Here is a 56126-nt window from a genome sequence, read left to right on the forward strand (position 1 = left end):
GTCGTCGTTCATCACCTCCATTGTCCCGGCGGTCACGCTGCGAACACAACCGGTCCCGTTCGGTCTACGCCAAGTCTCTTACCGGACAGTAATTAGTCGTTCGAAAATTTTCTTTAGCGTAGGGAATGTTTGTAACAAGCATCGCGTTGAATCCGTATGGAACAGGGGGCACCGTCGTCCCATGGGCCACTCACCAGTAGTTCTCCTCAGGAGGATGACCAGACGAAGGGAGAAGCCATGCGCTTCGAAATCATGCGACTCGACGACGTCGACGGCACACCCGTGGACAGCACCGTCGTGGACGCCGCCTCCGTCAACCGGATCGTTCAGCAGGCCGCCGCGATCGGGCAGCGACTGTGGATCCGTCCGGCCGACACCTCGGCCTCGTAACCCACGGGTCCCACTTCACACACTTCGGAGCCCCGTACGACATCACTCGGATGGCGTACGGGGCTCCGCTCGTCCTCCCGCGGGGACCGGCAGGCGTCAGCTCCCCTGGATCACCTGCGTGACCCCGTTGATGATCTGCTGAACGGCGATCGCGGAGAGCATCATGCCCGCCAGCCGCGTCACCAGCACCACGCCGCCGTCCTTGATGACCCGGATGATCAGCAGCGAGTGGCGCATCACCAGCCACAGCACCACGTGGATCGCGACGATCGCCGTCCACACCGACACCTGCGCGGCGGCGCCGTCGGCCTTCTGGACGGCCAGGATCACCGACACGATCGCACCCGGACCGGCCAGCAGCGGCATGCCCAGCGGTACGAGGGCGACATTGACGTCCTTGGTCTGCTGCGGCTCGTCGGTCTTGCCGGTGAGCAGGTCCAGCGCGATCAGCAGGAGCAGCAGGCCGCCCGCGATCATCAGCGCGGGCACGGACACGTGCAGGTAGTTCAGGATCTGGTGGCCGAGGAGCCCGAAGACGGCGATCACTCCGCCGGCCACACAGACGGCCTGGAAGGCCATCCTCTTCTGCATCTTGCCGGGGCGCCCGGCGGTGAGCGCGAGGAAGATCGGGGTGATCCCAGGGGGATCCATGATGACAAAAAGGGTGAGGAACAGAGAGCCGAAGACGGCAATATCGAACATGAGTACGAAGACCTTGCGGGAACGAGTGGAACGAGCGGCAGAGAACGGGAGCCGAAGGAGCGGGAGGCGTGGGGTGAGTGAGCCTCAGAATCCGCCGGTGCCCGGGACGGGGAACGCCCCCGTCGCCCGCCGCGTGATCTCCCCGTAGATCTCGGGGTCGGTCGTGTACTCGCCGAGCACGCAGGTCTTCCGGCTGCCGTGGTAGTCGCTGGACCCCGTCACCAGCAGCCCGAGCTCCCCGGCGAGCCCCCGCAGCCGCGCACGGGTGTCCGGGTCGTGGTCCATGTGGTCGACCTCGATGCCGTCGAGGCCGGCGGCGGCCAGCTCGGCGATCGCGGACTCCGGCACCGTACGTCCCCGCTTGCTCGCGGCCGGGTGCGCGAAGACGGTGACCCCGCCCGCGGCCTTCACCAGCCGGATCGCCTCGAACGGGTCGGTCTCGTGCTTCTCGACGTAGGCCCGGCCGCCGTCGGCCAGCCAGTCCTGCGTGAAGGCGTCACTCACGGTCGGGACGACACCCAGCTCCACCAGCGCGGTCGCCACGTGCGGCCGTCCGACGGACCCGTCGCCGGCGATCCGCGCCACCTGCTCCCAGGTGACCGGCACGCCCAGCTCGTTCAGCTTGGCGATCACGCCCCGGGCCCGCGGCACCCGGTCGTCGCGCACGAGCTCCCGCTCGGCGAGCAGCGCCGGCTCCTCGGGGTCGAAGAGGTAGGCCAGCATGTGCATGCTGATGCCGTCGATACGGCAGGACAGTTCGGCGCCGGTGACGAGGGTGAGACCCGACGGCAGCGCGGCGATCGCCTCGGCGTGGCCGCGCGTGGTGTCGTGGTCGGTCAGCGCGACGACGTCCAGACCGGCCGCGGCCGCGTTGCGGACCAGCTCGGCCGGGGTGTCCGTGCCGTCGGAGGCCGTGGAGTGGCAGTGCAGATCGATACGCACGACGCGGACTCCAGGCGGTGACGGGCGGAAGGGGACGCTCCAGCATAACGGGAATGCGAACGTCCTCTGTCACACCCGAACCCCAGGTTCGCCCCCTACAGTCGCCGCACAGCCCCCGCTAGGGTTTCAGCAGCCGCGGCGACAACGCCCCGCACGGCACCAGCTCCACCTCGGCGCCCGCGTCGCGCAGGTCCGTCAGCACCAGCTCGTCGTACATCAGCAGGCTGGACTGCTCGGGCCACATCACCGCCCACAGCCACAGCCCGCGCGCCTCGCCGGCGAAGACCGCGCGGTCGTCGGGGGAACCGGAGACATGCCAGAGCGGGGTCGGGCGGCCGGCGGCCAGGACCTTGGTCTCGGGCGGCTTCTCCACGTTCAGGTACGGGCCGGGGTCCGGACCGTCGATCCCGGCGTAGCGCGCGCCCAGGCCGACGCCGAGCTCCTCGGCGACGAGGATCAGCTCGCCCACGCCACCGAGCGGACCGGGACCGGAGCAGGCCACGACGGAGGCGCGGCCACCGCTGCGGTCGTCACCGGCGTACGCCACACCCGTGAACAGCCAGCCGACCGGCAGCGGCCACGGCATCCACACCGGCACCTGCGTGCGGTGCACGACGACACTGAGGGCCTCGACGCTGGGCGGGATCACGGGCTGCAGCGGATGCACCGTCCCGTGCACATCGCACTGCCAGGAGTCGGAGAAGAGTCCGGGAGCCCTGACCCGGCCACCACACTTCGGGCAACTGGGTTCGCCCCTCATAGGGCCCCACGGTCCTACCCCATCTCGTCCACGTCAAGGACGATCACCCGTCCGGACGTCAGCGGCCGCCGGATCCCGGACCGCCCATATAGATGTAAGTTACATTAATTAGAACAGCTAACTTACTATGTGTATTCGCCAACCATCTACCTCGGGATCGGAGCAGGCATGGACCCCTTCGACGCGGGAGCCGACGGCATACTGCGGCAACCCAGGGCGGTCTGGGCGACCGCCGGCGCGTCCGTCGTCGCCTTCATGGGCATCGGGCTCGTCGACCCGATCCTGCCGTCCATCGCCCAAGGCCTGGACGCCACGGCCGGGCAGGTCTCCCTCCTCTTCACCTCCTACTTCCTGATCACCGCCTTCGCGATGCTGGTGACCGGCTTCGTCTCCAGCCGCATCGGCGGCCGCAGGACCCTGCTGCTCGGCCTCGCCCTCGTCGTGATCTTCGCCGGCCTCTCAGGCATCTCGGACACGGTGGGCCAGCTCGTCGGCTACCGGGCCGGCTGGGGCCTGGGCAACGCCCTGTTCGTCTCGACGGCCCTCGCGGTCATCGTCGGCGCGGCGGCGGGAGGGAGTGCGGCGGCGATCCTGCTGTACGAGTCCGCCCTCGGCCTCGGCATGGCCTGCGGCCCCCTGCTGGGCGCGCTGCTCGGCGACGCGAGCTGGCGCTACCCGTTCTTCGGCACCGCGGTCCTCATGGCGGTCGGCTTCCTGTGCATCACGGCGTTCCTGAAGGAGCAGCCCAGGCCCGCCCGCAGGACCTCGCCGCTCGACCCGCTCCGGGCCCTCGGCCACGGCGGCCTGGCATCGGCGGCGGCCTCGGCGTTCTTCTACAACTACACGTTCTTCACCGTGCTGGCCTTCACGCCGTTCGTGCTGAACATGACGCCCTACCGGTCGGGCGCGGTCTTCTTCGCCTGGGGCGTGCTGCTCGCCGTCTTCTCGGTCGTGGTGGCCCCGCGCCTGCAGGAACGGTTCGGCTCGCTGAAGGTGCTCGGCGGCTCGCTGGTGCTGCTCGCCGTGGACGTGCTGGTCCTGGGGTACGGCGACCACACCACGGCCGTGGTCTGCACGATCCTCTCGGGCGCCTTCATCGGCGTGAACAACACCGTGTACACGGAACTCGCCCTGGGCGTCTCGGACGCCCCGCGGCCCGTGGCGAGCGCGGGCTACAACTTCGTGCGGTGGTTCGCCGCGGCGGCCGCGCCCTACTTCGCGCCGAAGATCGAGGAGTGGACCGACGTCCACGTCCCGTTCGTCGTGGCGGCGGTCACGGCCGCCGCGGGCGCGCTCGTGGTCGTCGTACGGCGCGAGGCGCTCACCCGGGAGGCGGAGGAGCGGGAGCCGAGGCACGCGGCGCAGGACGGGGTCGCCGTCTTCGCCGACTGAGCCGACGGTCCGTCAACCAACCGTCCGCCGAGCCGGTCGGTGACCTTCCTCACGTGGCGTCAGTCCAGCGGGACGGACCTCCGGGACGGATCCCTGAGGTCCGTCCCGTTGGTCAGCCAGCGCTCCTGGAGGGCCTGGGCGCCGTGCACGCGCTTCCAGGCGGCCTCGTTCGCGGTCATCGGGAGCAGCGGCAGGAAGCGGACCGGGTCGAGCGGCTCGTCGAGCTCCAGGTCCTCGACCAGACCGCCCGGCTCGGCGACCAGCACCGAGGTGAACGGCGCGCCGGGCCACAGGGGTTCACCGACGTCCAGCGAGGCGCCGGGGGCCACGATCACACCCTCGACCTGCGGGGACGCGGCGAGCACGGCGAGCGGACGGAGCACCTTGTCGGTGTCGGCGAGGCCGCCGCGCACGGAGAGGACCAGCTCGGCACGGGGGCCCCTGACCGGGTCGGCGAGCATGGCGGTGGGGTCGCTCATGGGCTGCGCGGACATGCCGAGCGTGGCGTAGCGGACGATGTCGCCCTCGTGGAAACGCAGCACCTCGACGCGGTCCGTACCGAGGAAGGTGACCGCGGCGCGGGCGTCCGGCTCGCCCAGCGCGGTACGCAACCGGGCCTCGACCAAAGGGAGAACATCAGTCATGCCGCGAGAATAGAACTCGTCAGTACCGGGCAAAGCAGCGCCTTGACACTTCAGTCGGCTGATACTCTTGGCCGGTGGTTCGGGGCAGCACGCAGAAGCGTCGCGATCAAGCCTCGACGCCGAAGGGATTCCCTCACGGGGGACCGGCTGGAGGAGGTGGGGCTGTCATGGATCGAAGTCGACCGTGCAGTACCACTCGCTCTTCCCGCCGCTGATGTAGCTCTGTGGCTCCGGCCGACCGCCGCCTCTCGCGCTCGCGTCTTCACACGGAAGAGCATTTCGTTTCGTTTTACCGGATCCGCCCGATCCGTCTGATCATCCATTGATCGTCAGATCGTCCGGGTTCATCCGATCTGCAGCAGTAGCTGAATCAGTGACGAAACCCGCCACCGCGACGGAGCGGTGCTCCCCGCTTTGTGGACGTGCCAAACATCCGCAGTCAGGACGTCCCCATTCCGGGTAGTTCCATCCGTCGTCGGCGCCTTTCGTCGCCCGTCGCGAAGGAGCCTGCCATGTCGATGATCCGCGACCTGCGTGCCGTGGTCCGCCCGTCCCGCCCCACCCTGCACAAGAGCGGGGTGCGCCTGGACAACGGGGCGTACGACACCACCCGCGACCCCGACACGCCCTCGGCCGTCGTCGACTGCGCCGTCTACCGCGACGGCGCCCGGGTCCACACCCCGGCGCCGCTCACCCCGCACGAGGCGATGCGCCAGGTGCGGCGCGACGGGGGCTTCGTGTGGATCGGGCTGCACGAGCCGACCGAGTCCGAATTCTCCGGTATCGCAAGCGAGTTCGGGCTGCACCCGCTGGCCGTGGAGGACGCCGTCCAGGCCCACCAGCGCCCCAAGCTGGAGCGCTACGACGACTCCCTGTTCACCGTCTTCAAGACCATCCACTACGTCGAGCACGAGCAGCTGGACGCCAACAGCGAGGTCGTCGAGACCGGCGAGGTCATGTGCTTCACCGGCAAGGACTTCTTCATCACCGTCCGGCACGGCGGTCAGGGATCGCTGCGCGGGCTGCGCCACCGCCTCCAGGACGACCCCGAGCTGCTCGCCAAGGGCCCCTCGGCCGTGCTGCACGCCATCGCCGACCACGTCGTCGACGGCTACATCGCGGTCGCGGACGCCGTGCAGGACGACATCGACGAGGTCGAGACCGAGGTCTTCTCGCCGGGCCGCAAGGGCACCCCGCGCGGCACCGACGCCACCCGCATCTACCAACTCAAGCGCGAGGTCCTGGAGTTCAAGCGGGCGGTGTCGCCGCTGCTGCGGCCGATGCAGCTGCTCAGCGAGCGGCCCATGCGGCTGATCGACCCCGACATCCAGAAGTACTTCCGGGACGTCGCCGACCACCTGGCCCGCGTCCAGGAGCAGGTCGTCGGCTTCGACGAGCTGCTCAACTCCATCCTCCAGGCCAACCTCGCGCAGGCGTCCGTCGCGCAGAACGAGGACATGCGCAAGATCACGTCCTGGGCGGCCATCATCGCCGTACCGACGATGGTGTGCGGGGTGTACGGCATGAACTTCGACCACATGCCGGAGCTGCACTGGAAGTACGGCTACCCGGTGATCATGGGGGTCACGGTGATGCTCTGTCTGGGCATCCACCGCACACTGAAGCGCAACGGCTGGCTGTGAGCGCTCCTGGATAGGGTGAGGCCATGACACGCGAGCTGCTCGACCAGGCCCTCGTCGAGGAGGCCACCAAGAAGTCCGGCCTCATCTGGGTCAAGGGGGCCGGACAGCCGGCCGCGCGGGCACTGTGGCACGTGTGGCACGAGGGCGCGGCCTGCCTGGTCGGTGACGGGTCCGGCGAGCAGCCGCTGCCGGGACTGACCGACGGCGCGACGGCCGAGGTGACCGTCCGCAGCAAGGACAAGGGAGGCCGGCTCGTCTCCTGGACCGCGCGGGTCGTCCAGCTCGCGCCCGGCACCGAGGCGTGGGACGCGGCCGTCGCCGAGCTCAAGGGCAAGCGGCTGAACGCGCCCGACGGCGAGGCGATGACCGCGCGGTGGGCGGCCGAGTGCAGGGTGCTCCGCCTGGAACCCACCGGGACCACGTCACCGCTGCCCGACGGCTCCCTGGCCGAGGCCCCGCTGCCCTCGCCGGCCACCACGCGCGAGGCGATCCCCGCCGGGCTCCCCCGGCTGCTGCTGAAGAAGCGCAGACGGAAGTAGCCCCCGGCCGGTCACGACGCCGGCAGCTCCTTGCCGTAGTCCACCGTCTCGCCCTTCGTCGGCTGCTCCAGGGCGAAGTCCTTGCCCCAGGCCGAGAAGCTCAGTGTGCCGGCGCCGCCCGCGCGTTCCAGACGCAGCGGATACGGCCGGCCCTCCAGGGAGACGTCCAGCGTGCCGCCGGAGCCGCCGTCGCCGGTGATGCGGATGGTGCGCACCCCGGCCTGCTCGTGGTGCCCGTCCTTGGCCAGCGCGCCGTGCAGCGTCAGCAGGTCACCGAGAAGGAGGTCCTTGTCCGTGAAGCCGCTGAACTTCTTGTACGAAGGGTCCCCGGTCGGCACCTTCACGTACTTGCCGTCGAGCTTGTCCGCGGCTGCCGTGTCCGACTCACTGGTGCCGGCCTTGCCGTCCCCGTTCTTCCAGAACGCCGCGTCCGCCTTCAGGTACAGCTGGTCACCGACGCGCAGCAGGTGGAAGGAGGCCCCCTCCGCGGTGACCGACCCGGCGCCGCCGTCCGACTTCAGGCGCATGTCGAGCTTGTACGACTTCCCGCCGGCGACCACCGTCCCGGACAGCCGCACCGCGTCGACCGCGCCCGCGGCCGCCTTCGTCTTCGCCTGGATCCGCTCGGCCGGCAGCTTGCCGACCCCGTTCGTGCCCGCGTCCGGATCCTCACTGCACCCCGTCATCCCCAGGCCCGTCACGACCAGTGCGCACATCGCGCTCACCAGTGCGGCCCGGCGGTGGGTACGGCCCTGGGGGATCGCAGTCACAGAGGGGGCTGCCTTTCTGCGGGGGAGTCCTGAGCGGCGTACCGCAGCGTACCGGGGTGGCCGGCTCCTAGCGGAGCCAGTCCGTCCGGACCGCTCACCAGGGCGTACCCGATCGGGACGGGCTAGCCTGAAGCCCGCACGAGCGGGCATTTGGGAAAAGAACCACAGAGGAAACAGCGCGGGGAGCACCGCGGGAAACCGCACAAGGACCAAGGCGAACACGCCTCACGAACACGGACCAGAAGGAGGTGCGGCCATGGCCGCGGGCGTCCCCCGGATCTTCGTCTCGCACCTCGCCGGTGTCGCCGTCTTCGACCCCAACGGCGACCAGGTGGGCCGGGTGCGCGACCTGGTCGTGATGCTGCGCGTCCGGCGGCGGCCGCCGAGGCTGCTCGGGCTGGTCGTCGAACTGCCCACCCGCCGCCGCATCTTCCTGCCCATGACCCGCGTCACCAGCGTCGAGTCCGGACAGGTCATCACCACCGGTGTGCTCAACGTCCGCCGCTTCGAACAGCGGCCCACCGAGCGCCTCGTCTTCGGCGAGCTGCTCGACCGGCGCGTCGTCCTCGCCGAGACCGGTGAGGAGGTCACCGTCCTCGACCTGTCGGTGCAGCAGCTGCCCGCCCGCCGGGACTGGGAGATCGACCGGGTCTTCGTGCAGAAGGGGAAGAAGGCGGGGGCCTTCCGGCGCGGCAAGGGCGAGAAGATCACCGTCGAATGGTCGGCCGTCACCGGGTTCTCCCTCGAGGAGCACGGACAGGGTGCGGAGAACCTCCTCGCCACCTTCGAGCAGCTGCGCCCGGCCGACCTGGCGAACGTCCTGCACCACCTCTCCGCCAAACGCCGCGCGGAGGTCGCCGCCGCCCTCGACGACGACCGCCTCGCCGACGTCCTGGAGGAGCTTCCGGAGGACGACCAGATCGAAATCCTCGGCAAGCTGAAGGAGGAGCGCGCCGCGGACGTCCTGGAAGCCATGGACCCCGACGACGCGGCCGACCTGCTGGCCGAGCTCCCCGAGGCGGACAAGGAGCGGCTGCTGAGCCTGATGCAGCCCGACGACGCGGCCGACATGCGGCGCCTGATGTCGTACGAGGAGCACACGGCGGGCGGTCTGATGACGACCGAGCCGATCGTGCTGCGGCCCGACGCCACCGTCGCCGACGCCCTGGCCCGCGTCCGCAACCGCGACCTCTCCCCCGCCCTCGCCGCCCAGGTCTACGTCTGCCGGCCGCCCGACGAGACCCCCACCGGCAAGTACCTGGGCACGGTCCACTTCCAGCGCCTGCTGCGCGAACCCCCGTACACGCTGGTCAGCGCGGTCGTCGACGACGACCTGCAGGCCCTCGCCCCGGACGCCACGCTGCCGCTCGTCGCCGGGTTCTTCGCCACGTACGACATGGTCGCGGCGCCCGTCGTCGACGAGGCGGGGTCGCTGCTGGGCGCGGTGACCGTGGACGACGTGCTGGACCACATGCTGCCCGATGACTGGCGGGAGACGGAGTTCCACCTGGAGGAGACGGAAGCGGGTGGTCCGCATGGTTCCTGAGCGTGAGAGCGCCCGCGCCGAGCGCACACCGGCCGGTGCCACCGCCAGCGGCCGCCCGCGCGTCCGGCTGGACCAGCCGCGCCCGCCCCGGCGCCGGATCGTGCCCGAGTGGGACCCGGACGCCTTCGGACGGCTGTCGGAGCGCATCGCCCGCTTCATCGGCACCGGACGGTTCCTCGTCTGGATGACCGTCGTGATCATCGTGTGGGTGCTGTGGAACATCTCCGCACCCCGTGACCTGCGGTTCGACGAGTACCCGTTCATCTTCCTGACCCTGGCGCTCTCCCTCCAGGCGTCCTACGCGGCCCCGCTGATCCTGCTCGCGCAGAACCGGCAGGACGACCGCGACCGGGTCAACCTCGAGCAGGACCGCAAGCAGAACGAGCGGTCCATCGCGGACACCGAGTACCTCACCCGCGAGATCGCCGCCCTGCGCATCGGGCTCGGCGAGGTCGCCACCCGGGACTGGATCCGCTCGGAGCTGCAGGACATGGCCAAGGAGCTGGAAGGGCGGCACGACGGGCACGGCGTATTCCCGGCAGTCGCGGCAGAACGGTCGCGTCGACGTGACGTAGACGACCGCTGAAGGGCATCCCGGGGTTCCCTCGGCGCGCCGTACCATCGTCCTTATGGTTACGGAAGACGCGGTGCGCGAAGCGCTGGCGACGGTGAACGACCCCGAGATCAACCGCCCCATCACCGAACTGGGGATGGTCAAGTCGGTGGAGATCGGTGCGGACGGAGCGGTCGCGGTCACCGTGTACCTGACGGTCTCCGGCTGCCCGATGCGCGACACGATCACGCAGCGCGTCACCGACGCGGTCTCCCGGGTCCACGGCGTCACGGGTGTCGATGTCGCCCTCGACGTGATGAGCGACGAGCAGCGCAAGGAGCTGGCGACCGCCCTGCGCGGCGGCCAGACCGAGCGCGAGGTCCCCTTCGCCAAGCCCGGCTCGCTGACCCGTGTGTACGCGGTCGCCTCCGGCAAGGGCGGCGTCGGCAAGTCCTCGGTGACCGTGAACCTGGCGGCGGCGATGGCGGCCGACGGCCTGAAGGTCGGCGTCGTCGACGCCGACATCTACGGCCACAGCGTGCCGCGCATGCTGGGCGCCGACGGCCGTCCGACCCAGGTCGAGAACATGATCATGCCGCCGTCGGCGAACGGCGTGAAGGTCATCTCCATCGGCATGTTCACCCCGGGCAACGCCCCGGTGGTCTGGCGCGGCCCGATGCTCCACCGCGCGCTCCAGCAGTTCCTGGCGGACGTGTACTGGGGCGACCTGGACGTCCTCCTCCTGGACCTGCCGCCCGGCACCGGCGACATCGCCATCTCGGTGGCCCAACTGGTTCCGAACGCCGAGATCCTGGTCGTGACGACGCCCCAGCAGGCTGCCGCCGAGGTGGCCGAGCGGGCCGGCTCCATCGCCGTCCAGACCCACCAGAAGGTCGTCGGCGTGGTCGAGAACATGTCCGGCCTGCCCTGTCCGCACTGCGGCGAGATGGTCGACGTGTTCGGCACGGGCGGCGGCCAGGTCGTCGCCGACGGCCTCACGCGCACGACCGGTACGTCGGTTCCCGTCCTGGGCAGCATCCCCATCGACGTCCGCCTCCGCGAGGGCGGCGACGAGGGCAAGCCGGTCGTCCTGACCGACCCGGACTCTCCCGCGGGCGCGGCCCTGCGCGCGATCGCCGGGAAGCTGGGGGGCCGTCAGCGCGGTCTGTCCGGGCTGTCCTTGGGGATCACTCCGAAGAACAAGTTCTGAGCTCCTCGACGCTTCCGTACGCCCCCAGGGGCAACTCCCCCGGGGGCGCGGGGCCGTATCCAGGTGCGGCTCCGCCGCGTGGGCGCGGCAAGCGCCACCCTGCCCGCACCCGCGGTACGGGCCAGCCCTACGGCGAAGGGGCGCCGGAGAACACCGGCGCCCCTTTCTCCTGCGTCAGCGGACTCTCATGCGTACGCGGAGATGTCCTTGACCACGGCGAAGCCGAGCCCGTACGCGCTCATCCCTCTGCCGTACGCCCCCACGTGCACCCCTTCGTTCGTCGAACCGGCCAGCACCCAGCCGAACTCGGACTCGCGGTAGTGGAACGGGGTCGGCACGCCGTCGACCGGGAGGGACAGCATGGACCAGTCCGGGCCGGCGAGGTCGTCGGCCAGCACCCACGCCGTCTCGGTCTGCTGCTCCAGCCAGTCGTCGCGCAGGCTGTGGTCCATCTGGCCGGGCCAGGTGAAGGACAGCAGCCCGACGCCCGCGAGCCAGGCCGCGGAGGACACGGACGTGGCCTCCAGAAGCCCCGTGCCGTCGGCGCTGCGGCGCGACGGGCTCGCGGCGACGGTCACGACGACCGCGAACTTGCCGCGGTCCTCGCCCGCCGTCTCGTGCCGTACGGAGGGTTCGTCACCGTGCCCGATCGAACCGTGCTCGACGGCGCCGTCGGCCGCCGTACCGACCTGCATCAGCCAGCGCGGTCCCGTGAAGGCCTCGTCGAGGCCGTACCACGGGAAGGGCGCCTCCAGGTAGCCGTCGACCGTACGCCGGGCGGAGGGGACAGGTTGTCCGCCCTCCGCGGCCGACGCCTGTGCGACTGCCCGACTCGTCGTCTCCATCTGCCCGGACGCCTCCTCGCTCTAGCCGGACCGTCCCGGCCCGCCCCCCTTCGGGCGTACTCGTCCGGTCCGCACAACAACCAGGCAGCATAGCCACCCCGCCGCCGGCAGGGGGGAAGCCGCCCGGCGCGTGAGGCGTGCGCCCCCTCACACCGGAGGGCGCGTGCGGCTCAGGTGGCGTCCGCGTCGAAGGGCGGACGGTCGTCCTTGCCCGGCTCCTCGGGCTTCTTCACCATGTCGATGCGACCACCGGAGGAGGACGGCGAGGAGGAAGAAGCCGACGAGGACGACTCCGCGTCGCGGCCGTGGACCGCGTCCGTGACCTCGGCCATCTCCTTCTTCAGGTCGAAGCCGTTGCGGATCTCCTTCAGCCCCAGCTCGTCGTTCTCCAACTGCTTGCGGATGAACGTCTTGGGGTTGAGGTCCTCGAACTCGAAGTCCTTGAACTCCGGGCCGAGTTCCTGCCGGATGTCCTGCTTGGCGCTCTCCGAGAACTCACGGATCTTCCGGACCGTGCGCATCACGTCCTGGATGACTTTCGGGAGCTTGTCCGGACCGAAGACGAGCACGGCCAGGACGACGATCGTCACCAGCTCGAGCGCACCTATGTCATTGAACACCTGAAGCTCCTTGCGATGTCCGCGGTCCTCGGCCCTCGGTGGTCAGTTCGGGTCTTCCGTGGTCCGGGCCGGGTCCACGGTACCTGTCGCACCTGTCCGACCGGTACCGTCCCGAGGTGTCCGTGTGCGTACGGGCGACCTGTTTTCCGCGTTGTTTGCCTAGTGGGGTCCTGTTTCGGCGTCCGGTCTGTGAAGTTTCTGTCAATCGGAGGACCCGAGGACGAGGGAGAGGGTGCGCTCCTTCCCGTCGCGCTCGATCGTCAGTTCCAGGCGGTCGCCGGGGCGGTGGGCCCGGGTCTTGACGATCAGTTCCTCGCCGGAGTGGATGCGCTGGCCGTCGACCTCGGTGATGACGTCGCCGGCCCGGATGCCGGCCCGGTCGCCGGGGCCGCCCGGGGTGACCGGGGAGCCGCCGTCGCCGCCCTCCGTGCCGACGCGGGCGCCGTCGCCGGCGTAGTCCATGTCGAGGGTGATGCCGATGACCGGGTGGGTCGCCTTGCCGGTGTTGATCAGTTCCTCGGCGACGCGCTTGCCCTGGTTGATGGGGATGGCGAAGCCCAGGCCGATCGAACCGGCCTGCCCGCTGTCGGAGCCGGTGCCGTCGGCGGCGGAACGGATGGCGGAGTTGATGCCGATGACCCGCCCCCGGGTGTCGAGGAGGGGGCCGCCGGAATTGCCGGGGTTGATGGGCGCGTCGGTCTGCAAGGCGTCGACGTAGGACACGTCGCTGCCGTCGCCGCTCTCGCCGCCCGCCGTGATGGGCCGCTCCTTGGCGCTGATGATGCCGGAGGTGACGGTGCCCTCCAGGTCGAAGGGGGCGCCGATGGCGACCACCGGGTCGCCGACCTGGACGTTGTCGGAGTTGCCGAGATAGAGGGGCTTCAGGCCCTTCACCCCGGTCACCTTCACCACGGCGAGGTCGTAGCCGCTGTCGCCGCCGACGATCTCGGCTTGGGCGGTCTGGCCGCCGTTGAAGACGACGGTTATGTCGCCGTCGGAGCCGGCCGGCTCGACGACGTGGTTGTTGGTGAGGATGTGGCCGAGCGAGTCGAGCACGAAGCCGGTTCCGGTGCCGGCCTCCTCGCTGCCGCTGACGTGCAGGGTGACGACGCTGGGCAGGGCACGGGCGGCGATCCCGGCCACGCTGTCCGCGGCGCGCCCGGTGGGCTCCGCGGCGGCCTGTGGCAGCTTCACCCCGTCGAACCCGCCGTTGCGCTCGAGATGGACGCCCACGACGCCGCCGAACACGCCGGACACCAGAGCGAGGGCCAGCGCTCCGCCGACGAGCCTCTTCCGCGCCCGCCCACGCCGTTGCCCCGCCGTGAGGACGGCCGCACCGGTCTGCTGGAGAGCACCTCCGGAGGCGGAGGGGGCGGCGAGAGCGGTGGAGGCGAGAGGGGCGGCGGACCAGGGGTCGTAGCGCTGCCAGGGCTCGGCAGCGGACGCCGAAGCCGCGGCCGAGACCGCCGCGGGAGCTTCCTCGGAGGGCGAGGCAGGCGTCGGGGGCGGGGGCGGGAGGGGTGCGCCGGGGGTGGTTGCGCCGGAGGTAGAGGCGGGGGCGGTCGCGCCGGGGGCAGAGGTGGGGGCCATCCCACCAGGAGCAGGGGCTGTCGGGTGCGGGGCAGGAGTAAAGGCCGTCCCGCCAAGGCCCGGGGCAGGGGCGTGCGAGGTTGCGCCTGGGACCGGCGCGGGGGCCATCCCGGCGGGGGCGGGGGCGCCTGGAGGCGGCGCGGGGGCCATCCCGGCGGGGGCGGGGGCGCCTGGAGGCGGCGCGGGAGTCATCCCGCCAGAGACAGGGGCGGTTCCGCCCGCATCAGGGGCGGTGGGCATCCCGCCCAGGGCAGAGGCGGGCGGGGTCGCGCCCGGAACCGGTGCAGGGGCCATCCCGCCCGGAGCAGGGGCGGAGGCGGTTGCGTCGGAGACAGGGGCGGAGAAGGCGGGCGTGGGCGGAGCCATGCCCTGGGCGTGCGTCGCCGCCGCAGGGTGCTGTACCGGCGGTGCGGGCGCCCAGGGTCCCGGCTCGCCGTACGGCGGGGTGCTGTAGGGGTCGGGGTCGTGCAGCGGCTTGGGCGGGTCGCCCAGGGCCGACGGCGCCGGAGCGAGCTGGTGGGATCCCCCGGCGCCGGGCGCTGCGCCCGTCTCCGGCTCGGTCGCTGACTCAGGCGCCGGCTCCGGTTGTGGCTTCACCACTGGACCGGGCGCCGACTCGTGCTGTGGCTTCACCACTGGACCGGGCGCCGACCCGTGCTGTGGCTTCACCACTGGACCGGGCGCCGACCCGTGCTGTGGCTTCACCGCTGGACCGGGCGCCGACTCCGCGTCCACCACCGGCATGGGCGCGGGCGCCGACTCCGGCCCCGACTCCACCGCCGGCTTGGGCGCTGGCTCCGAGCCCACCGGCCCGGGCGCGAGCACCGACTCCGAGCGTGGCTCGACCGCCGGCGCGGGCGCCGGCTCCGGCCGGAGTTCCGTCGCCGCAGGACCGGGCTGCGGGTCCGGCTGTGTCGTCGTGGGGGGCTCCGCAAACGCCGGAGTCACCGGGCGGCTCAGTTCGTAGTCGCCGCGGCCGGCGTCGGTGGGGGTGGCGGTGCCGGACGGGTCGGCCGGTTGCGCGGTGCTCGTCTCCACCGCCGCCGCCCCCGCGGGGCGCGCCAGCTCGAAGTCACCGTCGGTGTCGGCCGGCCGGCTCTCCCGGCCGCTCTCCTGCTCGGCAGGGCTCTGCGGTCGAGGCCGGCTCCACCACTTCCCCTTCGGGGACTTCCCCTCGTTCATGCTCTCCCCGCACCCGCAGCTCGTCGGACTCCGCCACCGCGCCCGGCCTGCGGGCACGGGCGCGGTCCTCCCAGGATTCAACCAGGTTCGCAGCGTACGGGCGCCGGGGCCGGGTCAGCGGGCGCTCTGCGGAGAGGGGGAGGTGGTGGGGGCGGAGGTGGTGTCGGGGACGGGCGCGGCGAGCAGGCCGGGAGCCGTGATCTCCGGGGCGGTGGCCCAGGAGGTCAGGGCGATCGGCGGGGTGGCGCCGAGCGGACGTATCAGCGGGGACATGGCGGCGGCGCCGGCCACGACGGGCGTGGTGAGCCCGTGCAGGGCCTGGCCGGCCTGCCCGGGAGCCGGGGCGGCCACTCCGGGCAGCAGCGGCGCGGTGACCTCGGTCGGGGCGACCGGTGTCTCGCCGAGCAGCTGGCCGCCCTGGGCGAGCAGCGGCCCGGTGCCCCGCCGACGCTGGTTGTCGGGAGTGGTCGCGGGGCCCGTGCCCGGGGTGCGGGCGGGTGTCACATTGCTCCCGGAGCCGCCGCGGGCCTCCGTGTCGGTCAGCGGGACGCCGGTGTTCACTCCGCCCAGCGCGATCGCGGCCAGGGACACCGCGCCGGCGGCGACGAAGGCGAACCGCAGACCGCGGGAGCGCTCGGCGTCACCGCGGCCGACGGGGTGGACGCGGAAACCGCGGTCCGAGGACGGCGTCAGCACGGAGCCGTGCTGACGCGCGGGGACGTAGCCGAACTCGAACGGCTCGTCCCGCTTCACTCCGAAGACCCCGGACGCTCCGGGGCGGGCGTCGAAGCGGTCGCCGAATCCTGCCCCGAGCGGCATTCCGCCGCCGTCCGTGTCACCTCCCCCGGGGAGCCCCTGGAGGCGGGCCAGGAAACTCTCGGAGGGGGTGGGTGGGGCGACTTCCGCGAAGACGTTCTTCAGCCGGCGCTGTGCGTCGACCTCCGCCTTGCACTTGGGGCAGGTCGCCACATGCGCCAGGACCCGCTCGCGCGTGTCATGACCGAGCTCGCCGTCCACCAGGGCCGAGAGCCGGTCGCCGAGGTGCTGCTCTGCCAGGAGCCGCTCGGTGGGTTCGTGTCGGGAGCCACTCACGCGGTCGCGCCCCCTCCTCCCAGAGCGGGCACGCGGGCCACGAAGGAGCGCCGCTCCGCGCGTGCCTCGGGCGAGCGGTGCGCGAGGGCCTTGCGCAGCTGCGAACGGCCGCGGTGGATCCGCGAACGGACCGTGCCGAGCTTGACGCCGAGGGTCGCGGCGATCTCCTCGTACGACAGTCCTTCGATGTCGCACAGGACGACCGCGGCGCGGAACTCCGGCGCGAGGGTGTCGAGGGCCTGCTGGACGTCCGCGTCGAAGTGGGCGTCGTTGAAGACCTGCTGGGGGGTGGGCTCCTTGCTGGCCAGCCGCTCGGCGGCGTCCTCGCCCAGCGCGTCGAAGCGGATGCGCTGCTTGCGCCGGACCATGTCCAGGAAGAGGTTGGTGGTGATGCGGTGCAGCCAGCCCTCGAAGGTGCCCGGCGTGTAGGTCGACAGCGAGCGGAAGACACGGACGAAGACCTCCTGGGTGAGGTCCTCGGCGTCGTGCTGGTTGCCCGTGAGGCGGTAGGCGAGCCGGTAGACCCGGCCGCTGTGCATGCTGACGATCTCCTCCCACGTGGGCGGAGTCCACGCCTGCCCGTCCGCGTCGGTGGAGAAGGTCGCGGTCTGGGCGTGGCCGACGGCGGGGCCGGCGGCGTGGCTGTGGTCAGCGGTGTCGTTCACGGATTTCGGCCTGCCTGCCGACCCGAGAAAGCGCCGCAGCACTCCTCCCCGATCCACAGGCGCAGCCGCACCTCCCCTGTCGGCTCTGGTGGTGTCCAGTGGAGCCCCTACCATAGCCACCTCGCCCGTTAGCTCCGGATAAGCGGTTTTACGAGAAATTGATCTGTGCTGATACGGCTCATGCGGCTGCGTCAGCACTTGCTCTGCGTCCCGTCCCTCATCGTGATCCAACTGTGTCCCCCCGTCGTCCTTCCCACCCCTTCAAACGCCCGGTCCCATCTGCGGGTTCCCGGCGGCAACGGATACAGTCACGCCCAGGCAACCACGGGGACAGGAGAGGGTCATTACCGGCAACCGGCAGACGAGCTGGGCGTTCGCCGACGCCTATGTCGCCGAGGACGAAGCGCTGCGCTGGGCCCGTGACCGGGCCCGTGAGGCAGGGCTGCGCTCGGTGTCGCCCAGCACGGGCGCGGCCCTGCGGTTGCTCGCCGCCGCCGTGGACGCGAAGGCGGTCGCGGAGATCGGTACCGGCACCGGCGTCTCCGGGATCCACCTGCTGCACGGCATGCGCCCCGACGGCGTCCTGACCACCGTCGATCCCGAGCCGGAGCACCAGCAGTTCGCCCGGCAGGCCTTTCGCGCCTGCGGCTTCGCCAGCAACCGGGCCCGTTTCATCCCGGGCCGCGCGCTCGACGTCCTGCCCCGCCTCGCGGACTCCGGCTACGACCTCGTCTTCTGCGACGGTGACCGGCTCGAGGTCATGGACTATCTCGCTGAATCGTTGCGTCTGCTGCGCCCCGGTGGCCTGGTGGTGTTCGAGGGCTGCTTCGCCAACGGCCGCACCATCGACTCCGGCCCGCAGCCCACGGAGGTCATAAAGATTCGCGAGCTGCTGCGCGCCGTACGCGAGAGCCAGGAGCTGGTGCCTTCGCTGCTGCCCGTGGGGGACGGGCTCCTGTGCGCGGTCAAGCGCTGACGGCGGGACATCCGGATCGGGAGCGGCAGCACCGGTCCGGCACGGCCATCGCATCGTCAGCACGGCACGGCACGGCACGGCATCGGCATCGGGCGTGACCGTCACGCCGCGCGGCGTGAGCGGGTGTGCGGCCGTCCGGGCGAGAGCCGGGAAACAGAGGCCCCGGCACCCATGAGGATGCCGGGGCGTCTGAAAGGGTATGGTCGCTTGGGCGTCAGCCGACGACCTTCTTGAGGGCGTCGCCGAGCGCGTCGGCCTCGTCAGGGGTCAGCTCGACGACGAGCCGACCGCCGCCTTCGAGCGGAACGCGCATGACGATGCCCCGCCCCTCCTTGGTCACCTCGAGCGGGCCGTCGCCCGTCCGCGGCTTCATGGCCGCCATGCTCGTTCCCCTTCCTGAAACCAGCTCATCGTCAAAGCCGACGGCCCGTGAAGGGCACGCGCGATCCAGCGCGGGACACGCGACACCGGCATCGAACACATTGCTTCCAAGCCATTATCCCGCATCTCAGGACCCGATGACCAACATCAGTCGGCATCGCTTGGGCAACGCGCGCGAGCAAAACCACTCAATTCGGCGATGTGGCTGCGATACTGCGCGCCCGCACGGAGTTCCCCCGCCCGGAAATCGTCCAGAATTCTTTGACGCAGGTCACACGTGCTGCGCGACTCCCGTCCTTCATGCTGTCCTTCGGAGAGAGGCGTACCGGTCGGTACGCCCCAGCCGTGACACCGGAGGGGACACCCCATGGCCGACACCGTGCTCTACGAGGTGAGCGACGGGCTCGCGACGATCACCCTGAACCGCCCGGAGGCGATGAACGCGCTGAACATCGCGACCAAGGTCGCCCTGCGGGATGCGGTGCGCTCGGCGGCGGAGGACGGGGCCGTCCGGGCGGTGCTGCTGACCGCCGCCGGTGACCGTGCCTTCTGCGTCGGTCAGGACCTCAAGGAGCACATCGGGCTGCTGGCGGCGGACCGGGAGACCGGCTCGGGCCAGACCATGACCACGGTCCGGGAGCACTACAACCCGATCGTGCGGGCGCTGACGGAGGCGCCGAAGCCGGTGGTCGCCGCGGTGAACGGGGTCGCCGCGGGCGCCGGCCTCGGTTTCGCGCTCGCCGCCGACTACCGGATCGTCGCGGACACCGCGTCCTTCAACACCTCGTTCGCGGGCGTCGCGCTGACCGCGGACTCGGGCGTCTCGTGGACGCTGCCCCGTGTGATCGGCCCCGGCCGCGCCGCCGACCTGCTGCTCTTCCCGCGCAGCATCAAGGCGCAGGAGGCGTACGAGCTGGGCATCGCCAACCGGGTGGTCCCGGCGGACTCGCTGCGCACCGCCGCCCAGCAGGTGGCGCGGATGCTGGCCGAGGGGCCGACCATGGCGTACGCGGCGATCAAGGAGGCGATGGCGTACGGGTACTCCCACTCGCTGGCCGAGACCCTGGACAAGGAGGACGAGCTGCAGACGCGGGCGGGGCAGTCGGAGGACCACGCGATCGCGGTGCAGGCGTTCGTGAACAAGGAGACGCCGAAGTACCTGGGCCGCTGAGCCCGGGCCCCGAGCGCCGTCGGGGACCGCGGGTCCGTCGTGACGGGCACCCGGCCCGGGGTCGCGTCCACGGGCGGACCCGTAGGCCGCGACGGCGCCGCGCTCCCCGGGCCTGTCATGGGCATCGCGCCGCAGAGGAGGCACCGGACGGCGCCCGTCGCTTCCCCGCGCCCTGCTCCGAACGGCAGGCCCTAGACGGCGCTCCTCGCCACGCAGCCCTCCAGGTGGTCGTCCACCAGCCCGCACGCCTGCATCAGCGCGTACGCCGTCGTCGGCCCGACGAAGCGCAGCCCCCGCTTCTTCAGCGCCTTGGACAGGGCCGTCGACTCCGGTGTGACCGCCGGGACGTCGGCGAGGGTCTTCGGGACCGTACGGGTGTCCGGGTCGGGGGCGTGGGACCAGATCAGGTCGTCCAGGTCGCCCGGGGCCCAGCCGGCCAGCACGCGCGCGTTGGCCAGGGTGGCGTCGATCTTGGCGCGGTTGCGGATGATGCCGGGGTCGGCGAGGAGGCGCTCGCGGTCCTCGTCGGTGAAGGCCGCCACCGACGTGATCGTGAAGTCGGCGAAGGCGGCGCGGAAGCCGGGGCGGCGTCGCAGGATGGTGATCCAGGACAGGCCGGACTGGAAGGCCTCCAGGCTGAGGCGTTCGAAGAGCGCGTCGTCGCCGTGGACCGGGCGGCCCCACTCCTCGTCGTGGTAGGGCACGTAGTCCGGGGTGGACAGGGCCCAGGGACAGCGCAGGGCGCCGTCCGGGCCGGCGAGGGCGGTGCCGTCGCTCACCGCTGCTCCTCCTGTGCGGGCTTCTCCATGGAGACGTGCGGCTCGGGCCGCCGGGCGCCGGCCAGGGCGGACTCCAGTTCGGCGATACGGGCGTCGCGTTCCGCGAGTTCCGCGCCGAGACGGTTGAGGGCGTCGTCGACGTCCGCCATGCGGTAGCCGCGGGCGGCCAGCGGGAAGCGGAGGCGGTCGACGTCGGACCGGTCGAGGGGGCGGTCCGGGGGCAGCGGGTCGTGCAGCCGCTCGGGGACGGCCTCCGGCAGCGGCCCGGTGCCCTCGCCGCCGCCCACCACGGCGAGTGTCACCGCGGCGACCACGACGGCGAGCGCGACGACCAGGAAGAAGAACATAACCATCGGTGGGTCCCCACGCTCGCTGTGCTCGGTGTCGAAAGTGTCAGGGTCCGATCGTGCCATGCGGGTGCGACGGTTAGGGTCGCAGGCGGCGGATGTCCAGGACGTACTAGGAGAGGTCACAGGGGATGCTCAGGCTGGGCAGGCGTGAGTTCGGCACGCACGAGCCGGTGATCATGGCGATCGTGAACCGGACCCCGGACTCCTTCTACGACCAGGGGGCGACCTTCCGGGACGAGCCGGCGCTGGCGCGGGTGGAGCAGGCGGTCGCGGAGGGCGCCGCGATCATCGACATCGGCGGGGTGAAGGCCGGGCCCGGCGAGGAGGTGACCGCCGAGGAGGAGGCGCGGCGGACGGTCGGCTTCGTGGCCGAGGTGCGGCGGCGCTTCCCGGACGTCGTCATCAGCGTGGACACCTGGCGGGCCGAGGTCGGCGAGGCCGTCTGCGAGGCGGGCGCGGACCTGCTGAACGACGCGTGGGGCGGCGTGGACCCCCGGCTGGCCGAGGTCGCGGCGCGGTACGGGGTGGGGCTGGTGTGCACCCATGCCGGCGGCGCGGAGCCCCGGACCCGTCCGCACCGGGTGACGTACGACGACGTCATGGCCGACATCCTGCGGGTGACCGTGGGGCTGGCCGAGCGGGCGGCGGCGCTGGGCGTGCCGAGGGAGTCGATCCTGATCGACCCCGGGCACGACTTCAACAAGAACACCCGGCACAGCCTGGAGGCGACGCGGCGGCTCGGGGAGATGGTGGAGACGGGGTGGCCGGTGCTGGTCTCCCTCTCCAACAAGGACTTCGTCGGGGAGACGCTGGACCGGCCGGTGAAGGAGCGCGTGCTCGGGACGCTGGCGACGACGGCGGTGTCGGCGTGGCTCGGCGCCCAGGTGTACCGGGTGCACGAGGTCGCGGAGACCCGGCAGGTCGTGGACATGGTGGCGTCGATCGCGGGCCACCGGGAGCCGGCGGTGGCCCGGAGGGGGCTTGTATAAGCCTCCGGTAGAGGCTCGTACAGGCCCCGATAGAGGCTCGTACAGGCCCCGGCAGGCTCGTCCAGGCAACCCCGGCAGAGGCTCGTACAGGCCCCGGCAGAGGCTCGTCCAGGCCCGGAGGAGACTCGCTCAAGCCCCGGCAGAGGCTCGTACAGGCCCGATGGGGGTTCGTACAGGCCCGATGGGGGCTCGTACAGGCCCCCCGGTCAGGGCGCTCATGTGCAGGCCCCGTGGGGTCGCATGGCCCCCGTGGGCCGGGAAGCGGGCCTCGACGCTCGGCCCTGCCTCCCGGGCCGGGAACGCTCAAGTGGGGGCCTACCGGCCCGCCTCCTTGGACACCAGCGCCACCGCTTCCTCCACGTCGTCCGTGACGTGGAAGAGGAGGAGGTCCTTCTCGGCCGCCTTGCCCTGGGCGACCAGGGTGTTCTTCAGCCAGTCGACCAGGCCGCCCCAGTACTCCGTGCCGAAGAGGACGATGGGGAAGCGGGTGACCTTCTGGGTCTGGACGAGGGTGAGGGCCTCGAAGAGTTCGTCCAGGGTGCCCAGGCCGCCGGGCAGGACCACGAAGCCCTGCGCGTACTTCACGAACATCATCTTCCGGACGAAGAAGTAACGGAAGTTCAGCCCGATGTCGACGTACGGGTTGAGGCCCTGCTCGAAGGGAAGTTCGATACCGAGCCCCACCGAGATGCCGCCCGCCTCGCACGCGCCCTTGTTGGCCGCCTCCATGGCGCCCGGGCCGCCGCCCGTGATGACCGCCCAGCCGGCCTTGACCAGCGCGCGGCCCAGCCGTACGCCCGCCTCGTACTCCGGGGAGTCCACCGGCGTTCGGGCCGAACCGAACACGCTGATGGCGGGGGGGAGCTCGGCGAGCGTGCCGAAGCCCTCGATGAACTCCGACTGGATGCGGAGCACCCGCCACGGGTCCGTGTGGACCCAGTCCGAGGGGGCACGCTCGTCCAGCAGCCGCTGGTCCGTGGTGCTCGCCTGTACCTGATCGCGCCTCCGGAGGACCGGTCCCAGGCGCTGTTCCTCCGGTGGCTGCTTCTTGCCCTCGGGGTTACCGGTAGCCATGTGAGCTCCCTCCGCTTGCAGATGTTCCACCTCAGCGTAGATCTACGCGGGTTACGGCCGGGGGACGTCGGCGTGTCCGCCGTGAAGCGCCGTCAGGTCGTACGGCCTCAGCCGGTGAGCCAGGCCCGCAGGCGCTCCTCCCCCGCGAGGATCTTCGCCGTCTCCACGCGCTCGTCCCGCTTGTGCGCCAAGTGGGGGTTGCCGGGCCCGTAGTTGACCGCGGGGACGCCGAGGGCCGAGAACCGGGAGACGTCCGTCCAGCCGTACTTCGGCAGCGGGGTGCCGCCCACCGCCTCGATGAAGGCCGCTGCGGCCGGGTGGGAGAGGCCGGGCATGGCCCCGCCGCTGTGGTCGTCCACGACGAACTCCTCCACCCCGCAGTCCGCGAACACCTCACGGACATGGGCGACGGCCTCCTCGGGGGTACGGTCGGGCGCGTAGCGGAAGTTGACCGTGACGACGCACTCGTCCGGGATGACGTTGCCCGCGACGCCGCCGCTGATGCCCACCGCGTTCAGGCCCTCGCGGTACTGCAGACCGTCGATCACCGGGTTGCGCGGCTCGTACGAGGCCAGGCGGGCGAGGATCGGGGCCGCCGCGTGGATCGCGTTGGAGCCCATCCAGCCGCGCGCCGAGTGCGCCCGCTCGCCCTTGGTCTTCAGCAGGACCCGCAGGGTGCCCTGGCAGCCGCCCTCCACCTGGCCGTCGGACGGCTCCAGCAGCACCGCGAAGTCGCCCAGCAGCCACTCCGGGTGCGCCTCGGCGACGTGCTTGAGGCCGTTGAGGTCGGCGGCGACCTCCTCGTTGTCGTAGAAGACGAAGGTGAGGTCGCGGTTCGGGGCCGGGACGGTGGCGGCGATGCGGAGCTGGACGGCGACGCCGGCCTTCATGTCGCAGGTGCCGCAGCCCCAGAGCACTCCGTCCGCGTCCAGCCGGGACGGGACGTTGCCGGCGATGGGGACCGTGTCGATGTGGCCGGCGAGGATGACCCGCTCCGGGCGGCCCAGGTCGGTACGGGCGATCACGTTGTTGCCGTACCGGTCCACCGTGAGGTGCGGCAGTGCGCGCAGGGCGGCCTCGATCGCGTCCGCGAGCGGCTTCTCGGTGCCGCTCTCCGAGGGGAAGTCGACGAGCTGCGCGGTCAGGACGGCGGCGTCCAGCGTGAGGTCAAGCGAGGTCTCGGCCATGCCGTCGACCCTAACGCGCCGACCGCGCGTTGCGCCGGGCCCGCCGTTTCACGGGAGTCTCCCCCGCTTCCGTACTCTCCAGTACCTTGTACGCGTGCCAGAGCCGTCACCCACCCCCAAGCGCCGCGGCCGCCTCCTTCGTTTCGGGGCGGCCTGTGTGGTCCTGTCCGCCGTCGCGGGTTATGTCGTGGTCCAGTACGTCACCGGTGGCGCCGGGAATCCCGGGTGCAGAGTCGTTTCCTCGCAGGGCGACGGAACGACGTACGAGTTCACGCCGGAGCAGGCGGTGAACGCGGCCACGATCACGGCCGTCGGCACCAACCGGGGCATGCCCCAGCGGGCCGTGACCATCGCGCTCGCGACCGCGCTGCAGGAGTCGGCGCTGCGCAACCTCGACCACGGGGACCGCGACTCGCTGGGCCTGTTCCAGCAGCGCCCCTCGCAGGGCTGGGGCACCGCCCAGGAGGTCACCGACCCCGCGTACGCGGCGAACATCTTCTACGAGCACCTCGCCAAGGTGCCCGACTACACCGAACTGCCGCTGACCGTCGCCGCGCAGCGCGTGCAGCGCAGCGGTTACCCGGACGCGTACGCCAAGCACGAGCCGGACGCCGCACTGCTGGCCGCCGCGCTCACGGGGACCTCCGCGGCCACGCTGACCTGCGAGGGGCGCCCGGAGACGGCGACGGCCACGGGTCCGGACGCGGTGCGCGCGGCGCTGCTGCGGGACTTCGGGGGCGAGGGAGCACCGGCGGCGGGCGCGGAGACCGGCACGGAGGCCGATTCCGCGACCGACGCGCGGAAGACGGCCGCGTCCGCCGGGGAGGCGGGGGTGCCCGCGGCGGAGACCAGCGGGCGGACCGTGACGCTGCCCGTCGGCGACGACACCGCCGCCGGCCGCGGCGTGCCCGAGCGCGGCTGGCAGCTCGCCCACTGGGCCGTGGCCAACGCCTCGGCCCTGCACATCGAGCGCGTCACGTACGCCGGCCGGGAGTGGGTCGCCGGCAACACCGACAGCGAGTGGCGGGCCGCCCGCGACGGCGGGACGGAGGCCGCCGGGGCCCCCGGTTCGGCGGCCGGTCCCGGGACGAGCGCCGTACGGATCGTCACCGCGCAGTAGTGCGACTCCTCACCCGTGCGGGTCATGCACGGGTGAGGAGGACGCCGTGCGGTCAGGTTTTCGCGCCCTCACCCCCGCATCCGCCGGACCCCTTGGGAACAAAGGCCTGCGGGCGTTCGGCGGACTTTCACACCGGGCGCTTTTTGCCCGCTTTCATCCACAGCCGATAATGCGACGCATTACCAACTCTTTACGTCGGACGTCCGCAACCTTCGCGCGCTTCGAGCGGTAGTCACTGCGTCCGAGCCCGGACGGCCGGCCGACGGCCGGTGAGGTGCCGGTCGGTCAACGGCCGCTCCCGCTCGGACACTTCAGCATTGTTCACCGTTTCCTCCGTCGAAGGAGCATCATGTCCCTCCCCCTGACCCGCAGGATCGCCCGTGCCGCACTGCTCGTCGCTGCGGGAGCGGCCGCCGGGGTCGGTGCGGCCGGCTCCGCCAGTGCGGCCCCCGCCGCTCTGCCCGCCACCCCGAACCTGGGCGGGCTCACCGCCCTGGACGGGGCGAACGTCGGCGAGACGCTCGACGGCGCGACGCAGAACGTCACCGAGACCGCGGGCGAGAGCGGCGGCACGGCCGTGAAGAAGGCGACGCCGGCGGCCCAGAAGGCGGTCGGCGGGGCGGCGGGCTCCACCGGGGCGGTCCTCGGCGACACGGCGTCGACGGCGACGAAGGGCGGCCTGCCCACGGACTCCCTCACCGACGGCGGTCTGCCGACCGCGCAGACGCTGCCCGCGAAGGACCTCCCGGTCGGCTGACCGGCCTCCGAAGAGCACCGGCGACGGGGTCCAGGTTCCCTCCTGGGCCCCGTCGCTTCGCGTCGCCCGACGCCGGGCAGGCCCTACGGCCTGGTCAGTCGTGCGACCGCCGCCCTCACCCGTTCGTCCGTCGCCGTCAGGGCCACGCGCACGAAGTTCTCGCCCGCCGGGCCGTAGAAGTCGCCCGGGGCGACGAGGATGCCGAGGTCGGCCAGGTGGGCGACCGTGGCCCAGCAGGACTCGTCCCGAGTGGCCCAGAGGTAGAGGCTGGCCTCGCTGTGCTCGATGCGGAAGCCGTGGCCGAGGAGGGCGTCGCGCAGGAGGGTGCGGCGGGCTGCGTAGCGCTCGCGCTGGACGCGGACGTGCTCGTCGTCGCCCAGGGCCGCCACCACCGCGGCCTGGGTGGGCGCCGACGTCATCATGCCGCCGTGCTTGCGGATCTCCAGGAGCGGGCCGAGCACGGCCGGGTCGCCCGCGAGGAAGGCGGCGCGGTAGCCCGCCAGGTTCGAGCGCTTCGACAGGGAGTGGACCGAGACGATGCCCTCGTACGAGCCGCCGTTGACGTCCGGGTGCAGGACCGAGACCGGGTCGGCCTCCCAGCCCAGCTCCAGGTAGCACTCGTCGGAGAAGACGAGGACGCCGTGCTCCCGGGCCCAGGCCACGATCCTCGTCAGCTCCGCCTTGGACAGCACCCTGCCCGTGGGGTTGGACGGGGAGTTCAGCCACAGGAGCTTCAGGTCCGTGGGGTCGAGCTCGGTCGGATCGTCGTAGACCTCGTGGTCCGCGCGGGCCAGGCGGGCGCCGACCTCGTAGGTGGGGTAGGCGAGGCGCGGGTAGGCCACCTTGTCGCCGGGACCGAGGCCCAGCTGGGTCGGGAGCCAGGCGACCAGTTCCTTGGAGCCGACGATCGGCAGGACGTGGCGGTGGGTGACCTCGCGGGCGCCGAGGCGGCGCTCCAGCCAGCCGGTGATGGCGTCGCGCAGGGCCGGGGTGCCCCAGACCGTCGGGTATCCCGGGGAGTCCGCCGCGTCGATCAGCGCTTTCTGGATCAGTTCGGGGACCGGGTCGACCGGGGTGCCGACGGAGAGGTCGACGATCCCGTCCGGGTGCGCCGCGGCCGTCTTCTTGTACGGCTCCAGCTTGTCCCAGGGGAAGGTCGGAAGGCGGTCGGAGACTGCGGACACGGGATCTGGCTCACTTTCTCGTACGTACGGCAAACGCCTCGGTCCCGTACGGCCGCCGAGGGGCGATCTGGCCGTACGGGACCGAGGCGGCACGGTTGTGTGCGGGCCGCTTACGTGATTACTCGGCCTGCGGCGGCAGCGCGGCGACGAACGGGTGGTCGCGCTCGATCAGGCCCAGCTTGCTGGCGCCACCGGGGGAGCCGAGCTCGTCGAAGAACTCGACGTTCGCCTTGTAGTAGTCCTTCCACTCCTCCGGCACGTCGTCCTCGTAGAAGATCGCCTCGACCGGGCAGACCGGCTCACAGGCACCACAGTCGACGCATTCGTCCGGGTGGATGTACAAGGACCGGGAGCCCTCGTAGATGCAGTCGACCGGGCACTCCTCGATGCACGCCTTGTCCTTGACGTCGACACAAGGCTGCGCGATGACGTAGGTCACGCTGTCGTTCCTCCTCGATAGGGCGCTGGCGGGCCTCCCACAGGCTCCGCCGCCTGGCGCGCGGGAGCGCGGCGTCGTCGATGCCCGCCCCTAGTATCTCCGTTCTTGGGCATGATCCGAACAGGAGGGGTGGACCGACCTGTGGAATTCTCGGCTGCTGGACGCCTCGAGGTCCGTGTCACCGCTGCTGACGTGGGCAAACGCGTCTCGGTGCGGCGTTTGGGCGAGCCTGGAGCAACGGAGGGGAAATTCACCGACACGGTGGGTGTTCTCACATCATGGGATGCCGGTGTGCTGGTGATCACACGGAAGAACGGGGAGAGCGTCCGCATCGACGAGGCCTCGCTGGTCGCCGGGAAGGTCGTTCCGGCGGCCCCGGCGCGCCGCCGGGGCCCGGCCGCGTCGTACGAGGAGCTCGCCCGGGTCGCGGCCCGGGCGTGGCGGCCCGTGGAGAGCGAGCGGCTGGGCGAGTGGGAGCTGCGGGCCGCCGCCGGGTTCACGCGCCGGGCCAACTCCGTCCTGCCGCTGGGCGGCCCCGGGCTGCCGCTCGACGAGGCGCTGGACGTCGTACGGCGCTGGTACGGCGCGCGGGGGCTGCCCGCCTATGTGCAGACCGCGACCGGCGCCGAGGGCACGCAGGAGCTGCTGTGCGCGGAGCTGGAGCGGCGCGGGTGGGTGCGGGAGGTGACCGCCGAACTGTGGATCGGGGCGCTGGCGCCGGTCGCCGACCGGGCGGAGGCTGAGGGTGTGGTGCTCGCCCGCGAGGCCGACGAGGCGTGGCTGGGGCGGTACCAGCGTAAGGGGGTGAGCGAGGTGGCCCTGAGGGTGCTGCGGAGTGGGCCGTCGGTGTGGTTCGCGTCCGTGCCGGGTGACGAGGGGACGGCTCCGGCCGCCATCGGGCGGTGTGTCGTGGACGGGCGGTGGGCCGGTTTCGCGGCCGTCGAGGTCGATCCCGGGCAGCGCAGGCGGGGGCTGGCGACCGTCGTGATGGCCGCCCTGGCGCGGCGGGCCCTGGAGGAGGGCGCCTCGGCCGCCTGGTTGCAGGTGGAGGAGGACAACGCGGGAGCGCGGGCCCTGTACGGCGGGCTGGGCTTCGGTGCGCATCACGCCTACCACCACTACCGGCAACCGGAGGCGGGAAGGCCGTGAGCGGTTTCGGGACCGCCGAGCTGCGGCGGAGGTTCGCCGAGGAGGCGCGGGCCGAGCGGCCCGACCTCGCGGCACTGTGTCTTCTGGTGGCCGCGGAGGCGGACCGGACGCTGGACGAGACCGGGATGGACGCCGCGCAGGCCGAGCTGGACCGGCTGGCGGGGCAGGTGCCGTTCCGGCCGGGTGGGCCCCGGGCGTGGGCGGTGGCACTGCGGGAGCTGCTGGGTGAGCGGTACGGGTTCGCCGGCTCCGCCGCGGACTACGAGCGGCTGGAGTCCTCGCTGCTGCACGAGGTGCTGCGGCGCCGGCGCGGGTTGCCGATCCTGCTGTCCGTGGTGTGGATGGAGGTGGCGCGGCGGGCGGGGGCGCCGGTGTACGGGGTGGCGCTGCCCGGGCACTTCGTGGTGGGGTTCGGCCCCCGGGAGCAGCAGGTGCTCGTCGATCCCTTCGACGGCGGGCGGGTGCTGACGGGGCGCGACGCGGAGGTGCTGGTGGCGGGGGCGACGGGCGCTCCGCTGGATGCGTCGATGCTGGTGCCGGCGGAGACGTTGGACGTCGTGCTGCGGATCCTGAACAACATCCGGGCGTGGGCCGCGGCCCGTCCGGAGCGGACGGACGTGGCGCTGTGGGCGGTGGAGCTGGCGTTGCTGGTGCCCCACCATCCGGCTCGGTTGCGGTACGAGCGGGGGAAGTTGATGGTGCAGCGGGGGGACTTCATCGGCGGAGCGGCCGAGTTGGAGGAGTACGCGGGGCTGGTGGAGGTGGTCGACACGCCTCTGGCGGAGCGGGTGCGGGGGGAGGCGCAGGCCGCGCGGGCGAGGCTCAACTGACCGTCCGGAGTGCCGTGAGGCGGATGTCGTGCGTGCGCTGGCGGGTGCCGTCACGCGCGAAGGGCACCCGGCGGTCGTGCCGGGCGCCCTTCGCGGGACTGCGTTGTCAGCTCGGGTCGGTGTCGATGACCGCGACCCGGTCGGTCTTGCTCTTCAGCGCCAGACGCAGGGCGCCGATCACGTCCTGGACGGTGACGTCCGTCTTCTGGCCGGTGGCACGGGTGATCTGGACGCCGTCGAAGGTGCCGCCGTACAGCTCCTTCAGCGCGGACTCGTTGTAGCTGTCGACGAGCTTGCCGTCGACGGCCTTGACCTCGAGGAACTTCCACAGGGAGTTCTCGGGGCTGAAGCGGACCGTGTGCGCCGCGTCGGTCTGGACCGTGACGGTGCCGGACATCGCCGGTTCGGCGAACTCCTTCATCATCCGGTCGACTTCGGCGTCGGAGACCGTCGGCTGCTTGGTGGTCGTGGGGACCTTCACCGGGGTGGCGGTGCCGCTCTCCACCTGGCTGCGGTAGGCGGTCACGACGGCCGTCTCGGCCTTCGTCGCGTCGATGCCCTTGCCCGCCTTGCCGTAGACGGCGACGGCCTTGCCCCGCTCGAACCTGATCGTGCCCTCGGTGGCCGAACCGGAGCCGCCCGCCGCCGTCTCCAGGGCCGCACGGAGCTTCTCCTCGTCGACCGGCATGACCGGTTCGACCTCGCGGTGCTCGCCGAACAGCGAGCCGATCACCGAGACCGGGTTGTAGTCGCTCTTGGCGGCCTGGTCGACGGTGGCCTGCATGTCGAACTGCAGGCCCGACTGGTCCGGCTTGAGGGTGACCGTGGTGCCGTCCACCGACAGCTTCAGCGCCTGGTTCACGCGGCCGTCGAAGGCGTCGTCGAGCTTCTTGACGGCGTCGTCGCGGGTGCCGCCGCCGATGTCGACGCCGAGCACGGTGGTGCCCTTGGGCACGTCGGAGTGGTTCATCAGCAGCCCGGCGCCGTAGGCACCGGCCGCGCCGACGACGACCACACCGCCGAGCAGGGCCAGCTTGCTGCGGCCCTTCTTCTTGTTCTTCTTCGAGCCGGCCGCGGGCGCGGTCGGCTCGGGCTGCGCGGGCGGGGTGTGCACGGGCCCGGCGCCGTGCGCGCCCGGCGCGAACGGCCCGCCGGGACCGGCGCCCTGGCCGGGCGGGGGCACGACCGGGATGCCGCTGGTGACGGTCTGGCCGGAGACGTTGTCGTGCCGGCCGTAACCGCCCGGCCCGGGTTCGGGGGCCGGTTGCTGCGGGGTGAGGATCGCGGTGTCGTCGCTGAGACCGCCGCCGGGGGGCCGGCCGGTGCCGGGACCGCCCTGGGGACCGGGACCACCGGGCGCTCCGGGCGTGCGGGGTGCGTGGGGTGCGCCCACGGCGCCGGCGTGGGCGCCCGGTGCCGCGCCGTTCATCGGGGGCACCATCGGGCCGTCGCCGGTGACGGGGCCGCCGGTCGGGCCGGCGGGGCCCTGCGGGCCGCCCCTGGTGCCGCGGGCTCCGGGGCCGTCCGGCCCGTTGAAGTCGCTCGGGCCGCCGAGGCCGGGAACGCCGCCGTGGCCGTTGGTGCCGGGGTGGCCGTTCGGGCCGCCGCCGTTGTCCGCGAAGTACGGGAGGTCGTCGCGGCGCGGCTCGGCGCCGCCACCCTGCGCGGGACGCGCGCCGCCGCCCAGCGGGCCCGCGGAGAGCGCCTCGGTCACGTCGAAGGAGCCGGTGCCGCCGCCGTGCCCCGGAGCCACGGGACCACCGGTGGCGCCGGGCAGCCCGGCACCGTTGGTGCCGCCGGAGCGGGGGGCGCCCGGCACGCTCACGGAACCCACGACACCGCCGGGCCGCCCGGCGCCCGGGCGGCCGCCACCGGGCGCACCCGCACCCGGTCCGCCGCCACCGGCCGGACGCGCGCCGCCGGTGCCACCGGCTGCGCCCGCTCCCGGGACGGGACCCGAGCCCGCGGCCGAACCGCCCGGCGCTGCGGCCCCGTTGCCGGAGCCGCCGCCCTGACCGCCCTTGCCCGTCGAGGACTTGCGCGGCGCGAACCATTCGCTCGCCTTCTCCTCGCCCGCCGGCGTCTGCTCGGCGGGCGTCTCGACGGTGCCCGCGGGGAACGCGGAACCTCCGCCGCCGGCAGGCCCGGAGGCGGCCGCGGCGCCCGTCGACGGGGCGGAGCCCCCGGCCTGGGTGTCGGTGCCGCCGTCGCCCGCGCTCTCCGCGTCGGTGACGGGCTTGCGCACGACGACCGGCGGAATGGGCCGCGACCCGGGGATGTTGATCCGGATCCGGGTCGTCAGCGTGGTCTCGGTCTTGCGTTCCTCCGGCTGCGCGGCCGAACGGCCCGCGTCCGCGCCGCCGTCGGACACCATCGGGGTGCCGTAGGGCGGCGTGCCCGAGGGGTATGCGGCTCCGCCGCGCCCGCTGGGCCCGGAGGACGGACTGTCAGTTTCACGACTCAAGGCAGGTTCTCCAGGTTGGCTCCACCGCCCGCCACGACCTCACGGGCAGCTCGGCGGCGCGCACCACCATACTGGCCACTTCTGGCCCGTATCCCACGACCGCTGCTGAAACCCACACGCGACTCGCACGGTCACGCCACGGCGAAGTGGTACGTCACTTGCCAAGTCGGACGTCGTCGCCGACCGGTTGCCGCCCACCGCCAAGGGTGGCGCAGATCACAGCCAGGGCCATGCCGCCGAGCAGGAAGAGGTAGGAGCCGCCTCCCGCGCCGAAGAAGAAGTCGCCCTCGGGGCGGCTAGCGGTGAGCAGGACGACGGTGATCATCCAGCCGGCGGCGGGCGCGACGGCCCCGCTCCGGCTGCCGAGGGCGCGCGCTCCGCCGAGGAAGAGCCCGGCGGCGCCCGCGAGCGCGAGCAGCAGCCCGCCGGGGAACCAGCCGGACTGGACGAGCGCCCCGGCGAGGCCGGTGACCGCGCCCAGCAGCAGGAGCCCGAGGAGGGCGGCGATCCGTCCGGCGGAGGGCCGCCGGAGGGGCTGGGCGAGCATCGGACCGCGGTCGGACATCAGGCCACCCCCTCGACGCCGGCGAACAGGTCGGTCTCCCTCTTCCGGGCCGCCGGCTCCCCCGCGGCGGCGGGCAGGCCGCCCTGGACGGTCCCCCCGCGCACCAGCTCGTAGTACTCGGTGGCGAAGAGCGGTTGCGCCAGGTGGTTGGAGAGCACGAAGGACCGCCCGTCGGGGGCGACCTCGATCTGGGTGGCGTGCGCGCGCATCGCGGCGGCCTTGGCGGCGGCGTACGCGGTGCCGTCGATCTCGGCGGTGATCCGCTCGTCGTCGACGACGCCGGGGACGTCGGCGACCGTGGCGCTCTCGGTGAAGGGGAGGCCGGGCAGCTCCTCCCGGAGCCGGGCGAAGGCGGCCTCGGCGACGGGGCGCGGCACGCGGTTCCAGTAGACCTTGGGGACGCTCCAGCCGGCGTCCGCGGCGAGTTCCACGGCGCGCATGGCGACGCGGTGCGCCTGGATGTGGTCGGGGTGGCCGTAGCCGCCGTTGTCGTCGTAGGTGACGAGGACATGGGGGCGCAGTTCGAGGATCGCCTCCGCGAGCGAGGCGGCGGCGGTGTCGACGTCGGCCTGCCAGAAGCAGGCGGGGTCGTCGTTGTCGGACAGGCCCATCATCCCGGAGTCGCCGTAGCGGCCGGGGCCGCCGAGCAGCCGGACGTCGTGGACGCCCAGCTCGGCCATGGCGGCCCTGAGCTCGCGCAGCCGGTACTCGCCGAGGGCGGCGCCGGTGAGGTGCGACAGCTCCGGCGGGATGACCTCGCCGCGTTCGCCGAGGGTGCAGGTGACCAGGGCCACGTGGGCGCCCTCGGCCGCGTACCTGGCCATGGTCGCGCCGTTGTTGATCGACTCGTCGTCCGGGTGCGCGTGCACCAGCAGCAGACGCCGAGCGGCGCGAGAGCGGGGTTCCCCCGGCTGGAGGCTGGGGGAGGGCTGTTCCGTCATGCGCCCAACCCTACGAGGAGGGAATGCTTTCCCCGCGCAGGGGCAGACGCACGATCGGGCGTGCGCTCAGAACTTGATGCTGCCGATCATGCTCGCCACGCTCGTCGTCAGATCGCTGATCGTGGGCGCGACCGTCGAGGAGGCGAGATAGAAGCCGAGCAGGATGCAGACAACCGCGTGACCGCCCTTCAAACCTGACTTCTTGATCAGCAAGAAGACGATGATCGCCAGCAGCACCACCGCCGAAATCGAGAGTGCCACGGCGGCTCACCTCCAAGAACCCGGGTACGTAGGGGAAACAGAGCGAGGGAACTTGTAAATCCATACGACTGCCAGCAGGTTCATACCCACACAGCGCTAGTGATCATAACTATGAGTACGTGCGCATCGAGTGGCGCACAGCCGCACAAGGGGGCGCATGGCCAATATGGTCGGGGCATGACGACCGAGTCCGACTCATTCCCCCGCAGGCACGCCCGTACCCAGCGTTTCACGCTCGGCGCGCCGCGTTCGTTCACGGTGGCCCCCGACGGCTCCCGTGTCGCGTTCCTGCGCTCGCACTCCGGCACCGACCGGGCCGGCGCACTGTGGGTGCTCGATCCCGCGGACGGCCAGGAGCGCGTGGCCGCCGACCCGCGCGCCCTCCTGGGCGGCGCTTCGGAAGACCTCTCGCCCGAGGAACGGGCGCGCCGTGAACGCAGCCGCGAGGGCGGGGCCGGGATCGTCGGCTACGCCACCGACGAGGCCGTCGAGTTGGCGTCTTTCGCCTTGTCAGGGCGGCTTTTCACGGCGGAGCTGAGGGCCGGCACGACGCGTGAACTGCGCGTAGAGGGACCGGTGATCGACCCGCGCCCCTCGCCCGACGGACGGCTCGTCGCGTACGTCGCACGGGGCGCCCTGCGGGTCGTGGGCGCCGAGGGAGAGGACGACCGGACACTCGCCGAACCGGAGTCGGGGTCGGTTTCCTATGGATTGGCCGAGTTCATCGCGGCCGAGGAGATGGGGCGTGCGCGGGGTTTCTGGTGGGCTCCGGAATCCGACCGGCTGCTGGTGGCGCGCGTGGACGACACGCCGGTGGAGCAGTGGTGGATCTCGGATCCGGCCCATCCGAAACGTGACCCACAACACGTGCGATATCCGGCGGCCGGGACGGCCAACGCGGACGTCCGGCTGTTCGTGATCGGTCTCGACGGGGTGCGCACGGAGGTCGTCTGGGACCGGGCGCGCTACCCGTATCTCGCGCGAGTGCACTGGTCAGCGGCGGGAGCGCCCCTGCTGCTCGTCCAGGCGCGCGACCAGCGCAGCCAGCTCTACCTGGCGGTGGACACCGACTCGGGGGCGACCCGGATGGTGCACGCCGACGAAGATCGGATTTGGCTTGATCTTTTCCCTGGGGTGCCGTGCTGGAGCCCCTCCGGACAGCTCGTCCGGATCGCCGACGAGGGCGGTGCGCGGGTCCTCGCGGTGGGCGAACGGCCGCTGACCGGAGCTCAGTTGCACGTACGGGCGGTGCTGGACGTGACGGCCGACGACGTGCTGGTCTCGGCGTCGGCCGGGGAGGGCGCGGAGCAGCCCGAGATCGGCGAGGTGCATGTCTACCGCGTCAACGAGCTCGGCGTCGAGCGCCTTTCGCGGGAGCCCGGGGTGCACTCGGCGGTGCGGGCGGGGGGCGTGACCGTGCTGGTGTCGGCGATCCCGGACCAGCCGGGGAGCCAGGCGCGGGTGCTGCGGGAGGGGAAGCCGATCGCGACTGTCCGGTCGTACGCGGAAGATCCCGGTCTGTCCCCCCGCGTGACGTTCACCGAGGGGGGCGCACGCCGCATCCCGTGCGCCGTGCTTATGCCTACGGACTACCACGGTGACACCTCGCTGCCGGTGCTGCTCGACCCCTACGGCGGGCCGCACGGGCCACGGGTGCTCGCCGCGCACAACGCGCATCTGACCTCGCAGTGGTTCGCCGACCAGGGCTTCGCGGTCGTCGTCGCGGACGGCCGGGGCACACCCGGCCGTTCCCCCGGCTGGGAGAAGGCGATCCACCAGGACCTCACCGTCGCCCTCGACGACCAGGTCGAGGCGCTCGAGGACCTGGCGAAGACCCACCCCCTCGACCTGTCCCGGGTGGCGATCCGCGGCTGGTCCTTCGGCGGCTATCTGGCGGCCCTGGCGGTGCTGCGCCGCCCGGACGTCTTCCACGCGGCCGTCGCGGGCGCCCCGGTGACGGACTGGAGGCTGTACGACACCCACTACACGGAGCGGTACCTCGGTGACCCGACGGCCGCTGCGGAGACGTACGCACAAAGCTCGCTCGTCACCGACGAAGGGCTCTCCGCCCCCGCCGAGCCGCACCGTCCGCTGATGATCGTGCACGGTCTGGCCGACGACAACGTGGTCGTCGCGCACGCACTGCGGCTCTCCTCCGCCCTGCTGGCCGCCGGCCGCCCGCACGAGGTGCTGCCGCTGTCCGGGGTCACCCACATCACCCCGCAGGAACAGGTGGCGGAGAACCTGCTGCTGCTCCAGGTGGACTTCCTGAAGCGGTCACTCGGCCTGGTCTAGGTACGGCAACGGGCCGGGAGACATGGCGCATCCCGGCCCGTTCACGGCACCCGCACGGCCGTACGCTGTTCAGCCTGACGCGTCCGTATATCGGAACAGCGTCGGCCAAGTTGCCTGTGTGTTAACGCGGTTGCGGCACAAATGTGCTGCTATGCGCTCTCGTTGTGATGATCCCCCCGCGGTTTCGGGGTCGGCTCCTCGGGCGGGACCACCGTCTTCTCCTCCGCGAAGTGGCACGCGGAGTCGTGGGCCGCGGGGCCGCGTACGTCACGGAACGCCTCCGGGACGGCCAGCGCCGGGACCTGAAGCGCGCAGCGTTCCCGCGCCTTCCAGCAGCGGGTGCGGAAGCGGCATCCGGAGGGGATGTTCGTCGGGGACGGGACGTCCCCCGAGAGGATGATCCGCTCGCGGTGTGCCCGCGCCTCCGGGTCCGGCACGGGGACCGCGGACAGCAGCGCCTGGGTGTAGGGGTGCGTGGGGTGGTCGTAGATCTCGGTGTCGCTGCCGGTCTCCACGATCCGCCCGAGATACATCACCCCCACCCGGTCCGAGATGTGCCGCACGATCGACAGGTCGTGCGCGATGAAGAGGTACGACAGCTCGAACTCGCTCTGGAGCCGGTCGAGCAGGTTGATCACCTGGGCCTGGATCGAGACGTCCAGCGCGGAGACCGGTTCGTCGGCGACGATCACCTCCGGGCGCAGGGCGAGCCCGCGGGCGATCCCGATGCGCTGGCGCTGCCCGCCGGAGAACTGGTGCGGATACCGGTTGACGTGCTCGGGGTTGAGCCCGACGACGTCCAGGAGGTCCTGCACCTTCCTGCGCCGGTCGCCCTTGGGAGCCACCTCGGGGTGGATCTCGTACGGCTCCCCGACGATGTCGCCGACCGTCATCCTGGGGTTGAGGGAGGTGTACGGGTCCTGGAAGACCATCTGGATGTTGCGGCGGACCGCCTTGAGGGCCTTCCCGGACAGCCTGGTGATGTCCTCGCCCCGGTAGCGGATCCGGCCGGCCGTCGGCCTCTCCAGGTGGACCAGCATCTTCGCGACCGTGGACTTGCCGCAGCCCGACTCCCCCACGATGCCCAGGGTCTCGCCCCGGCCGAGCGCGAGGTCGACGCCGTCGACGGCCCTCACCGCGCCGACCTGCTTCCTGAACAGCACGCCCCGGGTCAGCGGGTAGTGCTTGACGAGCCCGCTGACCTCGAGGATCGGCTCAGCTGTCGACGCCATGCAGGCACTCCCTCCAGAAGTGGCACGCGCTCCCGCGGTCGCCGCCCCGCTCGTCCACCTCGTACAGCGGGGGCACGTCCGTGCGGCACACGTCCCGGGCCAGCGGGCAGCGCGGGTGGAAGGCGCACCCGGGCGGGATGTGCATGAGGTTGGGCGGCAGGCCCTTGATGGCGTAGAGCGCCTGGCCCTTCTGGTCAAGGCGCGGGACGGAGTCCAGCAGGCCCCGGGTGTACGGGTGGGCGGGTGCCTTGTAGAGGTCGTGGACCGGGGCCGACTCCACGATCCGGCCCGCGTACATCACGGCGATGCGGTCGGCCACGTCGGCGACCACGCCCAGGTCGTGGGTGATGAGGATCAGGCCCATGTGGTACTCGCGCTGCAACTCCGCGAGCAGGTCCATGACCTGGGCCTGGACGGTGACGTCGAGGGCGGTGGTCGGTTCGTCGGCGATGATGAGCGCCGGTTCCAGGGCCATCGCCATGGCGATCATAATGCGCTGACGCATGCCGCCGGAGAACTGGTGCGGGTAGTCCCCGACCCGCTCCTTCGCGGCCGGGATGCGCACCCGTTCCATCAGCTCGACGGCCCGCGCCCGCGCGTCCCTTCTCGACATGCCGCGGTGCACGACGAACATCTCACCGAGCTGGTCGCCCACGGTGAGGACGGGGTTGAGGGCGGACAGCGCGTCCTGGAAGATCATCGCCATCTCGGCCCCCCGGATCCGGCGGCGCTGCTCCTCCTTGAGCGTCAGCAGGTCCCGGCCCCGGAAGAGGATCTCCCCGCCGGTGATCCGGCCGGGCGGCGTGTCGAGGATGCCCATGATCGCCTGGGCGGTGACGGACTTGCCGGAGCCGGACTCGCCGAGCACGGCGAGGGTCTCGCCGGCGTCGACGCCGTAGGTGACCCCGTTGACGACCCGGGCGACGCCGTCACGGGTGCGGAACTCGACGTGCAGGTCGCGTACTTCGAGCAGCATCCGGCCGTCACCTCAGCTTCGGGTCGAGGGCGTCGCGCACCGCGTCGCCGAGCATGATGAACGCGAGGACGGTGATCGCCAGCGCGCCGGAGGGCCACAGCAGCGCGTGCGGGGCGTTGCGGATGTAGGGCGAGGCGGCGGAGATGTCGATGCCCCAGGAGACGGTGGGCGGCTTCAGGCCGACGCCGAGGTAGGACAGGGTCGCCTCCAGCGCGATGTACGTGCCGAGCGCGATGGTCGCCACGACGATCACCGGCGCGACGGCGTTGGGCGCGATGTGCCGCAGCAGGATGCGGGCGTGGGAGGCGCCGAGGGCGCGGGCGGCCTGGACGTAGTCGTTCTGCTGGACGGTGATGACCGAGCCGCGGGCGATACGGGAGATCTGGGGCCAGCCGAGCAGGACCATGAACCCGATGACCGGCCAGACCGTATTGCTGGTCACCACGGAGAGGAGGACGAGACCGCCGAGGACGACGGGGATCGCGAAGAAGATGTCGGTGACCCGGGACAGGACCGCGTCCCACGCCCCGCCGAAGAACCCGGCGAGCCCTCCGAGGACGCTGCCGAGGACGGCGACACCGAGGGTGGCCAGGACGCCGACCGTGACGGACGTACGGGCGCCGTGGACGGTGCGGGTGTACACGTTGCAGCCCTGGCCGTCGTAGCCGAAGGGGGCGCCCGGCCGGGGGCCCTCCTGGGCCCTCGCGAGGTCGCAGGCGAGGGGGGAACCGGGGGCGATCGCCGAGGGCCACAGGGAGACGAACACCAGGAAGAGGATGACCAGGGCGGAGACGAGGAAGACCGGGTTGCGGCGCAGGTCCCGCCAGGCGTCGGACCACAGCGAGCGCGGCCGTCCCGTGGTGGCGGCCGACGGGTCCGGCGGCGGCGCCCCGGTGCCCGACGGCCGGTCCGGGACCCGTCCGCCGGAGGCGGCCGGCGACTGCCGCCCTGAGGACGCCCCTTCGCTCGCCGCCAGGTCCATCGCACCGCCCACGCCGGTCGCGGCGACGGCTCCCCCGGGCTCGTGCAGTTGTTCAGGCATAGCGGATCCTCGGGTCGAGTACGGCGTAGAGGAGGTCGACCAGCAGGTTGGCCACGAGGAAGACCAGGACGAGGACGGTCACGAAGCCGACGACGGTCTGGGTGTTCTGGCGCAGGATGCCCTGGTAGAGCTGGAAGCCGACGCCGTGGATGTTGAAGATGCGCTCGGTGACGATCGCGCCGCCCATCAGGGCCCCGATGTCGGTGCCGATGAAGGTGACCACGGGGATGAGGGAGTTGCGCAGCAGGTGCCGGGTGACGATCCGGCGCCGGGGCAGGCCCTTGGCGACGGCGGTACGGACGTAGTCCGACCGTCCGTTCTCCACGAGCGAGGTGCGCGTCAGGCGGGTCACGTAGGCGAGGGAGACGGACGCCAGCACCAGGCCCGGGACGATCAGCTCGTCGAAGCCCGCCTCCGGGGACACGGACGGCTTGATCCACCCCCACTCGACGCCGAGCAGCAGCTGGAGCAGCAGCCCGGTGACGAAGGTGGGGACGGAGATGACGACGAGGGTCACCAGCAGGACGCCGGTGTCCACGGGCCGGCCCCGGCGCAGGCCGGTGACCACGCCCAGGGTGACGCCGATGACGATCTCGAGGAGGACCGCGACGATCGTCAGCCGGATGGTGACCGGGAACGCCGTCACCATCAGCTCGGTGACCGGCCGGCCGTTGAACGCCGTACCGAAGTCCCCGGTGAAGACGTTCCCCATGTAGGTCAGGTATTGCTGCCAGACCGGCTTGTCGAGGCCGAACTCCGTCCTCAGCCGGGCGGCCGTGGCCGGGTCGCACTCCCGGTCGCCGCACAGCCCCGCGACGGGGTCGCCCATCACGTTCACCATCAGGAAGATCAGCAGGGTGGCGCCGAAGAAGACCGGGACCATCTGGAGCAGGCGCCGGATCACATACCGCCCCATGGCGGGTCAGCTGACCTTGATCTCGTCGTAGACCGGGACGGAGAACGGGTTGAGCTTCACGTCGGACAGCCGCTCCGAGTAGCCGGCGCTGCCGTTCTGGTACCAGAGCGGGATGGCGGCCATGTGGTCCCGGAGGACCTCCTCGGCCTGCTGGAACTTCTTGACGGCCGCGGCGGTGTCGCTCTCGGCGTTGGCCTCGTCGACCAGCCGGTCGAACTCCTTGTTCGACCATTTGCCGTCGTTGGAGGAGGCGTTGGTGTAGTAGAGCGGCTGCAGGAAGTTCTGGACGAGCGGGTAGTCCATCTGCCAGCCGGCGCGGAACGGGCCGCTCATCTTCCGGTCGGTGATCTGGCCGCGGAAGTCGGCGAAGGTGCCGACCGGGTTGGCGACGCAGGCCTTGTCGTTGCCGAGGGCGTTGTTGATGGAGTTGCAGACCGCGTCGACCCACTGTTTGTGGGAGCCGGTGTCCGCGTTGTATGTGATCTTGACCTGGCCGCCGGGGATGCCGCCGCCCTCCTCGATGAGCTTCCTGGCCGCGGCGGGGTCGTACTCGCAGGCGTCGCCGCACAGGCCCTTCTTGAAGCCGCCCTCCTCGCCGAGCACCGGGGAGGTCCAGTCGCCGGCGGGGGTCCGGGTGTTCTGGAAGATCGTCTCGGTGATCTGCTCGCGGTTGATCGCCCGGGACAGGCCGGTGCGGACCTTGTCGGAGCCGGGCTTGTTCCAGTCCCTGTCGTAGTAGGGGAAGGCGAGGGTCTGGATGATGCCGGCCGGGGTGTTGAGGTAGCGGTCGCCCAGGTCGCTCTTGACGTTCTTCAGCTGGGCGGCGGGCACGTCGTCGACGAGGTCGAGGTTGCCGGCCATCAGGTCGGTGTAGGCGGTGTTGTTGTCGGTGTAGACCTTGAGGGTCACCCCGCCGTTCTGCGCCTTGTCCGGGCCGGGGTAGTCCTCCCACTTCCTGAGCTCCATCTGGGAGCCCTTGTCGTAGGACTCGATCGTGTACGGGCCGTTTCCGACGGGTTTCCTCAGCCAGCCGGCGTGGTCGGTGAAGAAGGACCGGGGCAGCGGGGCGAAGGCGGGGTAGCCGAGGGTGTCGGGGAAGGTTGAGAACTTCTGCTTGAGCCGCACGGTGAAGGTCCGTTCGTCGACGACCTTCAGGCCGGAGAGGGTGTCGGCGCTCTGCTTGCCGCCGTCGTTGGGGTGGGTCTTGGTGTAGCCCTCGATGTACTCGAAGAAGTACGCGTTGCGCTGGTTGTTCCTCAGGCTCGCGCCGTAGTTCCAGGCGTCGACGAACGACTTCGCCGTCACTTTCTCGCCATTGCTGAACGTCCAGCCGTCCTTGACGGTGATGGTGAAGTTCCGGGAGTCGGTCGTCTCGATCTTCTCGGCGAGCATGTCCTCGGCCTGGCCGGTCTCCGGGTCGTACCTCTTCAGGCTCCGGAAGATCATGTCGAGGACCTTGCCGCCCTGCACCTCATTGGTGTTGGCGGGTTCCAGCGGGTTCTGCGGGTCTCCCCAGGAGGAGCTGAGCACCGCGCCGGTGTCACCGCCGGCGCCGCCCTCGCCCCCGCAGGCCGTCGCCGCGAGCGTCACCGCCACCGCGCATGCGGCCCACCTGGCGTGCGTGGCTCCACGCATGGCTGCCTCCTCATTGACCGCGCCTTTACCTGAGCGCTGCGCCCTCCACCGATCCCTTATCAGCCAATATCGGCCTTGATGGCGTGAAACGCACACACAGCACGCCCTGGGCGCGGCCGTTGGAGGGACGGCGAAAACCACCCCACACGGATCGCGGACGCCCTCCGAGGGGTCGAAAAGGATCTTCTGCGCACCCCACAATGGATCTTCGTCGGAGGGCGCAACAGATCACCGGCATCCGATGCAGAACCGTTGGAAAGCGACCACGGGATGTACGCATTTCGACACTGAGGCATCCGGATATCGAACTCGTTGTCTGTTTTGCCCTGTTGGCCCGATTACGGACACGGAACGATCACGGTGCGCTACACGCGTAGCTACAGTACGGTCAAGAGAAGGTAAAGAAGGTAAAGAGAAAACCAAGGCAGACCAGAATTTATTGACCTTGAACGAATTGCGTTGAAAAAGTCCCGCGTAGCCCGTAGGGGAGTGCCCTGCGGAGTCATCAGACCCTCCCTTGGGCCAGGAGCACCATGACCCCCCCAACTCCATCAGCGGCTGCCCCGCTTGAGGTGACCGACGAGAGCGTCGAGAAGTCGACCACTTCTGACGCTCCGAAGGCCAACGAGAGCCGCTCCCCCGGGCAGCTGGCCTGGCGCCGGTTCAAGCGCGACCGTACGGGCGTCGTATCCGCGTACATCGTGATCTTCTTCTTCGTGGTCGCGCTGTGCGCACCGCTGATCGCGAAGCTGTACGGCAAGGACCCGTACACGACGTACGGCATCAACACGCCCGGCCTGCTCGGCGACAACGGCTTCCCGGTGGGGCCCAACGGCGGCATCAGCGGCGAGTTCTGGTTCGGCATCGACCCGCAGCTCGGCCGCGACGTCTTCACCTTCCTGCTGTACGCGATCCGCAACTCGCTGCTGATCGCGACCGGCATCACCGTTCTCGTCGTCATCATCGGAGTCGTGATCGGCGTGACCGCCGGTTACGTCGGCGGCAAGACGGACTGGTTCATCGGCCGGGTCATCGACATCCTGCTGGCCTTCCCGTCGCAGCTGTTCTTCGTGGCCTTCACGCCCGTGGTGATCGCGCTGTTCGTCGCCCCGGACGAGAACACGCCCGTGTGGCTCACGGTCACCTGCCTGATCGGCCTGCTCACCGTCTTCGGCTGGGCCTCCATGGCCCGACTGCTGCGCGGCCAGGTGCTGGCCCTGCGCGAGCGGGAGTTCGTCGAGGCCGCCAAGGTCACCGGTGCCTCTCCGGCACGCATCATCTTCAAGGAACTGCTGCCGAACCTCTGGACGCCGATCCTCATCCAGGCGACCCTCATCCTCCCGCTGATGGTCACCACGGAAGCGGGTCTCGCGTTCCTCGGCGTCGGCCTTCAGGACCCGACCCCCGACTGGGGCGCCATGATCGGGTACGCCGCCAAGTTCTACCAGGACGACATCACCTTCCTGCTCTTCCCGGGTCTGGCCATGGTGATCTTCGTACTGGCGTTCAACCTGCTCGGTGACTCGGTACGCGACGCGCTCGACCCGAAGACCAAGCGCTGACTCCGGCCCTTTTCAGGACCACGGCAACGCCGCCGGGGTGCCGGAACCCCTCTCATCAACTCACTTCCCTAGGCAGGATGCGATGTCCTTTTCGCGCAGAAACTTCCTGATAGCCACCAGCGTCGCCGCCGCGGCGGGTTCGGTGCTCACCGCGTGCAGCAGCGGTGACTCCACCACCAACACCGGTGGCGGTGGCAAGCAGGAAGCGGCCAAGGCCAACGCCACGACGGTCAAGATCGGCACCGCGGAGGACTCGAAGGGCCCGGCTCCGGAGGTTCCCGGCGCCAAGAAGGGCGGCAAGGTCTCCCTGCTGAACGACGACGACTTCTCGCACCTCGACCCGCAGCGCATCTACTACGCCTGGAACTCGCTGGCCGCGGTCGTCATCTCCCGCACCCTGACCGGCTACAAGGTCGCCGACGACGGCTCCATGACCCTGGTCGGCGACCTCGCCACCGACACGGGCACCATGAAGGACGGCGGCAAGACCTGGTCCTTCACCCTGAAGGACGGCGTCAAGTGGGAGGACGGCACCGACGTCACCGTCGACGACGTCCGCCACGGCTTCGAGCGCGGCTTCGCCGACTTCATCACCGAGGGCGCCAACTACGCCCAGAAGTGGCTGACGGGCAGCGACGAGTACCGCAAGAGCTACCCGGGCCCGTACACCGGCAAGCACCTGAAGTCGATCGAGACCAGCGGCAAGACCATCACCTTCCGCCTGTCCGAGGCGCGCCCCGACTTCAACTACGTCGTCGCGATGCACTCCTACGCGCCGACCCCGGTGAAGAAGGACACCAAGCAGAACTACGACAAGAAGCCGGTGTCCAACGGCCCCTACAAGGTCAAGACCCACGTCACCGACAAGTCGATGGTCCTGGTCCGCAACGAGCACTGGGACCCGAACACGGACCCGATCCGCAACGCCTACCCGGACCAGTTCGACTTCACCTTCGGCATCGAGCAGCTGACCGCGATCGACCGTCTGCTCGCCGACGCCGGCAACGACCAGTACGCCGTCTCGTGGCGCACCATCCCGCAGGAGCGCATCCAGAAGGCGACCACCGAGGCGAAGGACCGCACCTTCGAGGCGCTCGGCAACGGTGTGAGCGTTTACTGGATCAACACCTCCCGCGTCACCGACAAGGCCGTCCGCGAGGCGCTCATCAAGGCCTGGCCTACCGCCGCCATCCGTCAGCTGATGGGCGGCACCCACCGCGGTGACTACGCGACCGGCATCATGAGCCCGCTCGTCGCCGGCTACGAGTCGCAGGACGTCTGGGGCAAGCTGAAGAACCCGGCGGGCGACCCGGCGGCCGCGAAGAAGATCCTGGAGAAGGCCGGCAAGAGCGGCGCCAAGATCGTCTACGCCTACCAGCAGGACGAGACCCAGGCCAAGATCAAGGTCGTCGTGGAGAACGCCCTGAAGGCGGCCGGCTTCGAGGTCGTCACCAAGGGCATCGACTCCACCACCTGGTACGACCAGATCGGCAAGCTCGACAACGGCTTCGACATCTACTGGGGCGGCTGGTCCTCCGACTGGCCGACCGGCTTCTCGGTCTTCGAGCCGCTGTTCCACAGCAAGAACGTCGTCGACCAGGGCCAGAACTACTCGCACCTGAAGGACCCGGCGATCGACGCGGCGATCAAGGCGGCCACCGCCGAGCCCGACCAGGACAAGGCCAACAAGATGTGGGCCGCCCTGGACAAGCAGGTCACGGAGACGGGCGCCTTCATTCCCGACGTGTACATGAAGCGCATCTACCTGCACGGCTCCAAGCTCGGCAACGTGAAGATGGACCCGAACTTCGACGGTTGCATGCTCTACAAGATGTACGTCAAGGCCTGATCCACCCCTGAGCGGTGGGGGGCGGCCGACGTCCGCCCCCCATCCCTCGGCTCTCGTCCTCCGGGCCTCCGGTCACCCCGGCCCGGCCCGATCCGTACGACGGCCCTCCCAGGAAAGCCACTCCCCCATGCTTCGCTTCCTCACCCGCCGGTTCCTCGGTGCCGTGATCACGCTGCTGATCATCAGCGCGGTCACGTTCATGCTCTTCTACGCGGTGCCGCGCGACCCGGCCCGGATGGCGTGCGGCAAGATCTGCACCCCGGAGACGCTCGCGCTCATCAGACACAACACGGGGATGGACGAGTCCGTGCCGATGCAGTACTGGCACTGGCTCACCGGCATCTTCCTGGGCCGTGAGTACCCGGGCTTCGGCAACTGCGACGCGCCCTGCCTGGGCTACTCGTTCATCAACCGCGAGCCCGTCATGGCCACCGTGCTGGACCGCTTCCCCACGACCTTCTCGCTCACCCTCGGCGCGGCCGTGGTCTTCCTTGTCTTCGGCATCGGCGCCGGCATGCTCGCCGCCGTGAAGCAGGGCAAGGCGCTGGACAAGTTGGCCAGTGGTGCCTCGCTGGTCGCCTCCTCGATGCAGATCTACTTCGTCGGCACGCTGGCCATGTTCCTCTTCGTGTACCAGTGGCAGATCATGTCCCAGCCGTCGTACACGCCCTTCTCCGAGAATCCCGGCGCCTGGTTCGGCGGACTGCTGCTGCCGTGGCTGGTGCTGGCGCTGATCTTCACCGCGAACTACACCCGTATGACGCGCTCCCAGATGGTCGAGACGCTCAACGAGGACTACGTCCGCACGGCCCGCGCCAAGGGCCTCTCCCGCCGTACCGTCTTCTTCCGCTTCGCCTGGCGCGGCGCGATGGGTCCGATCGTCACCATCTTCGGCATCGACCTGGGCGTGCTGCTCGGCGGCGCCATGATCACCGAGAAGACCTTCAGCATCCAGGGCATCGGCATGCTCGCCGTGAAGTCCGTCTCCACCAACGACCTTCCGATGCTGCTCGGTGTCATGGTCCTCACCGCGTCCTTCGTGGTGATCGCCAACATCGTCGTGGACGCCTGCTACGCCCTCATCGACCCGCGTATCCGGCTCGCCTGACCCCCGCCCGCCCCCCGCCAGCCACCCCCTAGCGTCACCCCCTCTGGAGCGTCCCCGTGACGAGCACCGATCAGCAGCCCTTCCTGTCCATCAAGGACCTGAAGGTGCACTTCTCGACCGAGGACGGCACCGTCAAGGCCGTCGACGGTCTCTCCTTCGACCTCCACCGCGGCAAGACGCTGGGCATCGTGGGTGAGTCGGGGTCCGGCAAGTCGGTCACCAACCTGACCATCCTGGGCCTGCACAACCCGGACAGCACCGCGATCGAGGGCTCCATCGTCCTCGACGGCGAGGAGCTGAACGGCGCTCCGGAGAAGACCCTGGAGAAGCTGCGCGGCAACAAGATGTCCATGATCTTCCAGGACGCGCTGACCTCGCTGTCGCCGTACCACACGGTGGGCGCGCAGATCGCCGAGACGTACCGGAAGCACACGGGCTGCTCCAAGCAGGACGCCCGCAAGCGGGCCGTCGAGATGCTGACCCGTGTCGGCATCCCGCAGCCCGAGATCCGGGTCGACGACTACCCCCACCAGTTCTCCGGCGGTATGCGCCAGCGAGCCATGATCGCCATGGCCCTGGTCTGCGACCCGGAGCTGCTGATCGCCGACGAGCCGACCACGGCCCTCGACGTGACCGTGCAGGCGCAGATCATGGACCTGCTCAAGGACCTCCAGCGGGAGTTCGGCACCGCGATCATCTTCATCACGCACGACCTGGGCGTCATCGCCGACATCGCCGACGACGTGCTGGTGATGTACGGCGGGCGGTGCGTGGAGCGCGGCACCAAGAAGGAGGTGCTGCGCGACCCGCAGCACCCCTACACCGTGGGCCTGCTCAGCTCGATGCCGAGCCTGGACCACCCCGTGGACGTGCCGCTCAACCCGATCCCGGGGTCCCCGCCCTCGCTGCTGAACCCGCCGTCGGGCTGCCGCTTCCACCCGCGCTGCGCCTTCGCCGAGAAGGTCGAGGGGGGCCTGTGCTCCAAGGAGCGTCCGCTCCTGGAGATCGTGGACGGACGGGGCAGCGCCTGCCACCTGACCGACGGCCAGCGCCGCGAGTTCTTCGGCGACCTCGCCGGCAGCGCGGCCAACTGACGTACAAGAGACGGGATTTCACCACCATGAGCAGCACCACTCCCCTCCTGGACGTCTCCGGGCTCACCAAGCACTTCCCGATCAAGGGCGGTTTCCCGATCCGGCGCACGGTCGGTGCCGTGCAGGCGGTCGACGGGCTGGACTTCCAGGTCAACGAGGGCGAGAGCCTCGGCCTGGTCGGCGAGTCCGGCTGCGGCAAGTCGACGACCGGGCGCCTGATCACGCGTCTGCTGGAGCCCACCGGCGGGAAGATCACGTACCGGGGCAAGGACATCACCCACGCCGGCCGCAAGGAGCTGGCGCCGGTGCGGTCCGAGATCCAGATGATCTTCCAGGACCCCTACGCCTCGCTCAACCCTCGCCAGACTGTCGGCAAGATCATCTCCGGGCCGATGGAGATCAACGGCATCGACCCGGCCGGCGGGCGCGAGAAGCGCGTGCGCGAGCTGCTGGAGATCGTGGGTCTCAACCCCGAGCACTACAACCGCTTCCCGCACGAGTTCTCCGGCGGCCAGCGCCAGCGCATCGGTGTCGCCCGCGCCCTGGCCCTGGAGCCCAAGCTGATCGTCGCCGACGAGCCGGTCTCCGCGCTCGACGTCTCCATCCAGGCGCAGGTCGTCAACCTGCTCCAGCAGGTCCAGCGGGACCTCGGCATCGCGTTCGTCTTCATCGCCCACGACCTGGCCGTCGTACGGCACTTCTCGCAGCGCGTGGCCGTCATGTACCTCGGGAAGATCGTGGAGATCGCCGACCGCGAGGACCTGTACGGCAACCCGCGCCACCCCTACACCCGGGCGCTGCTGTCCGCCGTGCCCGAGGCCACGGTGGAGGAGGAGGGAGCCCCGGCCCGTGAGCGCATCCGCCTGACCGGCGACGTTCCCTCGCCGATCAACCCGCCCTCCGGCTGCCGTTTCCGCACCCGCTGCTGGAAGGCGACGGACAAGTGCGCGAGCGAGGCGCCGCCGCTGGTCCAGGTCGAGGGCAACAAGCCCGGCCACCTCACGGCCTGCCACTACCCCGAGACGGCGGACTCCCGGGCCACCGTGCCGGCTCCGCGTCTCGCCAAGGACCCCGAGGCGGCGGCCTGACACACCCCAATTCCGTCAGCCGCCCCCTTCCGGAGCGGACTTTCTCGGCCCATTGACCCGAGCCCATGAACGTCCGGTCCAGGGGAACGAAGGCCCGCGCCCACCCAGCGCGGGCCTTCACTCCTTCCCGGAGGGCCGGGCGTGACAGGAACTCCGCGCGCCTCGTCAGGTCTGACGGACGGCGGCGATGTGGAATTCAAGCGTCACCTTGTCGCTGATCAGGCCCCCGCCCCCGCTGACCGCCCAGTCCTTGCGGCTGACGGCCGCCCGGCCCGTGAAGCCGACCCGGAGGGCGCCCCGCGGATCGCCGTCGGCTCCGGTCAGCTGGAGGTCCATGGTGACCGGCTTGGTCACACCGCGGACGGTCAGGTCACCGGTGACCGCGAAGGTGTTCGCGCCGGTCGGCTCGACCCGCGTCGTGACGAAGGTGATGGCCGGATGGTCGTCCGAGTCCAGGAAGTCCTTGCCGCGCAGGTGGTCGTCGCGCTTGGAATTGCGAGTCTGGACGCTCCTCGCCCGGATCACGAGCCGGGCGGCGGACCTCGACGGGCTCTCGCCGTCGAGGTGCGCGCTGCCCTCGAACTCGTCGAACGTCCCGCGCACCCTGGAGACCAGGGCCGCCCGTGCGGTGAAGCCGATGCGTGTGCGGGCGGTGTCGAGGACGTAGTCGCCCGTCAGCCGGCCGAGCTCGGTCGGGGTCGTCATGCTGGATCGCTCCTCAGGGGTATTCCGGTTTCCAGCAGTCCGACGGCACAGCCCGTCGGAATGTGAGGCGGGCGCCCGCCTCACAGTTCGGCCCGCTGTTTCGTCGAACCGGTGAGGACCCGTGCGATCAAGGGAGTCGTCCACACCATGACCAGCCCGTCCGAGCGAGACGGCCGGCTCGATCCGGACCTGAGCGCGATCATGAGCGAGCGGCGTCACCTGATCAATCTCGCGTACCGGCTCCTCGGCTCGCTGGCCGAGGCCGAGGACGTCGTACAGGAGACGTATGCGCGCTGGTACGCCATGTCCCCACGGCAGCAGGAGGCGATCGAGTCCCCCGGGGGCTGGCTGACGACCGTCGCCAGTCGTATCTGTCTCGACCTGCTGCGCTCGGCGCGGGCCAGGCGGGAGCGCTACGTGGGTGAGTGGATCCCGGAGCCGCTGCCCGACGGTACGGAGTGGATCAGCGGGCGGTGGGGCGGCGCCACCGCCGACCCGGCCGACCGGGTCACCCTCGACGAGTCGGTCGGCATGGCCTTCCTCGTCGTGCTCGACTCGATGACCCCGGCCGAGCGCGTCGCGTTCGTCCTCCACGACGTCTTCCGCTACACCTTCGCCGAGGTGGCCGAGATCGTCGGGCGTACGCCGGCGGCGTGCCGCCGGCTGGCCTCGTCGGCCCGCCGCCGGGTGCGCGCTTCGCAGCCCTCCGCGGCCCCGGCGGTCCCCGCGGCCCAGCGCGCCGACGTCGTCAGGGCCTTCAAACAGGCCTGGGAGGCCAAGGACATCGACGCCCTCGTCGGCCTGCTGGCCCCGGACGCCACGGCGACCGGCGACGGTGGCGGACTCGTCCCCGCCGCGCTCCGCCCGGTCGAGGGTGCCGAGCAGGTCGCGCGCTTCTTCGCCGAACGGGCCGAGGCGGTGCCCGGTGTGACGATCCTGGAGTCCGCGGTCAACGGCCAGCCCGGCCTGGTGGCCCGGTTGGACGGCGTCACCGCGGCGGTGCTCGCCTTCGACGTAGCCGACGACCGGATCAAGCGGATCTGGGCCGTGCTCAACCCCGACAAGCTCCGGCCTTGGACGGCGGTCTGACACCCGCCCGCGTGCCCAAATCCGGCCTTGGACGGCGGTCTGACACCCGCCCGCGTGCCCAAATCCGGCCTTGGACGGCGGGCTGACACCCGCCCGCGTGCCCAAATCCGGCCTTGGACGGCGGTCTGACACCCGCCCGCGTGCCCAAATCCGGCCTTGGACGGCGGTCTGACACCCGCCCATTCGTGCCCTCGGGTCCGCGGTCGGCCGACCGGGTCGCGACCGCGGACGCCGGGCAGCCTCCCAAGGCCGGGCGCCGGACACGCCAAGGCCGGGCGACGGGCCGCCCGGCCCCGTCCGCGGTGCCTACGGGCAGGAACTCCTACGCCCCGGTCCTGCCGTCGATGTGCTCGCGCAGGATGTCGAGGTGGCCGTTGTGCCGGGCCGTCTCCTCGATCAGGTGCAGCAGGATCCAGCGCAGGTCCACGTGGCGGCCGTCGCCGACCGGCCGCTTCGCCTTGGTGTCGAGGTCGTGCTCGGCGACCAGCTTCCGGTAGCGCTCGGCCTGTTGCGCGTACTCGTCGAGCAGTTGCGCGAGCGGGAAGTCTGCGGCGATGCGCATCTCGCGGTCGGGGTCGTCCTCGGTCCAGGGGGCGTCGCCCTCCTCGCCGAGGAAGACCATCTGGAACCAGTAGTACTCCACCCAGCGCAGATGGCTGATCAGGCCGCCCGCGGTCATCAGCGGCGAGGTCGGCAGCGGCGCCGTGCGGGCGTCGGCGTCGGAGAGGTCCTCGCACTTGAAGCGGGCGGTGTCCCGGGCGTAGTCGAGGAAGGTGGTGAGCTGGGTGCGCTCGTCCCACGCGGGAGGTATGTCGTCGATTCTGGTCATCGCGAGGAGCATGTCCGGCCGGGGGCACGGTTGTCGAGGGAGATTCACGATGCCGTGGATCTTGTGTGGTGCGTCACCTCCTGTGACAGACTGCCGCGGTGGTCGATCACTCGTTCGGGGATCTCGCGCTCGCCGCGCTGTACGACAGCGTCGATCCGTGGGGCCGGACGACGACTTCTGCCGTGACCTCGTGATGTCCGCCGACGTCCTCGACGTCGGCTGCGGCACGGGCCGGCTGCTCGCGCGGGCCGCGACGGCGGGCATCCGGGGCGGCTCGTCGGGCTCGACCCGGCGGCCACGATGCTCGTCCCAGGCGCGTGTGTCCCGCCAGGGCACCCGCCCGCGCCTGGGAGACGTGGACACCGGACCGGGTCCGAGAGGTCACCGACGCGCAGGACCGTGCCGTACGGGTCTGGCACGAGGTGCAGGGCGGTCCAGGCCGGGGACCGGGTGACGTTCACCGAGACCTTCGACTCGGCCGGCTGGGACCGGCCTCGGGTGAGCCGGGCGGCCCTGCGCTTCCTGGGCGCCGGGGCGCTGTCCGCCTCCCTCGCCGAGGCGGGGCGCGGTGGTGGGAGCAGTACGGCGACTGGGAGCGCGGGGAGTTGACGGCAGCCCGGAGACCATCACGGTGGCCGTGCCGGCGCGGGCGCTTCCTGCGCACCCGCACCGGCAGGGCGCCTGACGACCCCGGCCACCTCACTCCCCGGTCTCCTCCAACGCCGCCAGCGCCGGATCGAGCACGATGTCCTCCCCCCGCCCCTCGGTGGTCGGCTCCTCGGGGAAGTGACAGGCGGTCAGGTGTCCCTCGTGGTTGCCGGTGATGCGGACCAGCGGCGGTTCCTCCGCGGCGCACTTGTCCTGCGCCTTCCAGCACCGCGTACGGAAACGGCAGCCGGACGGCGGTGAGATGGGCGAGGGCACGTCGCCCGCGAGCCGGATCCGCTCCCGCCGCGCCCCGTCCCCGTCCGTGACGCGGGCCTCCGGGACGGCGGACAGCAGGGCGTGGGTGTACGGATGACGGGGCCGGCTGTAGATGGACGCCCGGTCGCCGACCTCGATGATCTTCCCGAGGTACATGACGGCCACGCGCTGCGAGAAGTGCCGTACGACGGCCAGGTCGTGGGCGATGAACAGGAACGCGATGCCGAGGTCCCGCTGGACCTGCTGGAGCAGGTTGACGACCTGCGCCTGGATGGAGACGTCGAGCGCGGAGACCGGCTCGTCGGCGACGATCAGCTTGGGCTCCAGGGCCAGGGCGCGGGCGACACCGATGCGCTGGCGCTGGCCGCCGGAGAACTCGTGCGGGAAGCGGTTGTAGTGCTCGGGGTTGAGACCCACGATCTCCAGCAGCTCGCGCACGCGCTTCTCGCGCCCGCCGGCCGGGTCGATACCGTTGATCTCCATCGGCCCGGAGATGATCTTGCCGACAGTCTGCCGGGGGTTCAGCGAGGAGTACGGGTCCTGGAAGATCATCTGGATCTCGGACCGCACCGGCGCGAGCTGCTTGCGCGAGGCGTGGCTGATGTCCCGTCCCCCGTAGGTGATCGTCCCGGCGGTCGGCTCCAGGAGCCGGGTGATCAGCCGCCCGGTGGTGGACTTGCCGCAACCGGACTCCCCCACCAGGCCGAAGCTCTCACCGACGTGCACGGTCAGGTCGATGCCGTCCACGGCCTGCACCTGCCCGACCGTGCGCCGGATCGGGAACCCGCCCTTGACCGGGAAGTGCTTGGTGAGCCCTTCCACCACGAGCAGCGGTTCCCCGGCACCACCGGCCGCGGCCGCGGACTCCCGGGGCGCGGGAAGGACGAGGTCCTCTTTCTTCACGTGTCCTCCTGGCCTCAGCCCAGCCGGGGCTTGATCTCTTCGATGAAGATGGTGCGCTTCTGTGCCGCCGTGAGATGGCACGCGGAGGCCCGGTCCGGTGCCAATAGCGGGCGTTCGGTGACGCAGCGGTTGCCGCCCACCCGGTCCTGGAAGGTGCAGCGCGGATGGAACCGGCAGCCCGACGGCGGGGTGAGCAGGGACGGCGGACTGCCCGGGATGGGCGCCAGGGGCACGCCGAGGTCCGAGTCCAGCCGCGGCATGGAGTTCAGCAGGCCCCACGTGTAGGGGTGCTGGGGTGCGCGCAGCACCTCGTCCACGGAGCCGCGCTCGATCGCGCCGCCCGCGTACATCACCATGATGTCGTCGGCCATGTCGGCGATGACGCCCAGGTCGTGGGTGATGAAGATGATCGCCGAGCCGAACTCCTGCTGGAGGTCCTTGAGCAGGTCGAGGATCTGCGCCTGGACGGTCACGTCGAGCGCGGTGGTCGGCTCGTCGGCGATCAGCAGGTCGGGGTCGCAGACCAGCGCCATGGCGATCATCGCGCGCTGGCGCATACCGCCGGAGAACTGGTGGGGGTAGTCCTTCGCCCGCTCCCTGGGGTGGGGGATGCCGACCTTGCCGAGCATCTCCACCGCGCGCTCCCAGGCCGCCTTCTTCGAGGCGCCCTTGTGCTTCATGTAGGGCTCGGCGATCTGCCGGCCCACCGTGTAGTAGGGGGAGAGCGCGGTCAGCGGGTCCTGGAAGATCATCGCGACCTTGTTGCCGCGCAGTTTCTCCAGCTCCGACTCGCGGGCCGTGGTCAGCTCCTGCCCCTCCAGCAGGATCTCGCCCTCGACGGTGGTGAACATCGGGTTGTGCAGGCCGAGGACGGTCAGGTTGGTGACGGACTTCCCGGAGCCCGACTCCCCGACGATGCCCAGCGTGCGGCCGCGTTCGAGGTCGAAGGAGAGTCCGTCGACGGCCCGTACGACGCCGTCCTCGGTCCGGAAGCTGACGTGCAGGTCCCGCACCGACAGGAACCCGCCCGCGCCGGCCGGGCCGGGGGCGCCGGCCTCCTTGGTCAAAGTGGTCACGACAGTGCTCCTCAACGGGCGGACTAGGACAGCCGCACGCGCGGGTCGATCGCGGCGTACAGGGCGTCGACGACGATGTTGCACAGCAGGATCACGGCGGCGGCGAAGAGCATCACGCCCAGCAGCAGCGGAAGGTCGCTGAACTGCACCGACTCCACCGCGAGATGCCCCAGCCCGGGCAGTCCGAAGGTGTACTCGGTGATGATCGCGCCGCCGAGCATCGACGAGAGGTCGATGCCGAGGATGGTGACGATCGGGATGAGGGAACCTCGCCAGGCGTACCGGAAGAAGACGTACCGCCTGCTCATGCCCTTGGCGCGGGCCGTGCGGACGTGCTCCTCCTGGAGCTGTTCGATCATCGACGAGCGGGCCATACGGGTGTACTGGGCGGCGAAGATGGTGGACAGGACGACCCAGGGGATGATCAGTCCGGTGAACCAGGCGACGGGATTCTCGGTGAGGTCGGTGTACCGGGGCTCGTCGAAGATGTGGGTCTGGTAGACCAGCACGGCGAGCGCGAGCGGGCCCAGGAAGTAGATCTGCATGGAGCTGAGCACCATGGAGCCCGCGGTGAACGTCTTGTCCACGACCGTTCCGCGCCGCCAGGCGGCCAGCATGCCGGTGCCGAGCCCGACCAGGAGGAACACGACGGTGGCGCCGAACGCGAGCGAGACGGTGAGCGGCAGCCGGTCCATCAGGGTCGACCAGACCTGCTCGTTGGTGTGGTACGAGTAGCCGAAACAGGGGGCGGGGCAGGGTCCCTGGGCGAAGTCGTCGCGGCCCATGACGAGCCCCTGCAGGAAGATCCAGAACTGCTCGGGGATCGACTTGTCGATGCCGAGCGTGCGGTGGATGTTCTCCAGTGCCTCGGGCGTGCACGTCTTGCCGCACATCAGCAGCGCCGGGTCACGGGGCATGCCGAAGAAGAGCAGGAAGGCGACGACGGTCAGCAGGACCAGGATGACGATCGAGCCGATGGTCCGGCGAAGGAGGAAGCGCAGCATCTCAGTGGCAGCTTTCGGGCTCGTAGGCCGTGCGGCGCGGTGCGCCCCGTCGCTCGGGACGGGGCGCACCGGGCGCCGCGGTCGGAAAGGGCTACTTCACGAACAGCCTGCGCGGGTCGACGCCGCCGATGACGTCGTCGTACACGAGGCCGCCGATCTTGGAACCGGCGATCTGGGTCTGCTTGTAGTACGCCGTGGGGATGTTGGAGACGACGTCCTTCACGATGTACTCGTTGATCTTGTTCCAGGCCTCCGCGGCCTTGACCGGGTCGGTGATGACGCTGGCCTTGTCGATGTCGGCGTTGACCTTGGGGTCGTTGATGTGCGAGTAGTTCGAGGCGCCGTCCTGGATCTGGCGTCCGTCGTACAGCGGCGGGATGACGGTCGACGCGCTCGGCCAGTCGGCACCCCACGCGGTGTGGTAGATGTCGAAGTTGTTCTTGACCTTGTTGACCTGGTCGTAGTACGTCTCGGCCGGGATCTCCTGGCGCTGGACGTCGAAGCCGGCCTTCTCCAGGCCCGCCGCCATGGCGGTGGAGTACTGCTGGCCCTCGGGGGTGTTGATGTAGCCGAAGGTCAGCTTCAGGCCTGTCTTGCCGGCCTTCTCCAGCAGTTCCTTGGCCTTGGCCGGGTCACCGGCGGGCTTCTTCTTCTTGCCGAACGGGTCGAAATCCGGGTTGTAGCCGGAGACGGTCGGGCTGATCAGACCGCCGGCCACCTCACGGGCCGCGGTGCCGCCGTAGGCGCGCACGAACGGGGTGATCGGCAGGGCGTAGGCGATGGCCTCGCGGACCGTCTTGTCCTGCATCTCCTTGTGGGTCAGGTTGATGTTGATCTGACCCACGTACGGCTGGTAGCCGGAGATGGTACGGGACTTCAGCGCCGCGTCGGCGAGGATCTTGGACAGGTTGCCCGCGTCGACCTCGTTGGTGAAGCTGACCGCGGTGGCGTTGGCCCCGGAGTCGTCGAGGATCGCCTTGGTGGAGTCCTCGAACTGCTTGTTGAAGGCGATGTTGAACCCGTCGACGTACTGGTGCCGGATCGGGTCGGTCTTCGCGTCCCAGCTGGTGTTCTTCACCAGGGTCATGGACTTGCCG

Annotated in this window: 55 protein-coding genes (2 of these 55 cut by a window edge); 22 read left to right on the forward strand and 33 right to left on the reverse strand. The window is 70.9% G+C overall.

Annotation, left to right across the window (positions count from 1 at the left end; genetic code table 11):
- On the reverse strand, positions 1–21 hold the beginning of the coding sequence (locus ACIHAR_RS32725) for an NYN domain-containing protein (protein ID WP_365473054.1). Its footprint begins 885 nt before the window's first position; 21 of the gene's 906 nt are visible here — the first part of the coding sequence; the start codon lies at positions 19–21; its stop codon lies off the left edge, out of view.
- 216 nt (positions 22–237) lie between these two features.
- Between ACIHAR_RS32725 and ACIHAR_RS32730 the strand changes: the two genes are divergently transcribed.
- Entirely contained in the window at positions 238–390 is a 153-nt protein-coding gene (locus ACIHAR_RS32730; protein WP_007384531.1) for a hypothetical protein, read from the forward strand.
- 96 nt (positions 391–486) lie between these two features.
- Here the strand turns inward: ACIHAR_RS32730 and ACIHAR_RS32735 are convergent, their stop codons facing one another.
- From ACIHAR_RS32735 to ACIHAR_RS32745, 3 genes are all read right to left on the reverse strand, one after another.
- Entirely contained in the window at positions 487–1092 is a 606-nt protein-coding gene (locus tag ACIHAR_RS32735; protein WP_400022939.1) for a MarC family protein, read from the reverse strand.
- Positions 1093–1176: 84 nt separating this feature from the next.
- Entirely contained in the window at positions 1177–2034 is an 858-nt protein-coding gene (locus ACIHAR_RS32740) for a PHP domain-containing protein (RefSeq protein WP_400022940.1), read from the reverse strand.
- Between the two features lie 118 nt (positions 2035–2152).
- Positions 2153–2794, reverse strand: coding sequence for a DUF6758 family protein (locus ACIHAR_RS32745; RefSeq protein ID WP_388758478.1), 642 nt, complete (start codon positions 2792–2794; stop codon positions 2153–2155).
- A gap of 168 nt (positions 2795–2962) precedes the next feature.
- Here ACIHAR_RS32745 and ACIHAR_RS32750 point away from each other — a divergent pair, with 168 nt between their 5' ends.
- Positions 2963–4186: an MFS transporter gene (locus ACIHAR_RS32750; protein ID WP_400022941.1), complete on the forward strand. Its 1224-nt coding sequence runs from the start codon at positions 2963–2965 to the stop codon at positions 4184–4186.
- 59 nt (positions 4187–4245) lie between these two features.
- Here the strand turns inward: ACIHAR_RS32750 and ACIHAR_RS32755 are convergent, their stop codons facing one another.
- Positions 4246–4830, reverse strand: coding sequence for a suppressor of fused domain protein (locus ACIHAR_RS32755; protein ID WP_365469672.1), 585 nt, complete (start codon positions 4828–4830; stop codon positions 4246–4248).
- 512 nt (positions 4831–5342) lie between these two features.
- Here ACIHAR_RS32755 and ACIHAR_RS32760 point away from each other — a divergent pair.
- Positions 5343–6473, forward strand: coding sequence for a magnesium and cobalt transport protein CorA (locus ACIHAR_RS32760; protein ID WP_400022942.1), 1131 nt, complete (start codon positions 5343–5345; stop codon positions 6471–6473).
- A 23-nt stretch (positions 6474–6496) separates the two neighbouring features.
- Positions 6497–7012, forward strand: a complete 516-nt coding sequence (locus tag ACIHAR_RS32765) for a hypothetical protein (RefSeq protein ID WP_400022943.1) — start codon at positions 6497–6499, stop codon at positions 7010–7012.
- Between the two features lie 11 nt (positions 7013–7023).
- Here the strand turns inward: ACIHAR_RS32765 and ACIHAR_RS32770 are convergent, their stop codons facing one another.
- Positions 7024–7782, reverse strand: coding sequence for a hypothetical protein (locus tag ACIHAR_RS32770; protein WP_400022944.1), 759 nt, complete (start codon positions 7780–7782; stop codon positions 7024–7026).
- A 256-nt stretch (positions 7783–8038) separates the two neighbouring features.
- Here ACIHAR_RS32770 and ACIHAR_RS32775 point away from each other — a divergent pair, with 256 nt between their 5' ends.
- From ACIHAR_RS32775 to ACIHAR_RS32785, 3 genes are read left to right on the forward strand one after another with little or no spacing between them, the layout of a single operon-like run.
- Positions 8039–9328, forward strand: coding sequence for a magnesium transporter MgtE N-terminal domain-containing protein (locus tag ACIHAR_RS32775; RefSeq protein ID WP_365469683.1), 1290 nt, complete (start codon positions 8039–8041; stop codon positions 9326–9328).
- Positions 9318–9914, forward strand: coding sequence for a DUF1003 domain-containing protein (locus ACIHAR_RS32780; RefSeq protein ID WP_365469686.1), 597 nt, complete (start codon positions 9318–9320; stop codon positions 9912–9914). The genes ACIHAR_RS32775 and ACIHAR_RS32780 overlap by 11 nt, the downstream gene beginning before the upstream one ends.
- 43 nt (positions 9915–9957) lie before the next feature.
- Positions 9958–11091: an Mrp/NBP35 family ATP-binding protein gene (locus tag ACIHAR_RS32785; RefSeq protein WP_400022945.1), complete on the forward strand. Its 1134-nt coding sequence runs from the start codon at positions 9958–9960 to the stop codon at positions 11089–11091.
- A gap of 185 nt (positions 11092–11276) precedes the next feature.
- Here ACIHAR_RS32785 and ACIHAR_RS32790 read toward each other — a convergent pair whose 3' ends face one another.
- The 5 genes from ACIHAR_RS32790 to sigE form a co-directional block, all read right to left on the reverse strand.
- Positions 11277–11936, reverse strand: coding sequence for a hypothetical protein (locus ACIHAR_RS32790; protein ID WP_388758464.1), 660 nt, complete (start codon positions 11934–11936; stop codon positions 11277–11279).
- A gap of 170 nt (positions 11937–12106) precedes the next feature.
- Positions 12107–12556, reverse strand: a complete 450-nt coding sequence (locus ACIHAR_RS32795) for a sec-independent translocase (RefSeq protein ID WP_400022946.1) — start codon at positions 12554–12556, stop codon at positions 12107–12109.
- A 201-nt stretch (positions 12557–12757) separates the two neighbouring features.
- A complete protein-coding gene (locus ACIHAR_RS32800) occupies positions 12758–14881 on the reverse strand; it encodes a trypsin-like peptidase domain-containing protein (RefSeq protein WP_400022964.1) in 2124 nt (707 codons plus the stop codon).
- A 561-nt stretch (positions 14882–15442) separates the two neighbouring features.
- On the reverse strand, positions 15443–16420 hold the full coding sequence (locus ACIHAR_RS32805) for a zf-HC2 domain-containing protein (RefSeq protein ID WP_400022947.1): 978 nt from the start codon (positions 16418–16420) through the stop codon (positions 15443–15445).
- Positions 16417–17127 (reverse strand): RNA polymerase sigma factor SigE, encoded by a 711-nt coding sequence (gene sigE / locus ACIHAR_RS32810; protein ID WP_365469775.1) that lies wholly within the window; start codon positions 17125–17127, stop codon positions 16417–16419. The genes ACIHAR_RS32805 and sigE overlap by 4 nt, the downstream gene beginning before the upstream one ends.
- Positions 17128–17362: 235 nt before the next feature.
- Here sigE and ACIHAR_RS32815 point away from each other — a divergent pair, with 235 nt between their 5' ends.
- Positions 17363–18061, forward strand: coding sequence for an O-methyltransferase (locus ACIHAR_RS32815; RefSeq protein WP_365469778.1), 699 nt, complete (start codon positions 17363–17365; stop codon positions 18059–18061).
- A 214-nt stretch (positions 18062–18275) separates the two neighbouring features.
- Here the strand turns inward: ACIHAR_RS32815 and ACIHAR_RS32820 are convergent, their stop codons facing one another.
- Positions 18276–18443 (reverse strand): DUF3117 domain-containing protein, encoded by a 168-nt coding sequence (locus tag ACIHAR_RS32820; RefSeq protein WP_003966491.1) that lies wholly within the window; start codon positions 18441–18443, stop codon positions 18276–18278.
- Positions 18444–18809: 366 nt separating this feature from the next.
- Between ACIHAR_RS32820 and ACIHAR_RS32825 the strand changes: the two genes are divergently transcribed.
- Positions 18810–19613: an enoyl-CoA hydratase/isomerase family protein gene (locus ACIHAR_RS32825; RefSeq protein WP_400022948.1), complete on the forward strand. Its 804-nt coding sequence runs from the start codon at positions 18810–18812 to the stop codon at positions 19611–19613.
- A gap of 191 nt (positions 19614–19804) precedes the next feature.
- On the opposite strand, the gene tag is transcribed toward ACIHAR_RS32825, so the two are convergent.
- Both tag and ACIHAR_RS32835 read right to left on the reverse strand, forming a co-directional pair.
- On the reverse strand, positions 19805–20392 hold the full coding sequence (tag, locus tag ACIHAR_RS32830) for a DNA-3-methyladenine glycosylase I (protein ID WP_388758456.1): 588 nt from the start codon (positions 20390–20392) through the stop codon (positions 19805–19807).
- On the reverse strand, positions 20389–20745 hold the full coding sequence (locus ACIHAR_RS32835; RefSeq protein WP_365469707.1) for a DivIVA domain-containing protein: 357 nt from the start codon (positions 20743–20745) through the stop codon (positions 20389–20391). The genes tag and ACIHAR_RS32835 overlap by 4 nt, the downstream gene beginning before the upstream one ends.
- 125 nt (positions 20746–20870) lie before the next feature.
- Here ACIHAR_RS32835 and folP point away from each other — a divergent pair, with 125 nt between their 5' ends.
- Complete coding sequence (folP, locus tag ACIHAR_RS32840) at positions 20871–21731, forward strand: dihydropteroate synthase (RefSeq protein ID WP_384646493.1); 861 nt, start codon at positions 20871–20873, stop codon at positions 21729–21731.
- A 315-nt stretch (positions 21732–22046) separates the two neighbouring features.
- Here the strand turns inward: folP and ACIHAR_RS32845 are convergent, their stop codons facing one another.
- Both ACIHAR_RS32845 and dapE read right to left on the reverse strand, forming a co-directional pair.
- A complete protein-coding gene (locus ACIHAR_RS32845; RefSeq protein WP_400022949.1) occupies positions 22047–22805 on the reverse strand; it encodes a TIGR00730 family Rossman fold protein in 759 nt (252 codons plus the stop codon).
- A 107-nt stretch (positions 22806–22912) separates the two neighbouring features.
- Positions 22913–23992 carry a succinyl-diaminopimelate desuccinylase gene (gene dapE / locus ACIHAR_RS32850; RefSeq protein WP_388758452.1) on the reverse strand — a complete coding sequence of 360 codons (1080 nt, stop codon included), beginning with the start codon at positions 23990–23992 and terminating at the stop codon, positions 22913–22915.
- Positions 23993–24086: 94 nt separating this feature from the next.
- On the opposite strand from dapE, the gene ACIHAR_RS32855 reads away from it, so the two are divergent.
- Both ACIHAR_RS32855 and ACIHAR_RS32860 read left to right on the forward strand, forming a co-directional pair.
- The gene (locus ACIHAR_RS32855; RefSeq protein WP_365469719.1) at positions 24087–25112 is read left to right on the forward strand and encodes a heavy metal transporter; all 1026 of its coding nucleotides are present in this window, start codon (positions 24087–24089) and stop codon (positions 25110–25112) included.
- A gap of 349 nt (positions 25113–25461) precedes the next feature.
- Positions 25462–25869 carry an ATP-binding protein gene (locus ACIHAR_RS32860; protein WP_365469722.1) on the forward strand — a complete coding sequence of 136 codons (408 nt, stop codon included), beginning with the start codon at positions 25462–25464 and terminating at the stop codon, positions 25867–25869.
- 83 nt (positions 25870–25952) lie between these two features.
- On the opposite strand, the gene ACIHAR_RS32865 is transcribed toward ACIHAR_RS32860, so the two are convergent.
- Both ACIHAR_RS32865 and fdxA read right to left on the reverse strand, forming a co-directional pair.
- The gene (locus ACIHAR_RS32865; RefSeq protein WP_400022950.1) at positions 25953–27053 is read right to left on the reverse strand and encodes a bifunctional succinyldiaminopimelate transaminase/glutamate-prephenate aminotransferase; all 1101 of its coding nucleotides are present in this window, start codon (positions 27051–27053) and stop codon (positions 25953–25955) included.
- A gap of 118 nt (positions 27054–27171) precedes the next feature.
- Entirely contained in the window at positions 27172–27492 is a 321-nt protein-coding gene (gene fdxA / locus ACIHAR_RS32870) for a ferredoxin (protein ID WP_003998156.1), read from the reverse strand.
- 141 nt (positions 27493–27633) lie between these two features.
- Between fdxA and ACIHAR_RS32875 the strand changes: the two genes are divergently transcribed.
- Both ACIHAR_RS32875 and ACIHAR_RS32880 read left to right on the forward strand, forming a co-directional pair.
- Positions 27634–28641: a GNAT family N-acetyltransferase gene (locus tag ACIHAR_RS32875; RefSeq protein WP_365469781.1), complete on the forward strand. Its 1008-nt coding sequence runs from the start codon at positions 27634–27636 to the stop codon at positions 28639–28641.
- Entirely contained in the window at positions 28638–29471 is an 834-nt protein-coding gene (locus ACIHAR_RS32880) for a transglutaminase-like domain-containing protein (protein ID WP_365469728.1), read from the forward strand. The genes ACIHAR_RS32875 and ACIHAR_RS32880 overlap by 4 nt, the downstream gene beginning before the upstream one ends.
- Before the next feature lie 106 nt (positions 29472–29577).
- Here ACIHAR_RS32880 and ACIHAR_RS32885 read toward each other — a convergent pair whose 3' ends face one another.
- The 4 genes from ACIHAR_RS32885 to ACIHAR_RS32900 form a co-directional block, all read right to left on the reverse strand.
- Positions 29578–31935: a hypothetical protein gene (locus ACIHAR_RS32885; RefSeq protein ID WP_400022951.1), complete on the reverse strand. Its 2358-nt coding sequence runs from the start codon at positions 31933–31935 to the stop codon at positions 29578–29580.
- Between the two features lie 154 nt (positions 31936–32089).
- Entirely contained in the window at positions 32090–32500 is a 411-nt protein-coding gene (locus ACIHAR_RS32890; RefSeq protein ID WP_365469734.1) for a DUF6113 family protein, read from the reverse strand.
- Positions 32500–33441: an N-acetyl-1-D-myo-inositol-2-amino-2-deoxy-alpha-D-glucopyranoside deacetylase gene (gene mshB / locus ACIHAR_RS32895; protein ID WP_400022952.1), complete on the reverse strand. Its 942-nt coding sequence runs from the start codon at positions 33439–33441 to the stop codon at positions 32500–32502. Before mshB ends, ACIHAR_RS32890 begins: the two co-directional genes overlap by 1 nt.
- Before the next feature lie 66 nt (positions 33442–33507).
- Positions 33508–33702 (reverse strand): hypothetical protein, encoded by a 195-nt coding sequence (locus ACIHAR_RS32900; RefSeq protein ID WP_189934182.1) that lies wholly within the window; start codon positions 33700–33702, stop codon positions 33508–33510.
- Positions 33703–33879: 177 nt separating this feature from the next.
- Between ACIHAR_RS32900 and ACIHAR_RS32905 the strand changes: the two genes are divergently transcribed.
- On the forward strand, positions 33880–35997 hold the full coding sequence (locus ACIHAR_RS32905) for a prolyl oligopeptidase family serine peptidase (protein ID WP_400022953.1): 2118 nt from the start codon (positions 33880–33882) through the stop codon (positions 35995–35997).
- Between the two features lie 149 nt (positions 35998–36146).
- On the opposite strand, the gene ACIHAR_RS32910 is transcribed toward ACIHAR_RS32905, so the two are convergent.
- Genes ACIHAR_RS32910 through ACIHAR_RS32930 form a run of 5 tightly spaced genes read right to left on the reverse strand, consistent with a single transcriptional unit; the run spans position 36147 to position 41798 of the window.
- On the reverse strand, positions 36147–37229 hold the full coding sequence (locus tag ACIHAR_RS32910; RefSeq protein WP_365469743.1) for a dipeptide ABC transporter ATP-binding protein: 1083 nt from the start codon (positions 37227–37229) through the stop codon (positions 36147–36149).
- On the reverse strand, positions 37213–38205 hold the full coding sequence (locus ACIHAR_RS32915; RefSeq protein ID WP_400022954.1) for an ABC transporter ATP-binding protein: 993 nt from the start codon (positions 38203–38205) through the stop codon (positions 37213–37215). Before ACIHAR_RS32915 ends, ACIHAR_RS32910 begins: the two co-directional genes overlap by 17 nt.
- Before the next feature lie 7 nt (positions 38206–38212).
- Entirely contained in the window at positions 38213–39247 is a 1035-nt protein-coding gene (locus ACIHAR_RS32920) for an ABC transporter permease (protein ID WP_400022955.1), read from the reverse strand.
- Positions 39240–40163, reverse strand: coding sequence for an ABC transporter permease (locus ACIHAR_RS32925; protein ID WP_400022956.1), 924 nt, complete (start codon positions 40161–40163; stop codon positions 39240–39242). Before ACIHAR_RS32925 ends, ACIHAR_RS32920 begins: the two co-directional genes overlap by 8 nt.
- 6 nt (positions 40164–40169) lie before the next feature.
- Positions 40170–41798, reverse strand: coding sequence for an ABC transporter substrate-binding protein (locus tag ACIHAR_RS32930; RefSeq protein ID WP_365469754.1), 1629 nt, complete (start codon positions 41796–41798; stop codon positions 40170–40172).
- A gap of 572 nt (positions 41799–42370) precedes the next feature.
- Between ACIHAR_RS32930 and ACIHAR_RS32935 the strand changes: the two genes are divergently transcribed.
- From ACIHAR_RS32935 to ACIHAR_RS32955, 5 genes are all read left to right on the forward strand, one after another.
- Positions 42371–43360, forward strand: a complete 990-nt coding sequence (locus tag ACIHAR_RS32935; protein ID WP_365469757.1) for an ABC transporter permease — start codon at positions 42371–42373, stop codon at positions 43358–43360.
- Between the two features lie 82 nt (positions 43361–43442).
- The gene (locus tag ACIHAR_RS32940; protein ID WP_365469760.1) at positions 43443–45209 is read left to right on the forward strand and encodes an ABC transporter substrate-binding protein; all 1767 of its coding nucleotides are present in this window, start codon (positions 43443–43445) and stop codon (positions 45207–45209) included.
- Between the two features lie 127 nt (positions 45210–45336).
- Positions 45337–46317, forward strand: coding sequence for an ABC transporter permease (locus ACIHAR_RS32945; protein WP_365469763.1), 981 nt, complete (start codon positions 45337–45339; stop codon positions 46315–46317).
- Between the two features lie 56 nt (positions 46318–46373).
- Positions 46374–47411 (forward strand): ABC transporter ATP-binding protein, encoded by a 1038-nt coding sequence (locus ACIHAR_RS32950; protein WP_365469766.1) that lies wholly within the window; start codon positions 46374–46376, stop codon positions 47409–47411.
- A 26-nt stretch (positions 47412–47437) separates the two neighbouring features.
- Entirely contained in the window at positions 47438–48499 is a 1062-nt protein-coding gene (locus ACIHAR_RS32955) for an ABC transporter ATP-binding protein (RefSeq protein WP_400022957.1), read from the forward strand.
- Between the two features lie 165 nt (positions 48500–48664).
- On the opposite strand, the gene ACIHAR_RS32960 is transcribed toward ACIHAR_RS32955, so the two are convergent.
- The gene (locus tag ACIHAR_RS32960; RefSeq protein ID WP_365473265.1) at positions 48665–49204 is read right to left on the reverse strand and encodes a YceI family protein; all 540 of its coding nucleotides are present in this window, start codon (positions 49202–49204) and stop codon (positions 48665–48667) included.
- Positions 49205–49351: 147 nt separating this feature from the next.
- Here ACIHAR_RS32960 and sigJ point away from each other — a divergent pair, with 147 nt between their 5' ends.
- On the forward strand, positions 49352–50293 hold the full coding sequence (gene sigJ / locus ACIHAR_RS32965; protein WP_365473262.1) for an RNA polymerase sigma factor SigJ: 942 nt from the start codon (positions 49352–49354) through the stop codon (positions 50291–50293).
- Between the two features lie 322 nt (positions 50294–50615).
- On the opposite strand, the gene ACIHAR_RS32970 is transcribed toward sigJ, so the two are convergent.
- A complete protein-coding gene (locus tag ACIHAR_RS32970; protein ID WP_400022958.1) occupies positions 50616–51122 on the reverse strand; it encodes a DinB family protein in 507 nt (168 codons plus the stop codon).
- A 450-nt stretch (positions 51123–51572) separates the two neighbouring features.
- On the opposite strand from ACIHAR_RS32970, the gene ACIHAR_RS32975 reads away from it, so the two are divergent.
- Complete coding sequence (locus ACIHAR_RS32975; RefSeq protein WP_400022959.1) at positions 51573–51731, forward strand: hypothetical protein; 159 nt, start codon at positions 51573–51575, stop codon at positions 51729–51731.
- Between the two features lie 90 nt (positions 51732–51821).
- Here ACIHAR_RS32975 and ACIHAR_RS32980 read toward each other — a convergent pair whose 3' ends face one another.
- The 4 genes from ACIHAR_RS32980 to ACIHAR_RS32995 all read right to left on the reverse strand — a co-directional run.
- Positions 51822–52949 carry an ABC transporter ATP-binding protein gene (locus ACIHAR_RS32980; RefSeq protein ID WP_400022960.1) on the reverse strand — a complete coding sequence of 376 codons (1128 nt, stop codon included), beginning with the start codon at positions 52947–52949 and terminating at the stop codon, positions 51822–51824.
- A gap of 14 nt (positions 52950–52963) precedes the next feature.
- Complete coding sequence (locus tag ACIHAR_RS32985; protein WP_365472385.1) at positions 52964–54025, reverse strand: ABC transporter ATP-binding protein; 1062 nt, start codon at positions 54023–54025, stop codon at positions 52964–52966.
- Between the two features lie 23 nt (positions 54026–54048).
- The gene (locus tag ACIHAR_RS32990; RefSeq protein WP_365472383.1) at positions 54049–55029 is read right to left on the reverse strand and encodes an ABC transporter permease; all 981 of its coding nucleotides are present in this window, start codon (positions 55027–55029) and stop codon (positions 54049–54051) included.
- 91 nt (positions 55030–55120) lie between these two features.
- Positions 55121–56126, reverse strand: the 3' portion of a protein-coding gene (locus tag ACIHAR_RS32995) for an ABC transporter substrate-binding protein (protein ID WP_365472380.1). The gene runs 800 nt beyond the window's last position; only the last 1006 of its 1806 coding nucleotides appear in the window; its start codon lies off the right edge, out of view — the gene reads right to left on this strand; the stop codon is at positions 55121–55123.

The sequence above is a fragment of the Streptomyces sp. NPDC052016 genome, assembly GCF_044548445.1.
Taxonomy (GTDB): Bacteria; Actinomycetota; Actinomycetes; order Streptomycetales; family Streptomycetaceae; genus Streptomyces.

Bases quoted from the DNA above. Each gene is read 5' to 3' on its own strand.
- ACIHAR_RS32765 (WP_400022943.1), top strand. From the start codon at position 6,497: ATGACACGCGAGCTGCTCGACCAGGCCCTCGTCGAGGAGGCCACCAAG.
- ACIHAR_RS32775 (WP_365469683.1), top strand. From the start codon at position 8,039: ATGGCCGCGGGCGTCCCCCGGATCTTCGTCTCGCACCTCGCCGGTGTC.
- ACIHAR_RS32905 (WP_400022953.1), top strand. From the start codon at position 33,880: ATGACGACCGAGTCCGACTCATTCCCCCGCAGGCACGCCCGTACCCAG.
- ACIHAR_RS32860 (WP_365469722.1), top strand. From the start codon at position 25,462: ATGTCCCTCCCCCTGACCCGCAGGATCGCCCGTGCCGCACTGCTCGTC.
- ACIHAR_RS32735 (WP_400022939.1), bottom strand. From the start codon at position 1,092: ATGTTCGATATTGCCGTCTTCGGCTCTCTGTTCCTCACCCTTTTTGTC.
- mshB (WP_400022952.1), bottom strand. From the start codon at position 33,441: ATGACGGAACAGCCCTCCCCCAGCCTCCAGCCGGGGGAACCCCGCTCT.
- ACIHAR_RS32820 (WP_003966491.1), bottom strand. From the start codon at position 18,443: ATGGCGGCCATGAAGCCGCGGACGGGCGACGGCCCGCTCGAGGTGACC.
- ACIHAR_RS32955 (WP_400022957.1), top strand. From the start codon at position 47,438: ATGAGCAGCACCACTCCCCTCCTGGACGTCTCCGGGCTCACCAAGCAC.
- dapE (WP_388758452.1), bottom strand. From the start codon at position 23,992: ATGGCCGAGACCTCGCTTGACCTCACGCTGGACGCCGCCGTCCTGACC.
- ACIHAR_RS32910 (WP_365469743.1), bottom strand. From the start codon at position 37,229: ATGGCGTCGACAGCTGAGCCGATCCTCGAGGTCAGCGGGCTCGTCAAG.
- ACIHAR_RS32930 (WP_365469754.1), bottom strand. From the start codon at position 41,798: ATGCGTGGAGCCACGCACGCCAGGTGGGCCGCATGCGCGGTGGCGGTG.
- ACIHAR_RS32890 (WP_365469734.1), bottom strand. From the start codon at position 32,500: ATGTCCGACCGCGGTCCGATGCTCGCCCAGCCCCTCCGGCGGCCCTCC.
- ACIHAR_RS32990 (WP_365472383.1), bottom strand. From the start codon at position 55,029: ATGCTGCGCTTCCTCCTTCGCCGGACCATCGGCTCGATCGTCATCCTG.
- ACIHAR_RS32755 (WP_365469672.1), bottom strand. From the start codon at position 4,830: ATGACTGATGTTCTCCCTTTGGTCGAGGCCCGGTTGCGTACCGCGCTG.
- ACIHAR_RS32960 (WP_365473265.1), bottom strand. From the start codon at position 49,204: ATGACGACCCCGACCGAGCTCGGCCGGCTGACGGGCGACTACGTCCTC.
- ACIHAR_RS32750 (WP_400022941.1), top strand. From the start codon at position 2,963: ATGGACCCCTTCGACGCGGGAGCCGACGGCATACTGCGGCAACCCAGG.
- sigJ (WP_365473262.1), top strand. From the start codon at position 49,352: ATGACCAGCCCGTCCGAGCGAGACGGCCGGCTCGATCCGGACCTGAGC.
- ACIHAR_RS32745 (WP_388758478.1), bottom strand. From the start codon at position 2,794: ATGAGGGGCGAACCCAGTTGCCCGAAGTGTGGTGGCCGGGTCAGGGCT.
- ACIHAR_RS32825 (WP_400022948.1), top strand. From the start codon at position 18,810: ATGGCCGACACCGTGCTCTACGAGGTGAGCGACGGGCTCGCGACGATC.
- ACIHAR_RS32945 (WP_365469763.1), top strand. From the start codon at position 45,337: ATGCTTCGCTTCCTCACCCGCCGGTTCCTCGGTGCCGTGATCACGCTG.
- ACIHAR_RS32760 (WP_400022942.1), top strand. From the start codon at position 5,343: ATGTCGATGATCCGCGACCTGCGTGCCGTGGTCCGCCCGTCCCGCCCC.
- folP (WP_384646493.1), top strand. From the start codon at position 20,871: ATGCTCAGGCTGGGCAGGCGTGAGTTCGGCACGCACGAGCCGGTGATC.
- ACIHAR_RS32790 (WP_388758464.1), bottom strand. From the start codon at position 11,936: ATGGAGACGACGAGTCGGGCAGTCGCACAGGCGTCGGCCGCGGAGGGC.
- ACIHAR_RS32835 (WP_365469707.1), bottom strand. From the start codon at position 20,745: ATGGTTATGTTCTTCTTCCTGGTCGTCGCGCTCGCCGTCGTGGTCGCC.
- ACIHAR_RS32845 (WP_400022949.1), bottom strand. From the start codon at position 22,805: ATGGCTACCGGTAACCCCGAGGGCAAGAAGCAGCCACCGGAGGAACAG.
- ACIHAR_RS32940 (WP_365469760.1), top strand. From the start codon at position 43,443: ATGTCCTTTTCGCGCAGAAACTTCCTGATAGCCACCAGCGTCGCCGCC.
- ACIHAR_RS32970 (WP_400022958.1), bottom strand. From the start codon at position 51,122: ATGACCAGAATCGACGACATACCTCCCGCGTGGGACGAGCGCACCCAG.
- ACIHAR_RS32780 (WP_365469686.1), top strand. From the start codon at position 9,318: ATGGTTCCTGAGCGTGAGAGCGCCCGCGCCGAGCGCACACCGGCCGGT.
- ACIHAR_RS32920 (WP_400022955.1), bottom strand. From the start codon at position 39,247: ATGCCTGAACAACTGCACGAGCCCGGGGGAGCCGTCGCCGCGACCGGC.
- ACIHAR_RS32785 (WP_400022945.1), top strand. From the start codon at position 9,958: ATGGTTACGGAAGACGCGGTGCGCGAAGCGCTGGCGACGGTGAACGAC.
- ACIHAR_RS32915 (WP_400022954.1), bottom strand. From the start codon at position 38,205: ATGCTGCTCGAAGTACGCGACCTGCACGTCGAGTTCCGCACCCGTGAC.
- ACIHAR_RS32925 (WP_400022956.1), bottom strand. From the start codon at position 40,163: ATGGGGCGGTATGTGATCCGGCGCCTGCTCCAGATGGTCCCGGTCTTC.
- ACIHAR_RS32730 (WP_007384531.1), top strand. From the start codon at position 238: ATGCGCTTCGAAATCATGCGACTCGACGACGTCGACGGCACACCCGTG.